At 61.0% G+C, this 56,429-nt stretch carries 54 protein-coding genes and 1 tRNA gene (2 of these 55 running past the window's edge); 23 read left to right on the plus strand and 32 right to left on the minus strand.

The features are described 5' to 3' along the window. The 6 genes in view from Cth01_RS04530 to Cth01_RS04555 are tightly spaced (at most 31 nt apart) and all read left to right on the plus strand, a layout consistent with a single transcriptional unit that may run on beyond the window. On the plus strand, positions 1 to 303 hold the 3' end of the coding sequence (locus Cth01_RS04530) for a fatty acid desaturase (RefSeq protein WP_045838614.1). 630 nt of this gene lie to the left of the window's left edge; only the last 303 of its 933 coding nucleotides appear in the window; its start codon lies off the left edge, out of view; its stop codon occupies positions 301 to 303. Positions 304 to 320: 17 nt separating this feature from the next. Then, complete coding sequence (locus Cth01_RS04535; protein ID WP_045838615.1) at positions 321 to 2,255, plus strand: StlD/DarB family beta-ketosynthase; 1,935 nt, start codon at positions 321 to 323, stop codon at positions 2,253 to 2,255. 31 nt (positions 2,256 to 2,286) lie between these two features. Next, positions 2,287 to 3,225 carry a DUF6999 family protein gene (locus Cth01_RS04540; RefSeq protein WP_045838616.1) on the plus strand — a complete coding sequence of 313 codons (939 nt, stop codon included), beginning with the start codon at positions 2,287 to 2,289 and terminating at the stop codon, positions 3,223 to 3,225. Positions 3,226 to 3,228: 3 nt separating this feature from the next. Then, complete coding sequence (locus Cth01_RS04545; RefSeq protein WP_045838617.1) at positions 3,229 to 3,870, plus strand: DMP19 family protein; 642 nt, start codon at positions 3,229 to 3,231, stop codon at positions 3,868 to 3,870. Then, positions 3,867 to 4,457, plus strand: coding sequence for an immunity 22 family protein (locus tag Cth01_RS04550; RefSeq protein WP_045838618.1), 591 nt, complete (start codon positions 3,867 to 3,869; stop codon positions 4,455 to 4,457). Before Cth01_RS04545 ends, Cth01_RS04550 begins: the two co-directional genes overlap by 4 nt. Positions 4,458 to 4,487: 30 nt before the next feature. After that, complete coding sequence (locus Cth01_RS04555) at positions 4,488 to 5,651, plus strand: hypothetical protein (protein ID WP_045838619.1); 1,164 nt, start codon at positions 4,488 to 4,490, stop codon at positions 5,649 to 5,651. A 5-nt stretch (positions 5,652 to 5,656) separates the two neighbouring features. Here the strand turns inward: Cth01_RS04555 and Cth01_RS04560 are convergent, their stop codons facing one another. The 5 genes from Cth01_RS04560 to Cth01_RS04580 all read right to left on the minus strand — a co-directional run bounded on the left by Cth01_RS04560 (position 5,657) and on the right by Cth01_RS04580 (position 10,773). Next, positions 5,657 to 7,432 carry a putative bifunctional diguanylate cyclase/phosphodiesterase gene (locus Cth01_RS04560; RefSeq protein WP_034404815.1) on the minus strand — a complete coding sequence of 592 codons (1,776 nt, stop codon included), beginning with the start codon at positions 7,430 to 7,432 and terminating at the stop codon, positions 5,657 to 5,659. 226 nt (positions 7,433 to 7,658) lie between these two features. Continuing rightward, positions 7,659 to 8,273, minus strand: a complete 615-nt coding sequence (locus Cth01_RS04565) for an SCO family protein (RefSeq protein WP_034353824.1) — start codon at positions 8,271 to 8,273, stop codon at positions 7,659 to 7,661. 6 nt (positions 8,274 to 8,279) lie between these two features. Beyond that, complete coding sequence (gene cyoE / locus Cth01_RS04570; RefSeq protein ID WP_045838620.1) at positions 8,280 to 9,203, minus strand: heme o synthase; 924 nt, start codon at positions 9,201 to 9,203, stop codon at positions 8,280 to 8,282. Positions 9,204 to 9,278: 75 nt separating this feature from the next. Then, positions 9,279 to 10,025 carry a redox-active disulfide-containing membrane protein gene (locus Cth01_RS04575; protein ID WP_082085633.1) on the minus strand — a complete coding sequence of 249 codons (747 nt, stop codon included), beginning with the start codon at positions 10,023 to 10,025 and terminating at the stop codon, positions 9,279 to 9,281. Beyond that, entirely contained in the window at positions 9,961 to 10,773 is an 813-nt protein-coding gene (locus Cth01_RS04580; RefSeq protein ID WP_045838621.1) for an SURF1 family protein, read from the minus strand. The genes Cth01_RS04575 and Cth01_RS04580 overlap by 65 nt, the downstream gene beginning before the upstream one ends. Before the next feature lie 14 nt (positions 10,774 to 10,787). Between Cth01_RS04580 and Cth01_RS04585 the strand changes: the two genes are divergently transcribed. After that, positions 10,788 to 11,030: a twin transmembrane helix small protein gene (locus tag Cth01_RS04585; RefSeq protein ID WP_034378115.1), complete on the plus strand. Its 243-nt coding sequence runs from the start codon at positions 10,788 to 10,790 to the stop codon at positions 11,028 to 11,030. Positions 11,031 to 11,161: 131 nt separating this feature from the next. On the opposite strand, the gene Cth01_RS04590 is transcribed toward Cth01_RS04585, so the two are convergent. The 7 genes from Cth01_RS04590 to Cth01_RS04615 form a co-directional block, all read right to left on the minus strand. Continuing rightward, positions 11,162 to 12,043 (minus strand): cytochrome c oxidase subunit 3, encoded by an 882-nt coding sequence (locus tag Cth01_RS04590; RefSeq protein WP_034353834.1) that lies wholly within the window; start codon positions 12,041 to 12,043, stop codon positions 11,162 to 11,164. A gap of 88 nt (positions 12,044 to 12,131) precedes the next feature. After that, entirely contained in the window at positions 12,132 to 12,329 is a 198-nt protein-coding gene (locus Cth01_RS04595) for a DUF2970 domain-containing protein (protein WP_003071276.1), read from the minus strand. Continuing rightward, complete coding sequence (locus Cth01_RS04600) at positions 12,326 to 12,940, minus strand: cytochrome c oxidase assembly protein (RefSeq protein ID WP_034353987.1); 615 nt, start codon at positions 12,938 to 12,940, stop codon at positions 12,326 to 12,328. The genes Cth01_RS04595 and Cth01_RS04600 overlap by 4 nt, the downstream gene beginning before the upstream one ends. A gap of 35 nt (positions 12,941 to 12,975) precedes the next feature. Further along, on the minus strand, positions 12,976 to 13,086 hold the full coding sequence (locus Cth01_RS24160; protein ID WP_211267687.1) for a cytochrome oxidase small assembly protein: 111 nt from the start codon (positions 13,084 to 13,086) through the stop codon (positions 12,976 to 12,978). Between the two features lie 10 nt (positions 13,087 to 13,096). Continuing rightward, positions 13,097 to 14,740, minus strand: a complete 1,644-nt coding sequence (gene ctaD, locus Cth01_RS04605; RefSeq protein ID WP_003071270.1) for a cytochrome c oxidase subunit I — start codon at positions 14,738 to 14,740, stop codon at positions 13,097 to 13,099. A 34-nt stretch (positions 14,741 to 14,774) separates the two neighbouring features. Next, positions 14,775 to 16,349: a cytochrome c oxidase subunit II gene (gene coxB, locus Cth01_RS04610; protein WP_045838622.1), complete on the minus strand. Its 1,575-nt coding sequence runs from the start codon at positions 16,347 to 16,349 to the stop codon at positions 14,775 to 14,777. Between the two features lie 580 nt (positions 16,350 to 16,929). Further along, positions 16,930 to 17,838: a class I SAM-dependent methyltransferase gene (locus Cth01_RS04615; RefSeq protein WP_045838623.1), complete on the minus strand. Its 909-nt coding sequence runs from the start codon at positions 17,836 to 17,838 to the stop codon at positions 16,930 to 16,932. Positions 17,839 to 17,928: 90 nt separating this feature from the next. On the opposite strand from Cth01_RS04615, the gene Cth01_RS04620 reads away from it, so the two are divergent. The 3 genes from Cth01_RS04620 (at position 17,929) to Cth01_RS04630 (ending at position 19,695) form a co-directional block, all read left to right on the plus strand. Then, a complete protein-coding gene (locus Cth01_RS04620; RefSeq protein ID WP_045838624.1) occupies positions 17,929 to 18,669 on the plus strand; it encodes a ComF family protein in 741 nt (246 codons plus the stop codon). Positions 18,670 to 18,739: 70 nt separating this feature from the next. Further along, positions 18,740 to 19,234, plus strand: a complete 495-nt coding sequence (trmL, locus tag Cth01_RS04625) for a tRNA (uridine(34)/cytosine(34)/5-carboxymethylaminomethyluridine(34)-2'-O)-methyltransferase TrmL (protein ID WP_034404833.1) — start codon at positions 18,740 to 18,742, stop codon at positions 19,232 to 19,234. A 152-nt stretch (positions 19,235 to 19,386) separates the two neighbouring features. Further along, complete coding sequence (locus tag Cth01_RS04630; protein WP_034353851.1) at positions 19,387 to 19,695, plus strand: DUF4148 domain-containing protein; 309 nt, start codon at positions 19,387 to 19,389, stop codon at positions 19,693 to 19,695. 103 nt (positions 19,696 to 19,798) lie between these two features. Here Cth01_RS04630 and Cth01_RS04635 read toward each other — a convergent pair whose 3' ends face one another. Further along, positions 19,799 to 20,263 carry a MaoC family dehydratase gene (locus Cth01_RS04635; protein WP_034353854.1) on the minus strand — a complete coding sequence of 155 codons (465 nt, stop codon included), beginning with the start codon at positions 20,261 to 20,263 and terminating at the stop codon, positions 19,799 to 19,801. 132 nt (positions 20,264 to 20,395) lie between these two features. Beyond that, on the minus strand, positions 20,396 to 21,028 hold the full coding sequence (locus Cth01_RS04640; RefSeq protein ID WP_034353858.1) for a LysE family transporter: 633 nt from the start codon (positions 21,026 to 21,028) through the stop codon (positions 20,396 to 20,398). A 204-nt stretch (positions 21,029 to 21,232) separates the two neighbouring features. Here Cth01_RS04640 and kefC point away from each other — a divergent pair, with 204 nt between their 5' ends. Then, positions 21,233 to 23,125, plus strand: a complete 1,893-nt coding sequence (gene kefC / locus Cth01_RS04645; RefSeq protein ID WP_034396417.1) for a glutathione-regulated potassium-efflux system protein KefC — start codon at positions 21,233 to 21,235, stop codon at positions 23,123 to 23,125. Positions 23,126 to 23,141: 16 nt separating this feature from the next. After that, on the plus strand, positions 23,142 to 23,594 hold the full coding sequence (locus tag Cth01_RS04650) for a DUF1841 family protein (protein WP_034353992.1): 453 nt from the start codon (positions 23,142 to 23,144) through the stop codon (positions 23,592 to 23,594). Between the two features lie 158 nt (positions 23,595 to 23,752). Here Cth01_RS04650 and Cth01_RS04655 read toward each other — a convergent pair whose 3' ends face one another. Beyond that, positions 23,753 to 24,415, minus strand: coding sequence for a c-type cytochrome (locus Cth01_RS04655; protein WP_034363567.1), 663 nt, complete (start codon positions 24,413 to 24,415; stop codon positions 23,753 to 23,755). Positions 24,416 to 24,531: 116 nt separating this feature from the next. Here Cth01_RS04655 and Cth01_RS04660 point away from each other — a divergent pair, with 116 nt between their 5' ends. From Cth01_RS04660 to Cth01_RS04695, 7 genes are read left to right on the plus strand one after another with little or no spacing between them, the layout of a single operon-like run. Further along, positions 24,532 to 25,374, plus strand: coding sequence for an AAA family ATPase (locus Cth01_RS04660; protein WP_003071243.1), 843 nt, complete (start codon positions 24,532 to 24,534; stop codon positions 25,372 to 25,374). Between the two features lie 30 nt (positions 25,375 to 25,404). Continuing rightward, on the plus strand, positions 25,405 to 25,626 hold the full coding sequence (locus Cth01_RS04665) for a hypothetical protein (RefSeq protein WP_003071240.1): 222 nt from the start codon (positions 25,405 to 25,407) through the stop codon (positions 25,624 to 25,626). An 11-nt stretch (positions 25,627 to 25,637) separates the two neighbouring features. Then, on the plus strand, positions 25,638 to 26,240 hold the full coding sequence (locus Cth01_RS04670; RefSeq protein WP_045838625.1) for a GNAT family N-acetyltransferase: 603 nt from the start codon (positions 25,638 to 25,640) through the stop codon (positions 26,238 to 26,240). Positions 26,241 to 26,258: 18 nt separating this feature from the next. After that, the gene (locus Cth01_RS04675) at positions 26,259 to 27,446 is read left to right on the plus strand and encodes a vWA domain-containing protein (protein ID WP_003071236.1); all 1,188 of its coding nucleotides are present in this window, start codon (positions 26,259 to 26,261) and stop codon (positions 27,444 to 27,446) included. 4 nt (positions 27,447 to 27,450) lie between these two features. Continuing rightward, entirely contained in the window at positions 27,451 to 29,358 is a 1,908-nt protein-coding gene (locus Cth01_RS04685; RefSeq protein ID WP_045838626.1) for an autotransporter assembly complex protein TamA, read from the plus strand. A 2-nt stretch (positions 29,359 to 29,360) separates the two neighbouring features. After that, entirely contained in the window at positions 29,361 to 33,599 is a 4,239-nt protein-coding gene (locus tag Cth01_RS04690; RefSeq protein WP_045838627.1) for a translocation/assembly module TamB domain-containing protein, read from the plus strand. A gap of 57 nt (positions 33,600 to 33,656) precedes the next feature. Further along, complete coding sequence (locus Cth01_RS04695) at positions 33,657 to 33,932, plus strand: hypothetical protein (RefSeq protein WP_045838628.1); 276 nt, start codon at positions 33,657 to 33,659, stop codon at positions 33,930 to 33,932. Between the two features lie 45 nt (positions 33,933 to 33,977). On the opposite strand, the gene Cth01_RS04700 is transcribed toward Cth01_RS04695, so the two are convergent. Then, complete coding sequence (locus tag Cth01_RS04700; protein WP_034353877.1) at positions 33,978 to 34,253, minus strand: metal/formaldehyde-sensitive transcriptional repressor; 276 nt, start codon at positions 34,251 to 34,253, stop codon at positions 33,978 to 33,980. 71 nt (positions 34,254 to 34,324) lie between these two features. Between Cth01_RS04700 and dmeF the strand changes: the two genes are divergently transcribed. Then, a complete protein-coding gene (gene dmeF / locus Cth01_RS04705; protein ID WP_045838629.1) occupies positions 34,325 to 35,278 on the plus strand; it encodes a CDF family Co(II)/Ni(II) efflux transporter DmeF in 954 nt (317 codons plus the stop codon). 51 nt (positions 35,279 to 35,329) lie between these two features. After that, positions 35,330 to 35,404 (plus strand) — tRNA-Arg (locus tag Cth01_RS04710). Positions 35,405 to 35,754: 350 nt separating this feature from the next. Here Cth01_RS04710 and Cth01_RS04715 read toward each other — a convergent pair. The 4 genes from Cth01_RS04715 to Cth01_RS04730 form a co-directional block, all read right to left on the minus strand. Continuing rightward, complete coding sequence (locus tag Cth01_RS04715) at positions 35,755 to 36,372, minus strand: YdeI/OmpD-associated family protein (RefSeq protein ID WP_174447014.1); 618 nt, start codon at positions 36,370 to 36,372, stop codon at positions 35,755 to 35,757. 155 nt (positions 36,373 to 36,527) lie between these two features. Beyond that, a complete protein-coding gene (chrA, locus tag Cth01_RS04720; RefSeq protein WP_045838631.1) occupies positions 36,528 to 37,883 on the minus strand; it encodes a chromate efflux transporter in 1,356 nt (451 codons plus the stop codon). Between the two features lie 340 nt (positions 37,884 to 38,223). Then, positions 38,224 to 39,507, minus strand: coding sequence for a TolB-like translocation protein (locus Cth01_RS04725; protein ID WP_034378154.1), 1,284 nt, complete (start codon positions 39,505 to 39,507; stop codon positions 38,224 to 38,226). Between the two features lie 77 nt (positions 39,508 to 39,584). Then, positions 39,585 to 40,583 (minus strand): Bug family tripartite tricarboxylate transporter substrate binding protein, encoded by a 999-nt coding sequence (locus tag Cth01_RS04730; protein WP_034353886.1) that lies wholly within the window; start codon positions 40,581 to 40,583, stop codon positions 39,585 to 39,587. A gap of 169 nt (positions 40,584 to 40,752) precedes the next feature. Here Cth01_RS04730 and Cth01_RS04735 point away from each other — a divergent pair, with 169 nt between their 5' ends. Further along, positions 40,753 to 41,643, plus strand: a complete 891-nt coding sequence (locus Cth01_RS04735; RefSeq protein ID WP_045838632.1) for a LysR family transcriptional regulator — start codon at positions 40,753 to 40,755, stop codon at positions 41,641 to 41,643. A 149-nt stretch (positions 41,644 to 41,792) separates the two neighbouring features. Here the strand turns inward: Cth01_RS04735 and Cth01_RS04740 are convergent, their stop codons facing one another. The 9 genes from Cth01_RS04740 to arsC form a co-directional block, all read right to left on the minus strand. Then, complete coding sequence (locus tag Cth01_RS04740; protein WP_034353892.1) at positions 41,793 to 42,098, minus strand: MliC family protein; 306 nt, start codon at positions 42,096 to 42,098, stop codon at positions 41,793 to 41,795. 188 nt (positions 42,099 to 42,286) lie between these two features. Then, complete coding sequence (locus Cth01_RS04745) at positions 42,287 to 43,756, minus strand: sensor domain-containing diguanylate cyclase (RefSeq protein WP_034378225.1); 1,470 nt, start codon at positions 43,754 to 43,756, stop codon at positions 42,287 to 42,289. Positions 43,757 to 43,876: 120 nt separating this feature from the next. Next, positions 43,877 to 44,899 (minus strand): sensor domain-containing diguanylate cyclase, encoded by a 1,023-nt coding sequence (locus Cth01_RS04750; protein WP_034353895.1) that lies wholly within the window; start codon positions 44,897 to 44,899, stop codon positions 43,877 to 43,879. A gap of 156 nt (positions 44,900 to 45,055) precedes the next feature. After that, positions 45,056 to 46,423 carry an ATP-binding protein gene (locus Cth01_RS04755; protein ID WP_045838633.1) on the minus strand — a complete coding sequence of 456 codons (1,368 nt, stop codon included), beginning with the start codon at positions 46,421 to 46,423 and terminating at the stop codon, positions 45,056 to 45,058. Next, entirely contained in the window at positions 46,420 to 47,079 is a 660-nt protein-coding gene (locus Cth01_RS04760; protein ID WP_034378164.1) for a response regulator, read from the minus strand. Before Cth01_RS04760 ends, Cth01_RS04755 begins: the two co-directional genes overlap by 4 nt. A 146-nt stretch (positions 47,080 to 47,225) precedes the next feature. Continuing rightward, on the minus strand, positions 47,226 to 47,630 hold the full coding sequence (locus tag Cth01_RS04765) for a hypothetical protein (RefSeq protein ID WP_012839717.1): 405 nt from the start codon (positions 47,628 to 47,630) through the stop codon (positions 47,226 to 47,228). Positions 47,631 to 47,715: 85 nt separating this feature from the next. Beyond that, complete coding sequence (locus Cth01_RS04770; RefSeq protein WP_034378165.1) at positions 47,716 to 49,281, minus strand: phosphatase domain-containing protein; 1,566 nt, start codon at positions 49,279 to 49,281, stop codon at positions 47,716 to 47,718. A gap of 282 nt (positions 49,282 to 49,563) precedes the next feature. Then, positions 49,564 to 51,105, minus strand: a complete 1,542-nt coding sequence (locus tag Cth01_RS04775; RefSeq protein WP_045838678.1) for a Do family serine endopeptidase — start codon at positions 51,103 to 51,105, stop codon at positions 49,564 to 49,566. Positions 51,106 to 51,276: 171 nt separating this feature from the next. Continuing rightward, positions 51,277 to 51,657, minus strand: coding sequence for an arsenate reductase (glutaredoxin) (gene arsC / locus Cth01_RS04780; RefSeq protein WP_045838634.1), 381 nt, complete (start codon positions 51,655 to 51,657; stop codon positions 51,277 to 51,279). 133 nt (positions 51,658 to 51,790) lie between these two features. On the opposite strand from arsC, the gene Cth01_RS04785 reads away from it, so the two are divergent. Further along, positions 51,791 to 52,801 (plus strand): Bug family tripartite tricarboxylate transporter substrate binding protein, encoded by a 1,011-nt coding sequence (locus Cth01_RS04785; protein ID WP_034353912.1) that lies wholly within the window; start codon positions 51,791 to 51,793, stop codon positions 52,799 to 52,801. Between the two features lie 18 nt (positions 52,802 to 52,819). Here Cth01_RS04785 and Cth01_RS04790 read toward each other — a convergent pair whose 3' ends face one another. The 3 genes from Cth01_RS04790 to Cth01_RS04800 form a co-directional block, all read right to left on the minus strand. Next, positions 52,820 to 54,175 carry a uracil-xanthine permease family protein gene (locus Cth01_RS04790; RefSeq protein ID WP_034353916.1) on the minus strand — a complete coding sequence of 452 codons (1,356 nt, stop codon included), beginning with the start codon at positions 54,173 to 54,175 and terminating at the stop codon, positions 52,820 to 52,822. Positions 54,176 to 54,461: 286 nt separating this feature from the next. Further along, a complete protein-coding gene (locus Cth01_RS04795) occupies positions 54,462 to 55,850 on the minus strand; it encodes an 8-oxoguanine deaminase (RefSeq protein ID WP_034353920.1) in 1,389 nt (462 codons plus the stop codon). Positions 55,851 to 55,953: 103 nt separating this feature from the next. Beyond that, a protein-coding gene (locus tag Cth01_RS04800; RefSeq protein WP_045838635.1) for a LysR family transcriptional regulator crosses the window boundary here: on the minus strand, positions 55,954 to 56,429 show its 3' portion. Its footprint extends 433 nt past the window's final position; 476 of the gene's 909 nt are visible here — the last part of the coding sequence; the start codon falls outside the window, past its right edge; it ends in the stop codon at positions 55,954 to 55,956.

Here is a 56,429-nt window from a genome sequence, read left to right on the forward strand (position 1 = left end):
GGAAGGCCGCTGAGCAGAGCACAGCGCAATACTCCAGGTATCGAGCTGAACTACGCGCGCAACTTTGAAGGCTTGGTCAACCCCCTGCTTTTTAATATTGGCCTGCACACCGCGCACCATGAATGCCCGCATGCGCACTGGTCCGAACTGAGCGGACTGCATGAGCGCATTTACCGTCAACGGGTCACACCTGCATTGAACGAAGGTGGCCTGCTGCCTTATATGGGACGCGTGTTTGTATTGGGTCTGGTCTGGCCCGCGGCAAGAACCCAGCCGCAGATGCCGCCCGACGCTGTGAAGTAAAAACCTGTTGAGGATCTATGCCTGTTGCCTATTCCAACGTCTATCTGCAATCTGCCGGCATGTTTCTGCCTGGTACCCCGGTGGACAATGCTGGCATGGATGCGTTTGTCGCGCCGCTGAACCGCATCTCCGAGCGCATCAAGCGCCGCATCCTGGCCGAAAACGGCATCCAGACCCGTCATTACGCCATCGATGGTGAAGGCCAGACGGTATTCAGCAACGCCCAGATGGCAGCCGGAGCCATCGAGGAGACTCTGGCCCTGGCTGGCAAAAAGCTCGGCGATATCGGCTTTCTGTCCAGCGGCTCCTCGGGGGGGGACGCGCTGATGCCCGGCTTTGCCAGCATGATTCAGGGCGAAATGGCCGCCCCGCCCATGGAAACGCTTTCTGTGCATGGGGTCTGCGCCGCCAGTGTGGGCGCCATGCAGGCCGCAGCCATGGCCGTGGAAAGCGGCGCCCATGCGCTGGCCCTGTCGGTGGCCAGCGAAATGCCCTCGCGCCTTTTCAAGCGTTCGCGCTTTGCAGCCCAGGGCTATGACACCGATTTCGACGCCCACTTTCTGCGCTGGATGCTGTCCGACGGCGCGGGCGCCGTTCTGCTGGGCGGCCCCAAGGCCCTGCCCCAGGTCAACGGACTGCGCCTCAAGCTCAAGTGGACGCACCAGCGCAGCTTTGCTGGCGACTACCCCGTGTGCATGCAGCTGGGCATGACTGCCGATCGCGGCAAAAGCCATCTGGATTTCCCTGCCTGGAGCGACGCCGAAGCCGCTGGCGCCCTGGCACTGCGCCAAGACATTCGCCTGCTACCGCATCTGTTCGATGTCTGCATTCACGAATATGCAGCCCTGGCCCACCAGGGCTGGGTGCCCGAACGCGGCATCGACCACTTTCTCTGCCACTACTCGTCGGAGCGCTTCATTCCCGTGGTCGACGAGCTGCTGGGCAAGGCCCAGCTCAGCATTCCACGCGAGCGCTGGTGGAGCAATCTGGCCTGGCGCGGCAACACGGGTGCAGCCTCCATCTTCATCATGCTGTCGGAGTTTCTGCAAAAGCAGGGCCAGAGCCTGAAAGCCGGCGACACCGTGCTCTGCTTCATCCCTGAGTCGGGCCGCTTCACCGCAGGCTATATGCTATGGGAAGTAGAGCTTGACACGCAGACACACAAAGCGATTGAGGCCAATTTCCCTCAGAAATCCGTGCACACTACGGCGCAAGCAGATGACGCGCTTCCCGATGTTTCGACCATCGCCGCGCCCCATGACCCGGCCGCTGCGCCATCGCAGCTGGCTCCGCTGCTGACAGAGCTGGCCAGCATCTGGCAGGATTACCGCAGCAATGTCTGGCGCACGCCCCTGCTCCAGCGCATGCGCACACGCCAGTTGCAGATCACCGACTATCTGCGCTGGATGAGCCACTGGATTCCCCAGGTGCGCGAAGGCAGTCTGTGGATGCGCGAAGGCGCGGCCTCGCTGACCGGTGACTACGCCACGCTGGCCTCGCTGATCGACCTGCATGCTGGTGAGGAGCAGAACGACTTCAAGATTCTGCACAGCGACTATCTGAAGGCCGGCGGCACCGAGACCGACATCAACCGCCTGCGCCGCAACCCCGGCGGCGAAGCGCTCAATGCCTATCTGCACAGCCTGGCTGCCACGCCCAACCCGATCGGCCTGCTGGGCGCCATCTACATCATCGAAGGCACGGGCCAGCGCATCGTTCCCAGCCTGCTGCCCCTGCTGCGCCAGAGCCTGCCGCTGCCGCCCGATGCCTTCCGCTTTCTCGAATACCACGGTGCCAACGACGAGAACCACCTGGAGCGCTGGCTGCTGGCCGTGCAGATGGCGCTGGAGCTGGACAGCGAAGGCACGGCCCAGCAGGCCATACTGCAGACCGCACGCAACACGGCCGCCATGTACCTGATGCAGTTCCAACATGTGCTGACCGAGCGCTAACCAGAAACAGCAAGAAGCACCGGGAGGATTCATGAAGAACGAGTTCAACGACCATGTCTGGGACGAGCGCGACCCCAGCCCCTGGCTGGCGCTCTACCTCGACCAGAGCACACCTCTGCCCGATGACGTCAAAGCCGCCTGGCTGCGCGACTGCAGCAGCAGCTCGCGCCAGTTCTTTCTGCCGGCCATGCGGCCGCTGGCGCGGCTGTCCATGATCATCATTCAGGCGCTGAAGATCTTTCTGCCCAAGCGCTGGTCGCACTCCATGCTGCTGCACCGCCTGCTGGCCTTCGGCATGAAGAAGTTTCTCTCGCCAGAGGCCAACTGGCTCATCATGCGCCACTTTAATCTGGGCTCCCAGGTACTGGCCTTCGTCGCCGCCAATGCCCCGACCAAGGTCAGCACCGCGCCATTGATGCCCATGGAAATCGACGATGTAAAGGACGAGCTGTTTCTCAAGCACGACCTCAACCTCTTCAACTTCGTGATTCGCCTGAACAAGGCACTGCGCGAGAACGGGCAGGAACTGGTACCCGTGGCCGAACCCGATTTCTCCATGATCCGCGAGCCCGATCTCAGGCTCGAAGACATGCCGCGCGGACGCTTCAACGTCATCGACCTGCAAAGCGCCATCGAGCTGTACACGCCCATCTACCAGTTGCTGCTGACCGACAACGACTTCTGGCGCGCCAGCAACTCGCTGCAGCTCGACGAAACCGTTGCCATCTACTGCGCCAAGATCCTGGCCTCGCCCGAGCATCTGGTGCTGCTCAACAACAAGCACCCCATGGTGCCGCTGTCCACCCTGTATGCCGCCTACCGTCTGGTGCTGCACGGCCTGTCCACCGAGATGCTGCACTCGCTGCTGACACGCATGGCCAACGGCGAGCACCCTGTCCCCGCGCGCGAGCTGGCCAAGATGCACCGGGCCGCCGAGACGGTGATGGATCAGACCGCCGCACAAAGCTGAACCATGAACCCACAAAGCAACCGCATCACAGGCGTTCGCATCGACGAGCAGACCATCTGGCTTGCACTGGCCGACGGACGTGAACTGGCCGAGCCCATCAAACGGCATATCCGCCTGGAAAGCGCCGCGCCCGATCAAAGGCTGCACTGGGTTCTGACCGACGAGGATCACGGCCTGAACTGGCCGGCGCTGTGGCAGCCATCTCCCGCAGGCATGGTCAGCATCTGGGACCTGGATCAGGACAGTCTCTACAACCAGGCTATGGGCGCGCTGCTCGCCGCCAAATGGGACGTCACCCGGATATCTCCGGTCCAGCATGAGCTGGTGGCTCTATGGCGCATGGAAGCCGATATCAACAACGGCGGCTTTCTGCAGTTCCTGGGCAACTGGGGGCTGGCCAACCATCAGCTCACCCTGCAGGCTCTGCAGGCCATAGGCGCGCCCATCACGCGCCAGTGTCTGCAGAACATGTTTGCGGTGCTCAAGCGCTTCGAAGAGGGCCCAGAAAATGTGGACTACTCCGATCTGCCAGCACTGCTGACGGATGCCGAGCATGAGCAGTTGCAGGAGCTCGAAGAAGCCTTCTGGGACTACCCGGAGCCCCTGAACAAGCTGGTGGTCATGCACTACGGACCCGTCCAATGAAATCTGAAAACAAATCCGGCAAGACCTATTCGCTGGCATTTCGCAAGGCTCTGGTGGACGAAGCGCTGAACCGCACACCCGGCGGCGGGTTTCCGGAGCTGGAAAAGCGCCACCGCCTCAAGTCCGGAACCCTGTTCGACTGGGTCGAGGAGCTGGGTCCGACACCGCCGCCCGCGCCTTTTTCCGCATTGCATTTCTGGATCGGCAATACGCCGCTGGGCGAGGCGGAGTTTGGCCGCTACTTCGACCATGCAGACAGCTACTGGGAGCTGGAAGTCGAAGATATCGAAAGCAGCAGCGAAGATGTCACGGGCTGCGGCTTCTGCCGGGATCTGGGCAGGAAATTTCTGTTCGACGAAGACCTGCTGCTGATGATCTGGCTTCCCGAGCCTGGTCCTGTCTCTGCCTTGGTGAGCCACAGCACTCTGGACTCCGACACATCGCTCGCGCTCATCGTGCAGGCCTGCGAGGCCCAAGGCATTCACACGGCCAACGCCATGTTTGTCTATGCCGACCCCACCGAGCAGATCACCGATCCGGACAAACTCTACAACGGACTGAGCTACATCGGTCTTTTTGACGACTGACGCAGCTCAGGCGCTTTTTTCATCTTCTTCATGCAAGACTTGATTGCCCAGATTTCGCAGCAATGGCTGCAGCTGCCGGATTGCCAGGCCGAACACAAGGACGCTGCCAGAACACGCATTACCAGCAACGTGGCAGCCGGCTTCATGGATGTCGAATTCTTTGTGCACCACGGCGGTAACGGCGCTTTCTCGGCCACCAGGTATGAGGAGACCATGCAGTTGGACGCGGAGCATCGGCTTCATGCCTGGATCACGCTGCGCGATGCGGCCGGTGAAGTCATACACCATGAAGTCAGCTGCAACCCCGGGCGCTTTGCACAGCTGCTGCATGAGTGGCGTGCAGTGCCTGATGCAGCGCCGGCACAGGTCACCATCCAGGCCATGGCCCGAAGTCCATATACCGACGAGACTGAAGCCTGTGTACCCGCGATGGATCAGGATCTGAACCTCGGCATGCTGGACACGCTTGCCGATGCCGGGCCGGCGCTCGAACAGCTGCAGGCCGATATGGCGGCCATCGACCCCGTGCGCCTGCTTCAATCCTGGCCGCGCGATGATCGCGGACGACCTGCAGCGCGCACCACCGCCATACTCGCGGCTTATGGCCCTGCCACTCGCAAGCGCCAGCCCTGCCTGATGGTTCGATCGGTCATGCAGTCGAAGATGCCCGGCTGGCAATTGCTTCTGTCGTCCGAGTTTCTCTACAACTGCCGCCATCAATGGAGCGATGCCCGCTGGCTGTGGTCGTCAGCAGAGGCCCCCAAGGACTCGGCTCTGGAGCGCAAGGCACGCAATCTGATGGCACAAGGCAAGGTCAGCGAGGCCTGCGCACTGTATGGCATCGAGCTGCACGAACGCGTGCGAAGACTAGCAGCAGGTCAGTCATTCCAGCGCTTCTCGCCCGCGCCAGAGGCCTGGGCGCAAGAGCTGCGAGCCGCTCTTCTGCAACTGGCTCCGTGGCGTCTCACGGCAGGCCTGCAACGCATACAGGAGCACCTGATTCAGGCCAACCGCAAGCCGCCCAAGCCCGGCAGTTGGGAGCGCAAGCTGTTCTGGTTCTCGGGCCAGCGCCAACAGGCGCGTTGGGGCCCCGGAGTGCGCTTCGACGAAGATGGCAAGCCGGTGCTGGACCTGATCGTCACCGCATCCAACGAGCATTTTCCCGAGCCTGACTGGAAGCGGCAGCCACGCTAATCCCGTCAAACCACTGCCAGCCAGTCCCGCACCTGCTCGGCGGGCATGGCGCGCGAATGCAGCCAGCCCTGGAAAAACTCGCAGCCGATGTCGCGCAGCAGCTGCAGCTGATCGAGTTCTTCGACACCTTCGGCCACGACCTCCAGATCCAGCGCATGGGCCATATGCACAATGCCGCCCATCAGCCGGTCCCGACAAGGCGAGGGAAACAGAAACTCCCGCCCCAGCTTGACGCGCTGCAGCGGCAGATATTGCAGATAGGCCAATGACGAATGGCCGGTGCCGAAATCATCCAGCGCAATCGTTACTCCCAGCCGCGCTAGAGCCTGCAGCACTTCGCTCCCCTGAGCGGGATTGATCATGGCCTGGGATTCGGTTACCTCCAGCTCCAGCCATTGCGGCGGTACCTGATAGCGCTGCAAACAGCTGCTGACCTGCTCGACCAGATTCACCTGCCGCAGTTGATAGGCAGAAAGATTGACCGCTACCCGCAACGGCGTACCTGCCTTGAGCCACAAAGCGATCTGCTTGCAGGCTGCGTCGAGCACATAGTTGCCCAGAGCCACGATCTGGCCCGAGGCCTCGGCCACCGGGATAAAGCGCGCCGGACTGACATTGCCCAGCAAGGGATCATGCCAGCGCAGCAAGGCCTCCACAGCCACCACTGCGGCACTCTCGACCTTGACCTGAGGCTGGTAATGCAGTTGCAAGCCACCATAGCTGAGCGCCATGCGCAAGCGCTCGGCCAGTTGCACGCGTTCGGCCATTTCCTTGCCCATGGCGGGTTCGAAAAACACCGCATGGCCGCGCCCCTGGCCCTTGGCGCTGTACATGGCCATATCGGCAAAGCGCATCAGGTCGTCGCCGGTCTGCGCATCGTCGGGATAAAGGGCAATGCCCACGCTGGCACCAAAATCCAGCGCCAGCCCGTCATGCTTGAAGGGGATGGAGAGCGCCGCCAGTATCTGCTCGCTCCAGAAACGGGCCCGGGCCGCATTCTCACCCACCAGCAGCACCATGAATTCGTCGCCACCCAGGCGTGCCAGAGCACCCTCGCTGCGCAGCTGGGACTTCAGCCGCCTGGCGACCTCCCGCAGCAGTTGATCGCCTGCGGCATGGCCGTAGCCGTCATTGATGGCCTTGAAGTTGTCGAGATCAAGTTGCAGCAGGGCCAGTGCTTCGCCGTCGGCCTGCGCCAGCTTGAGTTGCTCCTGCAGCTCCTGGCCGAATTGCCAGCGATTGTTGAGGCCGGTCAAGGTGTCCTTGGTAGCCTGGAACTTCAGGCGTTGCTGCATCTGATGCAGCTCCGTCACATCGCGCACAAAGGCTATGGCCAGACCTTTGTCGTCATCGCCAAAATAGCCAAGAGCAATGTCCACCGGCACGGCATTGCCCTGCTTGCGCTGCAGCCACAGCACGCCGCCCAGCCCCATGGGCCGGCGCGATGGCTGGGCGAAGTAGCTGCGCAGGTAATGGCCATGCCCGGCCTGAAACTCGGGCGGCAGCAGCATGTCCAGCGCCTGCCCTTCGAGCTCGCCGCGCCCGTAGCCTGAAATGGCCTGCATGGCGGCATTGGCCGTCACGATGTTACCGTTGCGGTCCACCAGCAAAATGCCGTCCGGAGCGGCATCCAGCGCCTGCTGCTCACGCCGGCTCAGCATGACGGAAAGACTCACCCCCTCCTGCCAGGCCGACATGGCCAGCCGCAGCCGGCGCTGGCAATCCGCCAGCGCTGGTTCAGACACCGGTTTGAGCATTGAAGAAAAAGGGCACTCGGCCATACACGGACTCCAGATATCCACTCTGGCGTCCCTGCGTGCAGCCACTTCCCATGCTGCATCAACGGCCTACATGCCCAACTCTAGACGAGTCGGATCGAGCCTTGCCAAGTGTTTGAAGTCGCTCACTATGCGCGCGACATCGCATGCTCTCCTTGCGCTATATCAAACGCCAACATGTAACAATAAATTTCAAAACCCGAGGCCAATGCCGCCGATGGCGACCGCTTCAGCCCAGCAGTGCCTTCACGTCCTGAGTCAGCAACTGCGGCCCCGCGCCGTAGCGCTCGTACACGCGCAAGCGGCCCTGGGGATCGAAAAGATAGGTACCGGCCGAATGATCGAGGGTGTAAGTTCCGTCAACCTTGCCTGGCACCTTCTTGAAGAAAATCTTGAAATCCTTGGCCACGGCAGCAATCTCCTCTACCGTACCGCTGAGCCCCACAAAGCTCTCATCGAAGTTGGCCAGATAGGCCTTGAGCACCTCAGGCGTATCACGCTCGGGGTCCAGCGACACAAACACGGCCTGCAGCTTGTCGCCATCGGCTCCCAGCGCCTGCTTGACTTCAAGCAACTCCTGCAGCGTGGTGGGGCAGACATCGGGGCACTGGGTGTAGCCGAAGAACACGGCCACCACCTTGCCCGAGAAGTCCTTGAGACTGCGCTTTTTTCCGTGGACATCGGTGAGCGGAATGTCCTTGGCGTAGTCTGCACCCGTCACATCCACGCCCTGAAACTTGGGCTTGCTATCGTCCTTGCAGCCAGTCAATGTCAATGTGGCCGCACCGGCCAGTGTTGCGGCGCCTAAAGCGCCGAGTACGCGCAGCGCACCTCGTTTATCCATGATCGGTCAGGCCAGGTAATGATCCACCAGCAGCGCGGCAAACAGCAGGCTCAGATGGATCAGGGAAAAGCGGAAGGTCTTGCGTGCCAGCGCATCCGAGTAGTTGCGCAGCAGTGCCCAACCATAACCGCAAAAGCCCAACCCCAGAATCACTGCGGCAAAAAGGTAGAGATAGCCGCTCATGCCCACCACAAAAGGCAGCAGACAGCCGGCGAACAGCACCAGGGTATAGAGAAACACCTGCAGCCGCGTGAAGGCATTGCCATGCGTGACCGGCAGCATGGGCAGACCGGCGCGGCGGTAATCCTCCACTCGGTACAGCGCCAGCGCCCAGAAATGCGGCGGCGTCCAGAGAAAGATGATGAGAAAAAGCAGCAGGGCTTCATGCCCTACCTGTCCCGTCATCGCCGCCCAGCCCAGAACGGGCGGCATGGCACCCGATGCCCCGCCGATGACAATGTTCTGCGGCGTCAGGGGTTTGAGCACCAGGGTGTAGATCACGGCGTAGCCGATGAAGGTGGCCAGCGTCAACCATAGCGTGAGCACGTTCACGGCCAGCAGCAAGATGGCGGCCCCTGCGGCGCACAGCAAGGCCGAAAACAGCAAGGCCTGGGAATGCGAGAGCTCGCCGCGTGCCGTGGGCCGCCAGGCCGTGCGCTTCATGCGCGCATCGATGCTGCGCTCGACCAGGCAGTTGAAGGCTGCTGCCGCCGCAGCCACCAGCCAGATACCGGCACAGGCCACCAGCATGCGGCCCCAGTCCTGCCAGCCGGGAACGCCCGGCACGGCCAGCACCATGCCGATGAAGGCGCAAAAGACGATGAGCTGCACCACCTTGGGCTTGGTCAGCGCGTGGTACTGCGCCCAGCGCGAAGCAGCAGTTCCTGCCGCCGAAGCAGCGCCTTTCAATTCCGAGATTTCTGCCTGCATGCGGCCCTCCTCGCTGACTGTGATTCAGATGGCTGGCAGTGCCTTGCGAAAGCAGGCTAAAGCCGGTTTCAACACCTATTTGCGTGCTGCATCGGCCGTAGCCCGTCCGGCCTCGTCCCATGAGGCAGAGGCGCGCAGCAGCCGCTCCAGATCGCGCTTGGCCTTGCCGGCCGTGGCTTTGTCCATGTTTGCAGGAAAGCGCATCATCCAGTGACCCTGCGGATCGACCACATACAGATGCTCGTCCAGTGCATGCCCGACCTCGGGCTTGAGCCAGTTGTCGATGACTGTAGCGGGCACACGCAGCGTTGTGGCTTGCTCGGCAGCAGGCAGGATTTTTTCAGGCACGGGCTGCTGGTCGCTGATGAGCCAGACCCAGTCCAGCCGGTCTTTTTCGCGGCCCAGGGTTTCACGCAGCTGACGCTGCAGATAGAGATGGTCCTGACAGCGCTGCCCGCAGGCTCCGGCACTGGTGCTGAGCAGCAGCCACTGGCCCTTGAGGCTGCTCAGATTCACGCTGCGGCCGTCCAGCGTCTGCCCCTGCACTTCGGGCAGGCCGGGCTGCTCGGCAATCAGCTCGCCATAGCTGCGCTGCTGCGAGGGACGCAACACGTAGTAGGTGAAGTAGGAGGCCAGCACCGGCGCCGCACAGACCAGCAGCACGGCCAGCATCTTCCAGCGACCGCTTCGCGCCTGCATCTGCCGTGCCTGGCTCTGCGCGGGATCGGGCAGACTGTGGACCGCAAAGCTCAGCGGTTCATCCCTCGGGCTGCGCTGCGCGGCGGCCGGGGTAAAAGCGTCGGACGAGTTGAAACCAGACATAGAGCAACACCACCAAGACACTGAGTCCGAACCACTGAAAGGCATAGCCGTAGTGCTTTTGCACACCGGCATTGATCTGCGGCCAGTCGCGCAGCAAACCTTCGCTGGCGCTGCCGCTTTGCACCACGCTCAGAGCCAGCAGCGGCAAGCCACCTTGCTGCGCCCACAGGGCAATGTCTGCATTCTGTCGGATGCGCGACTTTTGCTCATCAGGGTCTGCCCCTCCATGGGCCGCTTCCAGCTCCATCAGTCTGGACGGCGGTGCCTCCAGCCGGCCCTCTATGCTGACCAGGCCTGAAGGCGTCTGCACCTCGGGCAGGAGCGCGCGGTCCATGAAGTTGCGTGGTGCCCAGCCACGCTGCACGACGACGACCCTGTGCCCGTGAGGCGCACTCAGTCTGAAAGGCGTGAGCACATAGAAGCCGGCTCTGCCCTGCATCTGTCGGTTGTCGAGAAAGATGGTCTGCTCGGCCAGCCACTGGCCCTGCAGTTGCACGGGTCGATGCAGCAGCGTCGCCTGTTGCGCTTGGCCGATGGATTCGGATGCCAGCCGCACTTCTGCTGCCAGTTGTGCGTTATGCCAGGGCTCCAGCGCCTGCTGGCGCGTGATGGCATCAAAGATGGCCTGCTTCTGCGCTGCCCGGCCCAGTTGCCAAAAGCCCAGCGATGCTGTGGCGGCCACGCAGATCAAGGCCGCCGCAGAAATCAGTAGAAACCGCCAGAGGTCTGGAAATCGGGAAATGCGCACCAGATAATCCGTTCATGAAATTCGTGATCATTCTCGCCTTTCTCGCCATCTTGGCGAGCCTTGGCAGTGCGCTGTTCTTCATGATGCGCAGGGGCGACGGCAGCGAAAGCTCGGCGGCCGACGACGCCGAGCGCAGCCGCAAGATGTTTCGCGCCCTGGCCCTGCGCGTGGCTTTGTCGGTTGCGCTGTTTCTCTGCGTTCTGCTGGCGGCCAAGATGGGATGGATACAGCCCACGGGCTGGCAGCCCGGGCAATAGACCGCTTTGCGTCGCGCTGGATAACGCTCCCAAAACAAAAGCACCTTGCGCCTTCCACTCATCGAATTCAGCATTATTTGATGCTGAAATCGATGTGGGTCATACGCAAGACGCTTCTATTTTTGAATGTCTTACATCCAGTACACGAGGATGTAGAGAAAGACCCAGACCACGTCCACAAAGTGCCAGTACCAGGCCGCGCCTTCGAAGCCGAAGTGGTGCTTGTCGGTAAAGTCGCCCTTCATCAGGCGGATGGTGATGAAGAACAGCATCAGCATGCCCACCAGCACGTGGAAGCCGTGAAAGCCCGTCAGCATGTAGAAGGTCGAACCGAAAACACCGGAGTTGAGCTTGAGGTTGTAGTCGTTGTAGAGATGGTGGTACTCGTAGCCCTGCACGCAGAGGAAGACAAAGCCCAGAATCACCGTCATCCACATGAAGCTGATGCAGCGCGCGCGGTTGTTGATCTGCAGCGCATGGTGGGCGATGGTCAGCGTCACGCCCGAGCTCAGCAGCAGCGCCGTGTTGATGGTAGGCAGCCAGAACGGGCCCACGGTCTTGAAGGGCTCGACAATATTCGCGGGCGACGCCGTGGCACCGGGGGCCACACTGGGCCACACGGCCTGAAAGTTGGGCCACAGCAGCTCGTTGGCCAGGCTGCCCAGTGCCGGCACCGAGTGCGCGCGAGCCCACCACAGCGCAGTGAAGAAGGCGCCGAAAAACATCACCTCCGAGAAGATGAACCAGCTCATGCTCCAGCGGTAGGACAGGTCGATCTTGCGGCTGTTGAGCCCGGCCTCGCTTTCGCGCGCTGCATCGCGGAACCAGACGAACAGCACGGCCAGCCACCAGACCAGACCGACGAACAGGGAATACATTCCCCATTCGTGACCATTGATCCAGGTGCCTGCGCCCAGAATCACAAAGAACAGACCGATGGCCGCCATCACGGGATGGCTGGATTCGGCTGGCACATAGTAGTAAGGGGTTGCGCCCTGCGGGGTTGCACTCATCACTCGGCTCCTGACTCTGTTGATCGTTGTTTTGACCGACGCTCCACTATCACTTGCACTGCATTCGCCACACCTGTTTCAGCCAAGGCTAAACGACCAGGTTGACGATCCATATCAACGCTAATACCAAGGCAAAAATCGCCACCAGCCCCACGGCAATCACATGCAGCGGCGTGATGCTGGCGAAATCCTTTTCGTACTCCTTACCCTTGCGTACGCCCAGCATGGCCCAGGCGACGGCAACAATGCTGCGCCAGAATCCGGTCTTCTTGACGTCCTGAGTCATGAACTGCCTCCGGGCGTGACGACCGCAGCCGTGCTGGCATCGGGCGCTGCCGGGGTCTTGCCGCCGACCTCGAAGAATGTGTAGGACAGCGTGATGGTCTTCACATCCTTGGAGATGCGCGGATCGATGACGAAGGCCACCGGCCATTCACGCTTCTCGCCGGGCTCCAGCGTGTACTGCGAAAAGCAGAAGCACTCCAGCTTGTTGAAGAAGGCCGTGGCCTGGCGCGGTGCATAGCTGGGGATGGCCTGGGCGGCCATGCGCCGGTTCTGCACGTTCTGGAACTCATACATCACCGTGGCCAGCTCGCCGGGGTGAACCTGCACCGAACGCATGGCCGGCTTGAAGTCCCAGGGACCGCGAGCATTGGCATCGAACTCCACGGTGATGGTGCGGCTGGTGTCGATCTGGCTGTTGGGCGGAAGCTTCACGTCGCGGCCCGCCACGCCGGCGCCGGGCACCTGCTTTTCGGACAGCGACAGGATGTTGATGCCCGTCAGCTCGCAGATATGCTTGTAGATGGGTATCAGCACATAGCCAAACGCAAACATGCCCAGGGCAACGATCGCCAGCTTGCCCACCATCTTCGCGTTTTCCTTGGCTATGCTCACCTCAAGCTCCTCCACTCGGTTGCCATCGGGCTGCCTCAATGCAGCCAGGCCATCTTCACCACAAAGCCGATAAAGAACACGGCAGCCGTGGAGGCCAGGATCAGCCCCAGCCTCAGGTTGTTCTTGCGTTGCTCCTGTGTCGTCATACGCGCCTCCTCAGGCTATCACCTTGGTCGCGGTTTCATCGAGCTTGGGTGGCGTCTCGAAGGTGTGGAACGGAGCCGGAGAAGGCACTTCCCATTCCAGGCCCTCGGCCGCTTCCCAGGGTTTTTGCGGTGCCTTCTCGCCATGACCGCGCATGGCGGGCCAGACGACGAACAGGAAGAAGTACACCTGCATCAGACCGAAGCCAAAGCCGCCGATGGAGGCAATCATGTTGAAGTCGGCGAACTGCATGGGGTAGTCGGCATAGCGACGCGGCATGCCGGCCAGACCCAGGAAGTGCATGGGGAAGAAGGTGATGTTGAAGAAGATCAGCGAGCCCCAGAAGTGGATGCGGCCGCGCGTTTCGGAATACATCACGCCCGTCCACTTGGGCGACCAGTAGTAATAGCCGGCAAACATGGAGAACAGCGAACCTGCCACCAGCACATAGTGGAAGTGGGCCACCACGTAATAGGTGTCCTGCAGCTGGATGTCGATGGGCGCCATGGACAGGATCAGTCCCGTGAAGCCCCCCATGGTGAACACGAAGATGAAGCCCACGGCGAACAGCATCGGGGTTTCAAAGCTCATAGAGCCGCGCCACATGGTGGCCGTCCAGTTGAACACCTTCACGGCCGTGGGCACGGAGATCAGCATGGTCGCGTACATGAAGAACAGCTGACCCGTGACCGGCATGCCGGTGGTGAACATATGGTGGGCCCAGACGATGAAGGACAGGATGGCAATCGCCGCCACGGCATAGACCATGGAGGTGTAGCCAAACAGCTTCTTGCGGCTGAAGGCAGGCACGATCTGGCTGACGATGCCGAAGGCCGGCAAGATCATGATGTAGACCTCGGGGTGGCCGAAGAACCAGAAGATGTGCTGGTACATCACCGGATCGCCGCCGCCCGCAGGATTGAAGAAGCTGGTGCCGAAGTGGCGATCGGTCAGCGTCATGGTGATGGCGCCGGCCAGCACCGGCATCACGGCGATCAGCAGGTAGGCGGTGATCAGCCAGGTCCAGGCAAACAGCGGCATCTTCATCAGCGTCATGCCGGGCGCGCGCATGTTCAGGATGGTGACGATGATGTTGATCGCGCCCATGATGGAGCTGGCACCCATGATGTGCATGGCAAAGATGCTGGTGTCCATGGAAGGGCCCATCTGCAGCGTCAGCGGCGCATACAGCGTCCAGCCGGCCGCAGGCGCACCGCCGGGCATGAAGAACGAGCCCACCAGCATGATGCCGGCAGGAATCAGCAGCCAGAAGCTGAAGTTGTTCATGCGCGCAAACGCCATGTCGGACGCACCGATCTGCAGCGGCAGCATCCAGTTCGCGAAGCCCACGAAGGCCGGCATGATGGCGCCGAACACCATGATCAGACCGTGCATGGTGGTGAGCTGGTTGAACAGCTCGGGGTTGACGATCTGCAAACCGGGCTCGAACAGCTCGGCACGGATCAGCATGGCCAGAATGCCTCCCACCATCAGCATGGTGAAGGAGAACAGCAGGTACATCGTGCCGATGTCCTTGTGATTGGTGGCAAACAGCCAGCGGCGCCAGCCAGAGGGCATGGCGTGGTGATGGTCGTCGTGCCCATGGTCGTGACCATGGCCCTCATGGGTGTGGACGGGAGGAACTACGGCGCTCATATTCTTTTCTCCAATCGGTCTCTATACCCGGGGCTTACTTCGCGGCCGTGATGTCAACACGGCGTGCCTGCTGGTCCGCGCCTGCCGCAGCCGTGATGGTCTCGGGCTTGCGCAGCTCGATGCGGTCTCCCGCAATGCCGCTGTCCTCCAGCAGCTTGGCCACGGCCTTGGCTCGCTCCTTGGCCAGCTCCGCGTTCTTGTCGGCGTTGCCGGTGGAGTCCACAAAGCCCGACAGAGCAATCTTGCCGTCCTTGTGGGCACTCCAGTACTCGGCCGCCTTCTTCACCGCAGCCTGGGCCTTGTCGTCCAGAACGCTCTTGCCGGTCTCGAAAAAGACTTGATAAGGGCCGGCGTCGCTGGCAGCAGCGGCTGCACCTTGCGCAGGGGCTGCAGAGTCAGCCGCAGGAACTGCGGGTGCAGCACGGCCTCCGCCTTCAGGGAATTTGCCGCCACGCGCTGCCACGAACTGGGCGGGCTGCACCAGTTGACCGGTCTGGTTGCTCCAGTGGTTCTTGGCAAAGGTCACCACTGCGGCCAGTTCGGTGTCGCTCAGCTGTTTCCAGGCCGGCATGGCACCGTTGGCGCGGCCTTCGAGCACGGCGTGCATCATGTCGGCCGTGGGGCCCAGGACCACGGGACTGCCGTCCAGCGGCTTGATGGGACCGGCTCCCTTGCCATTGGCCTGGTGGCAGGCAGCGCAGTTGGCGGCATAGACTTTTTCGCCGCGTGCCACCAGATCGGCCAGCACCCAGACCTTGTTCGGATCATCGGCCTTGGCGGCCAGCTTCTTCTTCTCTCCGGCCACCCAGGCGGTATAGGCTTCGGCAGACAGCACCTTCACATGGATGGGCATGTAGGCATGTTCCTTGCCGCACAGCTCGGCGCACTGGCCGTAGTAGTCGCCGGTCTTCTCGGCCTTGAACCAGGTATCGCGCACAAAGCCGGGAATCGCGTCCTGCTTGATGCCAAAGGCCGGCACCATGAAGGAGTGGATCACATCGTTGGCCGTGGTGATGATGCGCACCTTCTTGCCCACGGGCACGACCAGCGGGTTGTCGACCCTGAGCAGATAGTCGTTGGGCGCGTTGCTCACATCGCCGCTGTTGGACATCTGGCGCTGGGCGTTATCCAGCGTGGAAACAAAGCCCAGGCCTTCGCCCTCGCCGCTCAGATAGTCATAGCCCCATTTCCACTGATAGCCGGTGGCCTTGATGGTGAGGTCGGCATTGGTCGTGTCCTTCTGCGCCACCAGCACCTTGGTGGCGGGCAGCGCCATCAGAATCACGATGATGAAGGGAGCCACCGTCCAGGCCACTTCCACCTTGACCGATTCATGGAAGTTCGCGGCCTTGGCCCCCTGGGATTTGCGGTGCTTCCAGATGGAGTAGAACATCACCCCGAACACCGCGATAAAGATCACCGTGCAGATGATGAGCATCATCCAGTGCAACCAGTGCTGCTCCACGGCAATGCGTGTCACTGGCGGATGCAGATTGAGCTGGTTGACGGCAGGGCCTCCCGGCAGATCCTGCGCCGCATAGGCCATGGAACTACCCCACGCCGCCAAGGCCAAACTCCAGGGAACCAGCTTGGTGGAAATGTTTTTCATCGTTTTCACTTACCTCTAAGCCTCAGTTGTCCACTCGCTCACACCGCTTCGTGCCGCTGCCGGCCAGAAGGCTGTGACACTCACACTACCTCGCGAACTTCAACGCAGCATGCCCCAGAATTTGATAGCACTGTCTGCGCGCATTCACTAATGCATGTACCGGAAACCCATGCCAATCGACCTTGCGTAGGCAGGCCTGACCGGACTTGAAACTCGTACTGGCAAGCGCATCTCACGGCAAGTGCCGGACATGGCTGAAACTGGCCTGGCAGCCAAGACAGAAGGGAAGAAGATGGAACGCCCCTGCACCGCGACAACCGCCGGGCACAGGGATGCGTCAGCGCAGCAAAAGGCTGGCTTGTGGTGATGATGAAATGCGAAAACCGGCCGCTGTCGAACCCGCTGGCCAGTCCCCTTGGCAAAGCGAAACACCCGATATCTCCCCTGGCGGCTTGGGCCGCACTGTCTGGTTTCCTTCAGGCAGGAGAGAAGCCCGAAGGATTGCTGCTATCCATGAAATAACTTGGGGAAATTGTAGGCAGCTTTGTGTCGAATCAATGACCGGAAAACGACAGATGTGCTATCGCAAACCCGTGTTGCGGGGCTGCTTGAGCATGGCCTTCATGTCTTCCAGCGACACGGCGCTGTTGGCTTCCAGACGCAGCTTGGGCTGCGGTTTGTAGGCATGGCCATAAACGATCTCGAAGGTCAGCGAGAGCTGTCCATCGGGCTGCTTGTCGGCCCAGCGCTCCGCCATTTTCTGCAGCAGCTCGGCCTTCCAGCCACGGCCGCGCAGACCGGCAAAACGCCCTGGGTGCAGATTTCGGCCCAGTTCGCGCAGTTCCTGCAACAGACGCTGCGGCGTGGCAAAGGTCAGGGTGATGCGCTCCATGTCCATCACCGGCTCGGCAAAGCCGGAATGCACCAGCATGTCACCCCAGTCATGCATATCGGTAAACGTATGACCTGCCGGCCCCCAGCCCAGTTCGGCGTAGAGCCGATGCAGCTGCTGCACGGTATCCGGCCCGAGGCAGGAGAACATGACATAGCCATCGACCTTGAGTGCCTTGTGCCAGCGCTCGATCAGAGTCTGCGGATCGGCTGCCGTATGCAGCAGCATATTGGCCCAGAGCATGTCCATGCTGGCATCTGCGGGCGCTCCCATCTGCACGGCAGCCCCCTTCCAGCGCGAGAGCTGCCACCAGCGGCTGCCGAGCTTGTCCTGGGCCACGGCCTCGCGGCGGGCTACGGGTTCATAGATCGTGCATTCGGCCTGCGGATAGCGCTCGCGCAGCAGTTGGTGTGCCTGCATGCCACCTCGCACCGGCTCCCAGTGACACCAGGTCTCAGGCGGCTTCACGATCCAGTCCAGGCGCTGCTGCATGCGGCTGGCCACCTCCTCGTGCAACCAGGGGGATTCGGCCGGAGCGGCCATTTGCCAATGGTTTGCAGCGATGGAATCAATGGTGGGAGGCAGGGCGTGGGACATGGGCAGACAGAAGCGGGCAGATGGCCGAATAAGCGTTCAGCTCACCAACTGCCGGAAAGAAGATCAATGCGGCGCGAGTATATTGATTCCATGCCCGACCTTCATGCGACATGGCTTTCACACCTGCGCCGCCAGCAGCAGCGATGGCTGGATGCCTTGCCCAGCCAGTGCGCAGTCTGTGGACGCTGGCCGGGGCCGCGTATCTGCCGCGACTGCCATGCACGCTGGGCCCAGCACAAGCACCGCTGCCACAGCTGTGCCCTGCCGCTGCCGGCTCTGGTCAGCCTCTGCGGCAACTGCCTCAAGCAACCACCCCGACTCAAGCGCTGCACCGCCGCGCTGGACTATGCCTACCCCTGGCAAAACCTCATCACACGCTACAAATTTCAGGCCGATCTGGGGTTGGCGCGCAGCCTGGGCAGGCTGATGGCCAGTCACCCTGAAGTCAGGGAGCAGTTGCGGGCCTGCGATGCCTTGCTGCCCATGCCGGCCTCCGCACAGCGCGTGCGCGAGCGCGGCTTTGAGCACAGCCTGTTGCTGGCACGCTCCCTCTCGGAGCAATACGACAGGCCTTTGCCCTTGCTGAGCGAGACTGTGCAGCGCCAACATCTGGAGTTGCCCCAACATGCCTCCAGCCGGGAACAAAGACTGCGCCAGCTGCGCGGCATTTTCAGCCTCACCCCGGCTCGACAGGCTCTGGTGAAAGGACGGGAGATTTTGCTGCTCGACGACGTGATGACCACCGGCGCCACGCTGGATGCACTGGCAGGCTGCCTGCTATCGGCCGGCGCGGCATCGGTCAGCGCAGTCGTGCTGGCACGCACGCCTTGACCCATATCCGCCAGTCTGGAACTGCGGAGGCGGCAGCGTGGGTAAAAGCCGGGCTGCACAATAGCGCCCCATGTTTCATATCGTTCTTGTGGCGCCCGAAATCCCTCCCAACACGGGCAATGTCATCCGTCTGGCCGCCAATACGGGTTGCAGCCTGCATCTGATCGAGCCGCTGGGCTTTTCCATGGAAGACCGGCATATGCGCCGCGCCGGACTGGACTATCACGAGTACGCCAATGTGGCCCGCCACGCCAATTGGGACGCCTTCCTCGAAACCTGTCAGCCGCAGCGCGAGCGCATGTTCGCCATGACCACGCATAGCAGCAGCCCGGCCCATGCCATGGAATTCAAAGCTGGCGACTGGCTGGTCTTTGGCTCTGAAAGCAAGGGCCTGCCACCCGAGGTGCGCGCCCAGTTCCCCAACGAGCAGCGACTGCGCCTGCCCATGCTGGCATCTCAGCGCAGCCTGAACCTATCCAATGCCGTGGCCGTGACAGTGTTCGAAGCCTGGCGCCAGCAGGGCTTCGCGGGAGCTGCCCTTGCAGAGCCCAAGACAGCTCTTTAAGTTCCCGCTTATTGTCTCTATTTTCGGAACAATAAGTTGCGCAACAAGGGGTTTTTCTCGCAATTAGATCGTCCTAAAGTACGACCCATGGACTTGCAGCCGACCGACGATATCCGCCAGGACTGCAGGCCCGACGTACCAAAGGACGAATCATGAAATACGCCAACCGCTTTGCCATCGTTGCCGCCCTGGCCATGTCCGCCGCCGCTGCACAGGCTGCAAGCTTTGACTTCACCGGCGATCACTACCCTCCCGAAGTTGCAAGTCAATCCACCCTGACCCGTGCCCAGGTCAATGCCCAGGTGCAGGACGCCATGGCCAAGGGCCAGCTGCAACTCGTTGGCGATGCCTATCTGCCCCTGTCCCAGCAACAGCAATCCAGCAACCTCAGCCGTGAGCAAGTGCGCCAGGAAACCATTGCCGCAGGCAAGGCCGGTTTGCTGGACAACTATGGCGAATGACGGACTCTGCGCAGCACCCTGCTTTGCGAGGTGCGGCTCAATAACAAAGCCCCAAGGCGCAAGCCAAGGGGCTTTTTTCATGGCTTGAAAATTACACCGCGAATCAGGCCGCCGCACCAAAGCTGCGCGCCAGCGACTCAGCCACGCACACAGGCTTGTCGCTGCCCTCGCGCTCCACCGTCACCAGCCAGGTCATCTGGACGCCGGCCGGCTCGATGCGCTCCGCCGCCTGCAATGTCATGCGGGCCCGCAAGCGGCTGTTGACAGGCACCGGGGCCATGAAGCGCACACGGTTGAGCCCGTAGTTCACTCCCATCTTGGCGCCTTCTATCTTGAAAGTGCCTTCGAAGAACTGAGGCAGCAGGGACAGCGTGAGAAAGCCATGGGCAATCGGCGCGCCGAACGGCCCCTGAGCCGCACGCTCGGGGTCGGTATGGATCCACTGCTGATCGCCCGTGGCATCGGCAAACATTTGAATCTGGGCCTGTGTGATGGTGATCCAGTCGCTGACGGCGACTTCCTGCCCAATCGAGGCCAGCACTTCGGAGTAGGAGCGAAAGGTTTTCATACCCCCAATGTAGAAGCCCCCTGCCCTGTGCCATGTCTGACGCGGGACAAGGGGCTTACCCTAGATTATTCGATCAAATATGCCGCTGGCTCAATCTATTCATACGCTTGCAGCTACGCTTTTTAAAGCGGATCAGGCTTCGCTGGAGCGCTGAACAAAAAACAGGCCTGTGCCTACGGCCATCAGCAGGCCGCCGAACACGCGGTTCTGGTTGCGCATGGCGCGTGCGCTGCGCATCAGGCCGCGCAAGGCGCTGGCGCCTGCGGCATAGCCGTGCATCACCGTGGTGTCCACCGCCAGCATGGTCACGGCCAAAATCGCCAGTTGCGGAGCCAGAGGACGGCTGGTGGTCATGAACTGGGGCAGCACGGCCACCATGAATATGATGCCCTTGGGATTGGTGGCATTGGTCAGAAAGCCCATCAGTACGCGCTTTTTGAGACTGGCCTCGGGCACGGCCTCTTGCGCTGCCAGCGGCGAGCCGCCGGAGCGCCACTGGCTGATGCCCAGATAGATGAGATAGCCGGCACCCACGATCTTGACGGCATTGAAGGCCAACTCGGACGCCATGAGCAGCGAGCCCACGCCGGCACCTGCTATCAACAAGATAAGCAGCAGCCCGAGCTGCAGACCCATGATGGTGGCGCTGGTCTTGCGCACGCCGTAGGACAGGCCATGACTCATGGACAGCACAGCCCCCGACCCTGGCGAAACCGCGATGATCCAGGAGGCCACAAAAAAAGCAAACCAGGTGTGCAGATCCATACTCACTCCAAACGCCGATCTAAAGCGCCAGTCACAAAGCGCCTATCTTAAAAGTTGCGCTATCAACTTGCAGACGCATGGTTGACCTGACGCTATAAGCACCAGGTAAACATTCGTGCCATTTTTCTTTCTGTCAAAAATCTGACGCTTGGCTGCGGGTGCCAAAATGGAATCCCGCTAGGGTTAACACCACATAACATTCCCATGGAACACGGCTCTCCCATCTGGCTGACTTACGGCTTCATCTATCTTACGGCGGCGGTTCTGGCCGTCCCCATCGCCAGAGCCCTGGGCCTGGGAGCCATCATCGGCTACCTGGGCGCAGGCATTGCCATGGGTCCCTGGGGTTTTGCCCTCGTGCGCAATGTGGACGACATCCTGCACTTTGCCGAGTTCGGCGTGGTGCTGATGCTGTTCGTGATCGGACTTGAGCTGCAGCCCAAGCGCCTCTGGGAGCTGCGGCGACCGATCTTCGGCTGGGGCATGGCGCAAATGGCGGTCTGCACCGGCATTCTGTTTCTGGCCGCATGGGCCTTTGGTCTGTCGTGGCGCGTCAGCCTGATTGCGGGCATGGGCCTGGCCTTGTCGTCCACCGCTGTCTGCCTGCAGATCATGGCCGAGCGCAATCTGATGCGTACTCCCAGCGGACAGGCAGCCTTCTCCATCCTGCTGTTCCAGGACGTGGCGGCCATCCCCATCCTGGCGTTGATTCCGATTCTGGGTGCTTACAAGGCTGCCCATGGCAGCCACGGCGACAGCCATGTCTGGCTGGCCATTCTCAAGACCGTGGGCACGATTGGCGCCGTCATCATCGGTGGCCGATTGCTGCTGCAACCTCTGCTGCGCTGGATTGCGCGCAGCAAGACTCCCGAGATCTTCACCGCCACTTCCTTGTTGTTGGTCGTAGGCATCGCCATGCTGATGACACAGGTGGGCCTGTCCATGGCGCTGGGCGCCTTCCTGGCCGGCGTGCTGCTGGCCGACAGCGAATACCGCAGCGAGCTGGAAACCAATATCGAGCCGTTCAAAGGACTGCTGCTGGGCCTGTTCTTCATGGCCGTGGGAATGAGCATCGACTTTGGCGTCATCCTCCAGTCTCCCTGGGCCATGGCCGCCATGGTGACGGGCTTTATTGCACTGAAGGCAGTGATGATCTTCGGCTTGGCCAAATTCATGCAGATTCCCTGGCGCGAACGCCCGGTGTTCACGCTGATGCTGGCGCAAGGCGGCGAATTCGCCTTTGTGGTGTTCCAGACAGCCGCGCAGTACAAGGTGTTTCGCCACAGCGTCTCGTCCATGCTGGTCGCGGCCGTGGCTCTGTCGATGCTGCTGGGCCCGCTGCTGCTGGTGCTTCTGGACAAACTGCTGCTGCGCCGCTTTTCCACCATCAGTGACGAGGAATGCGGCATGGAGAAGGCCCAGGAAATCTCCGAGCCTCAGGACTCGCCCATCATCATTGCCGGCTTCGGCCGCTACGGCCAGATCGTGGCTCGCGTGTTGCTGGCCCAGGGCATACGCCCCACCATCCTGGACCACAGCGTGGAAATGCTGGAGGCCGCGCAGATCTATGGCCACCGGGTGTTTTACGGCGATGCCACTCGCATGGACCTGCTGCGCATTGCGGGCGCAGCCAAGGCTCATGTACTGGTGATTGCCGTCGACACTCCCGAGCAGTCCCTCAAGATAGCCAGCCAGGTACGCAAGCATTTCCCCAACCTGGAGATCGTGGCCCGCACCCGGGATCTCAATCACTGGTTCCAACTGCGCGACCTGGGTGTGGAGCATGCCCAGCGTGAAGTGTTCGAGTCCAGCCTGATCTCGGCCCAGTCGGTGCTGGAACTGTTAGGTCAGAGTCCGGCCGAGGCCAAACGCATCACGGCACGCTTCAGGGAGCACAATCTGGCTCTGGCCGAGCGCATGTACCCGCATTACAAGGACAAGAACCAGCTGATTGCGGTGGCCAAGCAGGGCCGCCAGCAACTGGTGGAGCAAATGGCCAAGGAACGTGCCGATCTCCTGGCTGACAACGCAGAAACACCAGATACCGCCCTGGCCAGCGAGCAAGACCACAGTCCGGCTGATGCCCGGCAGCCGTGATACGCTGCGCGCCATCATGTTCAACCCCAGTCAAGCCGACGTACGGCGATTTTTTTGCGGTGTGCGCGCCAAGATGATCAGCGGCGCGCCCATGGAGGCCATCGAGACGCTGGCCAGCCTGTGGATAGACGAGCACCCCGAGTATTTCGATGAGCTCTCCGACATGGATGCCGCCGTGGCGCGCAACTATGACTCAGAGCCCGAGCGCACCAACCCGTTTCTGCACCTGTCCATGCATCTGTCCATCAGCGAGCAGTGCAGCGTGGACTCGCCACGAGGCATCCGCCAGGCGGTTGAGTTGCTGGCCAAGAAGCGTGATCTGCATGACGCCCATCACGCCGCCATGGAATGCCTGGGCCAGATGCTCTGGGAAAGCCAGCGCTCGGGACGCCCGCCTGATGGCGAAGCCTATGTCGCCGGAGTGCAGCGTCTGGCCACCACCGACGGCAGTTTCAAAAGTACCCCCTGATGCGCTGCACAGCCTCCGGCGGGGAGATGACACAATCGCTGCAGGAGGGCTCCAGCTCTGCATCCTCCAAGCCCCGGGTACCGGGCCCCTGAGCTGCATCCCGTTGAGAAAAAGCAAAAGCCCGTCTTCACGGGCTTTTGCTTTTTCTGAAACAAGGTCTATTTCTGGCCCAGGCGGAAGTGCGGCTGCGCCACTACCTGCATCTCGCTGTCCAGGCTACCGATGTACTTGGCGAGTTGCTGCAGCTCGTCGTTCTTGAACTGCTTGGCAATGCCGGCCATCACGCCATTGCTGCGTCCGATGAGCGGATTGCCATCGGTTTTATATGACTGCAAGGCGCGAAAAACATAGTCCGAATACTGCCCTGCCACCTTGGGATAGGACGGGTCAATCGGCTTTGAAAAGCCTTCACCGTGACAGGAGAAGCAGGCGCCTTTTTGCAGCAGCGCCGTGACAGCAGGGTTCGCCTCCTTGGCCTTGCCGTCCTTGGCCTTGCCATGACCTGCATAGAAGGCCGCCACATCGGCCATGTCCTGCTCGCTCAGTGAGTCGGCAATGCCACGCATGGTGGGGTGTTTTCGTTCGCCTTTTTTATAGGCATTCAGAGCCGAGACGATATAGGCCTCGTTCTGCCCGCCGATCATCGGCACCTTGTAAACCTCAGGGAAGCTGGCCTGATAACCGGTGATGCCATGACAGCCTATGCACATGGCGATCTTGCCCTCGCCAGCCTTTGCATCGCCCTTGACAGCCTGGGCGTTTGCCGCGCCGGTCACTGATGCGACAACTACTGCCAATACCGTGGTCCAAGTTTTTATCATTTTGCGCGCACAATCCTTCAAGAGTTCAGACGGGTGCTCAAATGCCTTGCTGCAGTGCAAACGATTATGGCAGTGAGAATTTCGCACGCTTATCAATACTTACGCTGATACCGCCCATGAAGTTTCAAGGTTCCGACAAATACGTAGCCACGCAAGATCTGATGCTGGCCGTCAACGCTGCCGCTACCCTGCAGCGCCCTCTGCTCATCAAGGGCGAGCCCGGCACGGGCAAGACCATGCTGGCCGAGGAAGTGGCCCAGGCGCTGGACATGCCGCTGTTGCAGTGGCATATCAAGTCCACCACCAAGGCACAGCAAGGCCTGTATGAGTACGACGCCGTGAGCCGCCTGCGCGATTCGCAGTTGGGAGATGAACGCGTCAAGGACATTCACAACTACATCGTCAAGGGCGTGCTCTGGCAGGCTTTCACGGCGGAACGCCCCGTGGCCCTGCTGATCGACGAGATCGACAAGGCCGACATCGAGTTCCCCAACGACTTGCTGCGCGAAATCGATCGCATGGAGTTCTATTGCTACGAGACGCACGAGATGATCCGCGCCAAGCACCGCCCGCTGGTGTTCATCACCTCGAACAACGAAAAAGAGCTGCCTGACGCCTTCTTGCGCCGCTGCTTTTTCCACTACATCAAGTTCCCCGATGCCGACACCATGCGCCAGATCGTGAACGTGCATTTCCCCAAGCTGCAGGGTGAGTTGCTGAATGCCGCCATGAAGGTCTTCTACGATGTGCGCAATCTGCCCGGCCTCAAGAAAAAGCCTTCGACCAGCGAGCTGATCGACTGGCTCAAGCTGCTGGTCGCCGAGGAGATTCCTGCATCGGCTCTGCAATCCGAGGAAGGCAAGGTCAGCGTGCCACCCCTTGTTGGCGCGCTGCTCAAGAACGAACAGGATATGAGCCTGTTTGAAAAGCTGGTCTTCATGAACCAGCGCAACCGCTAACCTTCCTTAAGAACCGAGGAGACACAGCCCATGAGCACTGCACAACAACTGCTGCTGGAAGGCGGCTCCGACGCCATCGGCTTTGTGGGCGGAGCCCTGCTGGGCTGGGGCCTGTCCCATGTGCTGGGCCTTGACCTGTTTGCCCAGGGCTATGGTGCGGGCAGCATTGCCGCCATTGCCATGGTGGGGCTGGGTGGAGGCCTGGGGCTCAAGCTGGCCCGACTCTGGCGCAGCAAGCGCAATCCACTTTGAGTGAGCAAGCCATGACTTTTGTAGAACCTGTGACCTTGCGCGACCGCGGCGTGCGACTGGAGCCGCTGGATCTGAGCCATGAGCCTGGACTGGCAGCGGCCGCTGCCGATGGAGAGCTGTGGAGGATTCGAGTGACTTCCGTGCCCGAGCCTGGCGAGGTGCGCAGCTATATCGAAACCGCGCTGCTGGGCCGCGACCAGGGCCACCGCTTTGCGTTCGCCGTGCTCGACGATGCCAGCGGCAAAGTGCTGGGCACGACCAGTTATCACGACATCGTGCCAGCCATTCGCCGTGTGGAGATTGGCTACACCTGGTATGCCAAAAGCGTGCAGCGCACCCATGTCAACACTTCGGCCAAGCTGCTGCTGCTGGCCCATGCCTTCGGTACGCTGGGCTGCCATGTGGTGGGCTGGCGCACGGACAACTTCAACTTCGCCAGCCAGCGCGCCATTGAGCGCCTGGGTGCCAAGAAAGATGGCGTGATTCGCGGCCATGCGCTGCGCCGCGACGGCACGATTCGCGATACCGTGATGTACAGCATGCGCAGTGGCGAATGGCCTGAAGCCCGTGCACAACTGCTCTATCTTCTGGAGCAGCATGCACCCGCCGCATAAGCGCTGGAGACATTTTTCATGCTGATCGACTTCTTCTACACCCTGCGTGCCGCCAAACTGCCTGTGTCGGTCAAGGAGTTTCTGGCTCTTCTGGAGGCACTGGACGCGGGCATCATCGGCCCCAAGAGCGAGGATCGCTGGAGCCTGGACGACTTCTATCACCTGGGCCGAACCATTCTGGTCAAGGACGAGAAGCACTACGACAAGTACGACCGCGCTTTTTCCGCCTATTTCAAGGGTGTGGAGATGCTGGCCGACTTGACCAAGGAAATTCCGCAGGACTGGTTGCAAAAGCTTCTGGAGCGCGAGCTCAGCCCCGAGGACAAGGCCAAGATCGAAGCCATGGGCTGGGACGAGCTGATGGAGACGCTCAAGAAGCGCCTGGAGGAGCAAAAGGAGCGCCACGAGGGCGGCAACAAATGGATCGGGACGGGCGGCACCAGCCCCTTCGGCCACGGCGGCTACAACCCGGCGGGCATACGCATTGGCGGGCCGGGCCGCAACAAGAGCGCCGTCAAGGTCTGGGAGCAGCGAGCCTACCGCGACTATGACGACACCCAGGAACTAGGCACGCGCAACATCAAGGTCGCGCTGCGCCGCCTGCGCAAGTTTGCGCGCCAGGGCAGCGAACTGGAACTGGATCTGCCGGACACCATCCGCTCCACGGCAGCCAATGCGGGTTATCTCGACATCAAGATGATTCCCGAGCGGCATAACAATGTGAAAGTGCTGCTGCTCATGGACGTGGGCGGTACCATGGACGAGCATATCCAGCGCGTGGAGGAGCTGTTCTCGGCCGTGAAGAGCGAGCTCAAGCATCTGGAGTTCTATTACTTCCACAACTGTGTTTACGACTTCATGTGGAAGAACAACCGCCGCCGCTTTGCCGAGAAATTCCCGACCTGGGACATCATTCGCAAGTACAACAAGGATTACAAGCTGATCTTTGTTGGCGACGCGACCATGAGCCCCTATGAAATCCTGCAGCCCGGCGGCTCGGTCGAGTACATGAACGAGGAACCCGGTGCCGAGTGGCTGCAGCGCCTGACGAACGCCTTCCCGCACTTTGCCTGGATCAATCCGGAGCCACAGGGCGTATGGCAGTACCGCCAGAGCATCAGCATCATCCAGCAGTTGATGGGAGACCGCATGTACCCTTTGTCGCTCAAAGGCTTGGAAGACGCCATGCGCATGCTGTCAAAATAGGGGCATGCCCCAGACCTTGCCCTTGAAAAAGCCGGCCTTGAGGCCGGCTTTGCTTTTGGGAGCCGCCTTGCTCCTCAGCGGCTGCAGCCTGCTTTCCCCCAAAGACAAAGAAGCCGAAGCCATGGGCATCGACACCAGTGGTCCCCCCGCCTTCACGCTGGAAGTCGATGCCCCAAAACAAGTCCGTGCGCTGCTGGAGCAGCATCTTGAACTCAAGCGTTTTCGCCACCAGCCCGATCTGCAGCGCCGCGAGCTGACGCGCCTGCTGGGCGCGACCGATGCCAACGTACGCGAGCTGATAGGCACCTTGGGCTATTTCAGCCCCACGGTGACCGTGGAGCTGACCGATACCCCCGAGGAAGAAGCACCGCGCAAAGTAGTGGTCAAGGTCGATCCGGGCCCGCCCACCATCATTGAAAAATCCGAGGTGCGGTTTACCGGCGTCAATGCCAGCGACGAGCTGGGGACTTCTCAGCGCCTGCAGATCGAGGAAACCTGGCCGCTGCAGAGCGGCGAGCAATTCTCGCAATCGGCCTGGAGCAGCGCCAAGAGCGGTGGTCTCAAGGAACTGCAAAAGCGCCGTTATCCGCTGGCCCGCATAGATACCAGTCTGGCCGATGTGGATGCCGACACCAACAAGGCCCAGGTCAGCGTGAGTTACGACCCCGGCCCGGCCTATACATTCGGTCCTCTGCAGATTGATGGTGCCGAGCGCTACGACCCGGTGCGCACGGCCCGTATTGCGCGCCTTCCGGAAGGTCAGGAATATGACTTGCAAAGCATGCTCGATGCGCAGCAGCGCCTGGTCAGCAGCGGCTATTACGACTCGGTATTTCTTTCGCTGGCCGATTCGCCGCAACAGGCCGCTACCGAAGCTGAGCGCGACGAGCAGCGCAAGAATCAGGGTGCTGCCATCACCTCGCCCGTGATTGCCAAGGTGCGCGAGGCCAAGCTGCAGAAATGGGTGTTCGGTGCAGGCCTGAGCACGGACACCGGACCTCGTCTGTCCATCGATCACACTTACAACAAGGTTCCCGGTCTGAACTGGCGCGCCGTCAGCAAGCTGCAGCTGGACAGTAAGAACCCGCTGATCTCCACTCAGTTGGTCGGCCTGCCCGGTGAAGACCTCTGGCGCTGGTTTGCCAGTGGCAAGCTAGAGCGTGCGCCAGCAGGCGACTTCAACACCAATAGTGCGCAGATGCGCTTTGGTCGCTCCAAGGCAGAAGACCGCATAGAGCGCAATTTGTACCTGCAGTACGACTACGCCAAGACCCAGGGAGCAGGTGCTCCGCCCGGCGCCTCCTCGCTGCTGGCCAACTATGGCTGGACGGCCCGCTATTTCGACAACAACCTGCTGCCTACCTCGGGCTTCGGTCTGGCCCTGGAAGCCGGCGCCGGCACCACGCTGACGCCGCAACGCTCGCCGTTCGGGCGCCTCACGGGCCGCTGGCTCAGCCTGATCCCGCTGGGTGAGCGCGATGAGGAAACCAGACGCCACAACCGCCTGCAGCTCAAGGCAGGAATCGGTGCCGTCATGGCCAAGAAAGATGTGGATCTGCCCACCACCATCATGTTTCTGACAGGCGGTGACAACACGGTGCGCGGCTATGGCTATCAGTCGATTGGCGCACGCACCGACAACGGCCGCGTGATTGCCGGCCGCTATCTGGCCATGGGCAGCGTGGAATGGCAGCGGCCCATCACCATCAAGGGCAACACCCAGGACTTCGAGCACGCCGTCTTCATCGATGCCGGCACCGTTGGCGACGACATCAACCGCCTCTACACCCGCGTCGGTTTTGGCACCGGCATTCGCTGGAAAAGCCCGGTTGGTCCAATTCAAGCAGATCTCGCCTGGGGCGCACAGGAGCAACAGTTGCGCCTGCACCTGCGTCTGGGCTTCACGTTTTAAGCATGGCAGAACAAGACACACACCCTATCGCCAAGACCTTACTCCCCAAGCGCCGCCGCTGGCTACGCGCACTGGGCTGGACTATTGCAGCGACCCTGCTCGCCCTGGTGCTGGCGCTTTGCAGCCTGCTATGGTGGATTGGCAAGGATGACTCCCTCCACCAGACACTGCAGCGCGTGGCCAGCTGGCTGCCCGCAGACCAGTCCCTGGTCGCCAAAGAGGTCACGGGCAGTGTCAAGAACGGTGGCCACATTGGCTGGCTGCAATGGCAAAGCCCGACCATGAAGGTCGAGGTCAGGGAAGCTCAGATCGGCTGGCAGTTCAGGCCTTTGCTGCTGTCGCGCACACTCAAGCTGGGTGAGGTTCACATTGCCGAGTTGCGCATTGCCAGCACCCCGGACCCCGAAAAACCCGCCAGCGAACCGCTGCAGTCGCTGACCCTTCCAGTGAAGATAGAGCTGCCCTTCAAGGTCGATCAGATCATCTGGCAAGGCCCGCCTGAAGCCGTGGTGCAGGACCTTCGCGGTCGCTATGAATACACGGGCACACATCACGAACTCAAAGTCAGCAGTCTGCGCTTTGCCCAGGGCGCCTACCAGGCACAGCTGAAATTGCAGGGCGCCGCCCCCATGTCCTTGCAGGCCGAGGCAACAGGCGATGTGCAAGTGCCCAACCCGCTGGACAAAAGCGCTGACGCCCTCAACACCATAGCCGTGCAGGCCAGGGTGACGGCCGAAGGCACGTTGGCCACCGAAGCGGCTAGGCTGGAGATCAAGGCCAATGCCAGCGCAGAGACCTCCGGCTCTGGCGCAGACACTCAAGTAAAAACAGCTCTCGACCCCAAACTCAAAGACAACCCGCAGCCCTCAGTCTCGACGTCCGGGCCAGCAGCAGATACCGCCCCCATGCAGGCGGATGTGGAGGCCAGCATCATGCCCTGGCGCAGCCAGCCGCTGCTGGCAGCCAAGGCCAGACTCCACAATCTCGATGTCTCGGCCTTCTGGCCTCAAGGGCCACGCACCCTGTTGACCGGCCAATTGCAGGCTGGCCCCGACGAAACGGTAGCTCCAGCTACGAACCTGGAGGCTCAGCCCTGGAACCTGAACACCAGTTTCAGCAACGCACTGCCCGGCCCCTGGGACAAGCAGCGCCTGCCCGTGGCCGAGCTGATGGGCCAAGTCCGTTTCGACGGCCAGCAATGGCAGGTCGACGACTCTCGTATCCAGATCGGCAAGGGCAATATCGCTCTCGGCGGTCAGTTCACTCCGAGCACCCAGTTGTTTGAAGGCCTGGCTGTTGTGGAAAAGCTCAACCCGGCCGATCTCTACAGCACGCTGGAAGCAGCCCCTCTGGAAGGCGAGATTAGCGCCAAGGCTGTGCAAGCCGAACCTGGCAGCGGCGATGCCGCTGCCAGCAAGATAGTGTTTGCCGCCAATCTGCACGCAGCGGGCGGCAAGCGCGACAGCAAGGCGCTGCGCATTCAGACACTGGCTGCCAAAGGCCAGTGGCAGGCCCCGCTGCTGCAGCTGGAAAAGCTGCAGATGGAAGCCCTGCAGGCCAGTGTCGATGCCCGGTCCGTGGAGTTCAATACCGAAACCCAGCAGGCCAAGGCTCGACTCAAGGCTACGGCGCCCGGTGCGCAGCTGAACTTTGACGGGCAGATGAGTCCTGCCAGCGGCACTGTCCAGAGCCAGCTGCAGCTCAGCTCCATGGACACGCTCACGCAATGGTTGCGCAAGCTGCCGGGCGTCAAGGATCCGCTGGGCGGTGCTCAACTCGATGGCAGCGCAGATTTGCAACTGGCTCTAAAGGGCGGTTGGGAAAATCTGCTCAAGCGCTTGAGCGCCCCCCATGGTGCGGCCATTCCCGCAAGCGGCTTGCAGATTCAGGCCAAGCTGCGCGCCGAGAAGATTCGTTATCTGCCTGCCGGCTCCGCAGTCGATCAGGGTGCCGTCTTGCCTGCGCTTGCACTGAACATTGACGGCAGCCCCGAAAATGCCAGGATCGGTCTGACCGTACAAGCCCAGCAAGCTGGCAAGAGCATACAGATAGACACCGCTTTGCAGGCCGGCCTGACAGGCGGCAAGGCCATGGCACCGCTGGACTGGCAGGCCAGTCTGGAAAAGCTGCAGGCCCAGCTCACACCCGACAAGCACAAGCCCGGCCCCTGGGTGGTGCAGTTGCAAGCCGCTGCGCCCGTGCAGATCAGGCAGCGAACCAGCGGCAGCACGGTGCTGAGCACCGTCTATCAGTTCAGCGCCGGCAAGCTGCAGATCACGCCCCCGAAGTTGGGCATCAGACGTACCAGCAGCGAGCCACTGGCGCCTGTCCAGCTGGCATGGGATGAGGGCTCCGTCACCCGTACCGGCAGCGGCCAATGGGGGCTGCGCAGCGCAGGACAGGCCCTTGGAATTCCGCTGGCCTGGGTCGATGCATTCAGCCTGGGCGACGACGAGCCACCGCTGGAAGCAGCCGGCATTTCCGGCGACCTGAGCTTCAACGCGCGCTGGAACCTGGACACATTGGGCAAGGATCTCAAGGCCGATCTCACGGTCGAGCGCGCCGCAGGCGATCTGCGGCTGGCAGTGGACGATGGCTCCAGCACTACCGTCATCCAGACTACCGGCCCCACCGCCAAACGCGCCGGCGGGACACGTACGCGCCAGATCGGCGGCGCAGGCATGCGCTCGCGCATCAAGGACGTACGCCTCAACGTACAGGCACAGGGTAGTCAGGTCAACGCCAAGCTACTCTGGGAGAGCGAGCGTGCAGGCCAGCTCAACGCCGACCTGCGCACCCAGCTCAGCTATCAGCAAGACGGCTGGACGCTGCCCGCCACGGCGCCTCTGTCCGGTCAGTTGCACGCCAATATGCCAGATATGGGACTGTGGGCCCTTTTTGCGCCACCGGGCTGGCGCATTCAGGGCACGCTGGCGGCGGACGCCAGCATTAGCGGTACCTTGCAGGACCCCAAGTGGCAGGGCGATATCAAGGCCGATGGGCTCAATATCGTGTCTCTGCTCGATGGCGTGGACCTGCGTGACGGCATTCTGCGCGCCAAGCTGCAAGGCACCAGGCTGGACATCACCGAACTGCGCCTCAAGGGCGGAAAGGGTAGTCAAGCGCGCATTCTGGGATATAGCGGCAATCTGACCCGTGCACCCGAAGACGGCGGCCAGCTCACCGGCACGGGATATGCCCAGTTCACACCGCCGGGTACAGGGAGCGAATCAGGCCTGAGCATGAATCTGCAGGCCAAGGCCAGCAAGCTGCAGGTGCTTGTGCGCGCCGACCGTCAGGTCAGCGTCTCCGGCGATCTGCAAGCCAGGCTGGAGCAAGGCCAGTTCACGCTGCGCGGCGACCTGACGGTCGACAGAGCCTCCATCATCCTGCCCGAGGAGTCCGCACCGTCGCTGGACAAGGATGTGGTGGTGCGCTCGGCGGCATCGCGCAAGGCCGAAGAGGAAGAGCGCCAGCGCGCCGAGCAACAGGCCCGCAAGGATCAGGCCCGTGCCACGCCGCGCAAGGTGCCCGACATTCTCGTCAAGCTCGACATGGGCCGTGACTTTGCGCTGCAAGGCTTTGGCATCACCACGCGACTGCTGGGCCAGCTTGAAGTGCGAGGAGCCAGCTACATCGGCGGCCCGCCCAGCGTGACCGGAGAAATCCGTACCGAGCAAGGCCGCTACCGCGCCTGGGGACAGTCGCTGAATGTGGAAACCGGGCTGATCCGCTTCAATGGCCCCTACAACAACCCCTCGCTGGACATACTGGCGCTGCGCCCGAATATTGCCGTCAAGGCCGGTGTGCAGGTGCTGGGCACGGCCAGTGCGCCACGCGTGCTGCTGTACTCTGACCCGGCCCTGCCCGACGCGGAAAAGCTCTCCTGGGTAGTCATGGGCCGCGATCCCGCCTCCGGCGGGGCCAGCAGCGCCCTGCTTCAACAGGCCGCCATGGCCTTGCTGGCTGGTGGCAACAGCTCCAGCGGCAAGATTGCTGGCAGCCTGGGGCTCGATGAAGTCGGCTTCAAGGGCGGCGGGAACGGCACGGATGCAGCGGGCGCTGCGCTGACCATGGGCAAGCGTATCTCGGACAAGCTCTATCTGACCTACGAGCAGAGCCTGTCGGGAGCCATGGGCATCATCTACATCTTCTACGACCTGTCGCGCAGCGTCACCTTGCGCGCCCAGACCGGCATGACCAGCGCCATGGACATCGTCTATACCGTTCGCAAGGACTAAGCATGAAAACTGCCTTCATCCCCTTGCTCGCATGCGACAGAAGCCATCAATCCTGCCATGCCACGCAACCGCACTGCGCTTGAGCAAGCCGCGGGCAAGCTCATACTCCGCATCCAGCAGGAATGGATGCAGGAACTGGGTGGGCCTGCGGCCGCAGACAGCGAGCAAGTTATGAACCGCGCTCATGACCTGCTGCAGGCCGCATCGGCCCGCCGGCCCGGCCTCGGGCTACAGCAGCAGTCGATCGAAGAATTTCTGGGCAGGCAATGGCTGCACGGCCATCCTGACGTGCAGCCATTCGTCAATGATCTCGCGGCGCTGGTGCAGCCCTGATCCACCGCTTCATCCATGCAGGCCGCCCACGCCTGCGGCCCAGCCCTATTTGACGTAGGAACGCAGCACCTTCACGACCAGCTCCAAGTCCTGTTCACGCTGCTCGGGCTTCGCGGCCTCGGCACCCAGATGCTCGCGCACATGGCCTTCGAGCAACTCCAGCATCAAGCCGTTGACGGCCCCGCGCACGGCCGCCAGCTGCTGCAGCACCACGGCACAGTCCTGCCCCTCTTCCAGAGCCCGCTCCAGAGCCTGCGTCTGCCCCTTGATGCGGCGGATGCGCGCAAGCAACGGTTTTTGATTCGAAACGGTATGCGACATATGCAGGAATTGTAGTCCTCCTGCCGGCATGGAAAATATACTGGGGTAGAGTATATGAAACCAAGCCAATCATGACCTCATACACCGACTCCCCCCTGTCCCGACAACACTCCCACAGCTTTGACCAGGGCAATCCGCTGGGCGAAAAAAATGCCAAGCTGGCGATGCTGCTGACGCTGGCCATGATGGTGCTGGAAATCACCGCCGGCTATTACTTCAACTCCATGGCCCTGCTGGCCGATGGCTGGCATATGAGTTCACACGCTCTGGCACTGGGCCTGTCCGTCAGCGCCTATGCCGCGGCACGCAAGCTGGCCAATGACAGGCGCTTCAGTTTCGGCACCTGGAAGATAGAAATCCTGGCGGGATACACCAGCGCCATCTGCCTGCTGCTGGTTGCCGCCCTGATGGCTTTTGAGTCGGTACAACGCCTGCTCTCGCCTGCCGCCATTCACTATCAGCAAGCCATAGGCGTGGCCACTCTTGGCCTGCTGGTCAACCTGGCCTGTGCCTGGCTGCTCAAGGATGGTCATCACCATCACCACGGCCATGAGTCCCACCACGATCATCACCATGGACACGACCATGCGCATGGCGACCTGAACCTGCGCTCCGCCTATCTGCACGTAATTGCAGACGCAGCCACATCGGTCATGGCCATCGCAGCCCTGCTGGGCGGTATGTTGCTGGGCCTGGCCTGGCTGGATTCGGTCATGGGCCTGGTCGGCTCTGTGATGGTCGCTACGTGGGCCTTCAGTTTGCTGCGCGATAGCAGCCGCGTGCTGCTCGATGCCGAAATGGACGCCCCCGTCGTGCAAGAGGTACGTGATGCCATCGCGCAAGGCCCGCAGCCCGTCAACATCACCGACCTTCATGTCTGGCGCGTGGGCAAGAATCACTATGCCTGCATCATCGCAATCGAGGGCGCTGCCACCGTCACCCCCGACTACATTCGCCAGCTGCTGTCGGTGCACGAAGAACTCACCCACGTCTCTGTCGAAGTCAACCGCACAGAGCCGGCATAAATACGTCGGTTGAAATCAGCAGGCTGGTAACGCAGGTAGAATCCAGCGTCCCTCCCCGTAGTTCAATGGATAGAACGGTCGCCTCCTAAGCGACAGATACAGGTTCGATTCCTGTCGGGGGGACCAAATTCAAGGCCGCGAAGGTTCACCACCTTCCGGCCTTTTTCTTTTCCCCCTCGATAGCGTCAATTTTATAGTCCACCGTAGTCCACTGAAGTGCATGGCAATCCGGAGGTATCTGGGGGTACATCTGGGGGTACATTTTTAGAAATTGAGGGCACATTTCAGATGCCCCCAGTCTTGCCCTATGGCTTCGTCCCCCTCGTCACCCAACCCTTGCCCTCGTCGGCGTGAATATCGAGCAGCCCTTCTCTGGCGCTGGTATATGAGTCATGCTTTTCGCCGCAGGCAACCAGACAGCAACAGGAACGCGGGCCGCTCAATGCAAAATGCCCATACGCATGCGTACTTCGCAATCAAGCCTTGGCACGCGGCTTGAAGAGATGGATGGTTTCGCCACGGGCAAGCATCTCCACCAACTGAGCGACGCGTCTGGCGCGCGTCTCGGCTCTCGCGGCAGTCTGGATACGCCACAGTATCGCGTAGCGATTAGAGGCATTGATGCTTGCAAAGAAGGCCTTGGCGGCCGGCTTGGCATTCAGTGCAGCCTGCAGATCCTCGGGCACCGTGGACGTACGTGCACCGTCGTAGGCCCGCGCCCAGCGCCCGTCAGCCTTGGCCGCCTCTATCTGAGCCTGACCCGGGGCCTGCATGCGGCCCGCTTCAATGAGTGCCTGTACCTTGTTGACATTGATTCTCGACCAGACACTTCGCGCACGCCTCGGCGTGAAGCGCTGGAGATAGTGTTGATCGTCAAGACTTTTCTTCTGTCCATCGATCCAGCCCCAACACAGCGCAATCTCCACCGCTTCGGGGTAGGTGACACTGGGCTCGTTGGAGCCTCGCTTGGCGATCTTGAGCCAGAGGCCTTCGGAAGTAGCATGATTCTTCTTCAGCCAGGCCTCGAAGGCTTTGGCGCTCTTGAACAGGGTTGGAGCAAGCTCAAGCGGGATGATGGATTTGACAGTAGGCATCACCTGGACCTATGCGGCATTAACATCAGCGCGATTCGTGGCATAGAGGCAGGAACCTGGTTGATGGTGGGGTAAGACAAGTTTAACCAGAGCTCCCAGCCTATGGCAGTCGCAAAATGCCCCACGACTCGCCCCCAGACCAGGGGCTTGAGCGATCACAACAACTGCGCAAGCAATCCTGTCAGCCCTGCCGCCACAATGACGTAGATGACATTGATCTTGAAGCGGAGCAACGCGATGCCTGCTGCCAGACCAATGGCAATCGACGGCCACTCTATGTGTCCTGCGAAGCCTTGGGGCCAAACTACATGGTAGGCAAAGAAGACTGCCAGATTCAGAATGACACCCACGACCGCAGCGGTGATTCCGATCAATGGCGCAGTGAATTTCAGATTGCCGTGGGTGGACTCGATAAAGGGACCACCCAGGAAAATGAAAAAGAACGACGGCAGAAAAGTGAAGAAGGTCACGATCACTGCAGCGACGACTCCAGCGAGCAGCAGCGAATCCACACCGAAGATCGCTTTTGTCCAGCCGCCCACAAAAGCCACAAAGGACACCACCATGATGAGAGGGCCCGGAGTAGTCTCCCCCAACGCCAGGCCATCGATCATTTGTGTTGCAGTCAACCAATGAAAGTTCTCCACCGCGCCTTGGTAAACATAGGGAAGCACCGCATATGCGCCCCCAAAAGTCATCAGCGCAGCCTTGGTAAAGAACCATCCCATTTGTACCAGCGGTGATTCCAGACCAAACGCCGTGGCGAGCACGCCCATTGCGCTGCCCCACAGCGTCAGGCAGACCAGCGACACCCTCCAGAATCCTCGCCAGGAAAACTGTGCATGCGGCGGAGTTGGAGTGTCGTCATCGATCAATGCGGCCCCGACTGGCTGACGCGCATCGCTTTTTTCATGGCTGGAGCCACCAAAGACCTCAGGTCGCAATTTGCCACCGATGAAACCGATGGCTGCAGCCGCAATGACGATAAGCGGAAACGGAACATTGAGCGCGAAAATGGCGACAAACGCAGCAGCCGCAATGCCCCAATGCCAGCTGCTCTTGAGCGACCTGGAGCCCACTCGGTAGGCTGCCTGTGCCACAAGCGCTGTCACAGCGGGCTTGATGCCATAGAAAATGCCCGCAATGACCGGCATGTCCCCGTGGGCCATATACAGCCAGGCCAGAGCAATGATGATGAACAGCGATGGCAGGACAAAAAGAACCCCTGCCAAAATGCCACCCCATGTCCGGTGCAGCAGCCATCCCAGATACGTTGCAAGCTGTTGAGCCTCGGGCCCCGGCAGCAACATGCAGTAGTTAAGGGCGTGGAGAAATCGCTTCTCGGAAATCCATCGACGGCGGTCTACCAGCTCCTCATGCATGAGTGCTATTTGACCTGCGGGGCCGCCAAAGCTGATGAATCCAAGCTTCAACCAGAAACGCAGCGCTTCTGAAAGCGAAAGAGAGGCTGGCGCAACCGGATCGGTGGGCCTGGGCAAAGCGGTGTCCATAAAAGCTCCATAGGGAATATCCAGCTCTTGGACGAGACACCGTCTACCCTTGCGGGACGGGAGGCTGCTTTCCCGATGCAGGAATTCTAGCCCAGTCGCCTGAGCTCTCATGCACGCCGAAGACAAAGTCTGCAGCTACCGAGAGCAGCGCCAGCACATGGAGCAGAGCCGTACTTGCTGTGCGCCACAAGGATAGGCATCTCAGCCCTCAACGCCCAGAGCTCCTTCGCGGCAGCTCACTCGCGCAGACGAAGACATCGAGCTCCGGAATTTTCCCTCTTGAAGCACACCGCAGCTCGGATCACCAGAACCATCATCACCGATAGCGCTGCTTTCAATATCAGGCCGCCTCCACGATCGACGAGACATCCAGCACATACATCTGGCGCTGGCTCTCATGCACCGAGTCAATGCACACCTGCTTGCCATCACGACTCCAACGTGGATGCAGGTCACAGCGGTTTTCCTTGCTCAGCTCCGGAGTGGCATAGAAACTGCCCAGATTGCGACGCTCGCCGGTCTGCATGTCGAAAAGGAACAGAAAGCGCTCGTGTGTCCTGTCATCTGGATAGGTGTCACTCAGCATCCAGCGGGTACTCACCGGCGAGAACGTCATATGGCCGTTTTCCACCAGCACATCGCGACCAATCACTTTCACCTCTCCTCCTTCAACATCGTGATAGAGGTGGTAGTGAATCTCGCCGGCATGTGGCCCCCAGACAATGATGTGCTCGTTGTCCTGCCACAAGGGATGAGAGATCTGGTACTCCGACTTTTCATAGTCAAACGTGCCTGCGGCACTGGGGTCGAAGTCGTCAGCCAGCTGCGGCAGCGGATGATCGGAGCACTCCAGCAAGCGCATGTCCGAACCGTCCGGGTTCATGGTGATCAGGCGATGCAGGAAGCAGGTCTCATCCTTCACACGTTCTGTCCATCGATGCAAAAACAGGATGCGTGAAGAAGCCGGGTTGATCTCGATATGACTGACCCAGTGGATGGCCTTGTCCATCGACGACACATGATGGAATGCCTTGAGTTGCTCATAGCTGACCAGCAACCGGGAATCACCTGTCGCCAGCTCCATGCACCAGATGCCGTCATCTGCGGGCGCCAGAGGCAATTCAAAAGGCTGTCCCGGCTCGCTGTAACCAATGGTCTCGTGCGTGATGTACAGGCGCCGGTAGTTGACCGACAGCGCCCAGGCACTGCTGGGTGCAACCACATACACGGGCATGGGCAGAACTCGGCGCTCTTGCGTATCCACATCCACCACTACGGCGCCAAAGCCCGGGTAACGGGCTGACATATCGCCCGTGCGATCGTTATAGATCAGCTTGCGACCCGGTGCGCCATCTAACCACTGCAGCTGGCTGCCCATCTGGAAGTTCCAGGCACCGGTCTCGCCCACTGCGTGAAAGCGGTCACCGTCCTGAGTGTCGAAATAGCCAATCGTGGCCTTGACCTCTGGCGTCAGGTAAATGTCCATCCAGGGCGTTTGCTGGGCTGCCAGCAGGCGATTGCCTTTGTCCCAGTTGGACTTGTTGTAGTAGCCGAAGAAATGATGAAGGCTGCCGTCACCCACGCGTCGGCAGGGAGCAAAAGAAGAATGAGAAGAGGTCGTCATTGGATATCAAGCAGTAGCGTCGCAGCGACTGGCTGCGACTCGAAAGCGATGCAGGGCATGAAGAAGCCCGGCTCTGGTTAATTCGCCGTAATCTTTCCGGCAGCGATCACCTGGTCCCAACGCTGCTTTTCCTTGGCCACAAAGCTTTGCGCTTCTGCCAGGGTATTGGCCACGGCACTCATCCCTTGATCCTGCAGCCCCTTGCGGAACTCGGGTGTATTGACCACCTTGCGGATGTCTTCACTGAGCTTGTGCACGAGGGCCTGAGGCACCTTGGAGGACACGGCAACCGTGGTCCATGATGTGGCTACATAGTCCTTCATTCCTGCCTCACCGGTCGTCTGCACATCCGGCAGCGCCGCCAGGCGCTCATTGCCGGTCACCGCCAGCGCCTTGAGCTTGCCGCCCTTGACATGAGCCAGCACTGTCGGAGGGTTCTCGAACATCAACTGGATCTGGCCACCGAGCAAATCATTGAGCGCTGCCGAGCTTCCACGATAGGGAACATGAACAATGGGAGCGCCGGACTGGAGCTTGTACAGCTCTCCCATCATGTGAACCGACGAGCCCACGCCAGCAGAGCCAAAATTGATGCTGCCTGGATCCTTCTTGGCCAGCTCGGTCAGCTCCTGCAGATTCTTGACCGGCAGGTTGGGGGTTGCAACCACGACATGAGGCATCTCCGCCAGCACGGTGACAACGCGCAACTCCTTGGCAGGGTCGTAAGGCAGTTTCTTGTAAACCCCGTAAGCAGCATGCAATCCGATGGATCCCACCATCAGCGTGTAGCCGTCCGCCGGCTGATCGGACACGTATTTCCCACCCAGATGGCCGCCTGCACCTGGCTTGTTCTCAACCACCACGGCTTGATTCCACATACGGCCGAGCCTGTCGGCAAGCATACGGGCCTGCACGTCCGAGCTGCCACCCGCAGTGAACGGCACGATGATGCGAATTTGACGAGCAGGATTGGGATATGCGGAGCTGCCTTCAGCCCAGGCCGAGCCGACGCTCGCCAACGTTGCGGCAGCCAGCACTCCCAGACACAGAGAGCGACGAGCGCTAATGCAAACCATCTAATGACTCCTTGGATTGATTGATGCGCCCTCAACTCCTGAAAACGCATGCACTTATTCGTATGGAAGTCAGTGTAGAAAGCCTAACCTACTCGGAAAAATTCATTTTTCAAACTCATCTATACGCGGTTGGTATACCCTTCATCCTCAGCATCAAACCGATTGCGCCATGCCACGCCCTTTGAGTTTTAAAGAAATTGAAGCATTTCGTGCCGTGATGCAAACCGGCACCACGACCGCCGCTGCGCAGCTGCTGCACACCACGCAGCCGTCCATCAGCCGTCTGCTGGCTCAGATGCAGACCGGCGCGGACCTGAAGCTGTTTGATATGCATAAAGGGCGGCTGCGCCCGACTGCAGAGGCACGGGAGCTCTTTTCGACGGTGCAGCAACATTTCGTAGGTCTGGAGCGCATTGAGCGCGACCTTCAGGGGCTGCGGCAGTTCGGTGCAGGCACTCTGCGCATAGGCTGCACCCCGGCACTGGGACTGTCCATCGTTCCCGCGGCCCTGCACAATTTTCTGCTGCACTACCCGGGTACACACATCAGCCTGCAGACACTAGGTACTACACATCTTCGGGAAGGACTGCTGCACGGCCAGTTTGACCTGGTCGTCAGTACCATGGCCATTGGCTCCCCTGAACTCAACGCAAGCGTTCTGCATCAGACCCAGGCCGTCTGCGTCATGCATCCAGGCCATCCTCTGGCATCGCACAGCAGCCTGCATGTCCAGGACCTGGAAAACCAGCTGCTGCTGACCTTGAATTCCGACGACAACATCTACCTGCAGCTGCAGCGAACCATGCTCGAGCATGATGTCCGCCCCAGCTCAACTGTCGAAACCACCTACTCCTCCACCATCTGCTGCCTTGCCGCGCAAGGTACAGGCTTGGGCGTAGTGAACCCCTACGTGGCGGCAACATTTGCGTCAAGCCTCTGCATCAAACCGTTCCTGCCCGAGTGCTCAGTAGAGGTGGTGCTGGCACTGCCCAGTCATTCGGCACCTTCGGAACGCACGCAATGCTTTGTCGAGGAGCTGCAAAAACAGCTGGCAACATAAGCAGCCCAGCCCTGCAGCAAAGACTAGCCACTCAAGAAAATTCCAGCGTCAGATGACGGCGAACGCCAAATGCGTCTCAAGGGTCTGCGCCCGCAACCGAGTACATGTGCATGGATGGGGTGGAATTCCGGCGATAGTCAGAGGGCCTCTTACCGGGCCTTGCATTGAATCGGCACCATGCGGCCGACCTCGACCGTCAGATCCAGTCCTTTTCCTCGGATGGTATTGGGCCCGTTGCTGTAAACAAATCCGGAGCCGCTTGGCTGCTGTGGAAGCTCTATGCCTTGACCGCCGCGCATCAAGACTGCTTTGCTGTTGGCAGGCGAGAAACGCACCGAAATGGATTCTCCGTTTGCACAGGTGAATGCAACTTCACGGTCTGCGTCTTGAGACGGCGCAGAACTGCAGGCACTGACGGCGATTGCGGCGAACATGGCAAGCCCGATGACTTTCATAGACTTCTCCCGTGATATTTCAAGGCAAGACTCAAGCAGTCATGAAGAACTCTTGTGTCTGGTGGCACTTCCAACACTTGGCAGATCACCTTTGTCTCGACAGGCTGGGAGATCCCAACCTGCTACAAGCTCCTGCCAACGAGTCAGACCGCAACGCGAAGTGGAGCTTGATTGACGCATATCTGAGCTCAGGCTGAACTCACACGCCTGTCGCGCTCCTTGTCCCGGTAAAGGCGTGCTTTTTCAGCATACATGGCCTTGTCCGCCCCTTGAACAATGCTTTCTATCGGCGTGCCTTCCAGGCCACAGGCATGGCCCATGGAAACCTGGATGCTGTGACCCGGATAGAACTGATTGTTCAACTCCAGCAAGGACAAGATGCGCTCCTGCAATGCCACGGCACCACGTTCATCAGTTCCCGGCAATAGCACGACAAACTCATCACCACCAATGCGGGCGGCGCAGGCCGGCGCATCCACTGCCTTGGAGAGAACTTCGCCCATACGCCTGAGCATGGCATCGCCTGCAGTATGCCCATGCTCGTCGTTGACGACCTTGAGTCCATTCATATCTATGGCAAGCATGGACAAGGGCCAGGGCCCTTTGCGCGACAGCCTGTTGAGCTCTTCGGTATAGAAAGCGCGGTTGCGCAACTGGGTCAACACATCATGCTTGCCCAGATATTCAAGATAAGCCTCAGCCTTCTTGCGAGCGGTGATATCCACGAGTGACAGCAGAACCAAACCCCACTTCTCCGCGTGGCTGCTCATGATGGCGAACTCCATATGAATATGGAGCACATCGCCAGCCAGCCCGTAGTTCACCACTTCCCGCTGCTGCACCAGCTTCCCTTCCCAAAGGTCTATCAGCTGCTCGGCAAACGAATCGTACATTTCGCCCCTGAAAACCTTGGACAGATTCTGCAGCAGTTGCTGCTTGCTCTCGGCACCGAACATTTGCAGCGTCTGGCGATTGACATCGAGCACCTGGATTTCCTGCATGCAGCGGGTCACGAATTCCGGATGCACTTTCAGAAAAGTCCGGAAATCGGTGATTCCGCGCGCTCGCACATCGTCCATCAGGCGCTTGACCACGCTGAAGTCCTCAACCCACAGCGACACCGGGGAGTACTCGAACAGGTCTCTGGCGTATTGCTCGCTGCGCTGCAGCTTCACCGTGCTCTGCACCTCCGCCGTCACATCCTCCAGAGAGACCAGCACCCGGCTCCAGCTTTGCTCGTAGCCCGGCAGTACACGCGCCCTCACCTGCACATCGAGCCGCCGTCCATCCAGGGCATAGTTGACCGAACGGGTCTCGAAACTGAGCACCCCCTCCCAGAGAGCGACCAGTTCATTCATGATGCTGTCGAGCATGTCGCCGCGAAAGACCTCGCTAAGCCGGCTCTTCAGGGTTTCCTCATCTTCGGCCTTGAACAGGTCCAGCGTGTACTGATTGACCCGCAGCACCTTGTAGGACTGACTGCAAAGCCTGAGCCGTTCCGGATCCTCTTTGAGAAAGCTGAGCAGATCGCTCACCCCCTGCGCCCGCCATTGATCGAAAATCTGTTTCAGGCCGCTGTAATCCTCCATCCAGAGCGATACCGGTGCCAGGTTGAACATATCCTCGAAGTCCAGACCTTCTGCGAGCGAATTTTTCACAAACGATACCTCCGCCAACGATTATTACCGAGACTTCAAGCCTGCACTCAGCCCTCTTTTGCAAGAGTCGAGCAACTATCTCGCCGCAATGAAAAAGACTCCCTGCGGAGTCTTTTCAGGTCAGATCACCTCAGGCAGTCTCTGCCTTGCGGCTTTCACCTTGTACATTGCGGCATCGGCTTTCTGCAAAGCATCATCCACATCGGTGTCATCGGGCATCAAGCAGACCATTCCCACGCTGGCTCCTGCGTACTCGATCTCACGCCCGTCGGCCAATTGCAAACGGGCAACAGAGGCTTTGCTCAATCGCAGCTGCATCTCCCTGATCACGGCCTCAGCGTCTTCATCCAGCAAAGGCCCGGCACCGACCATGACGAATTCATCGCCACCGAAACGAGCCAGCATGTCACTGCTGCGCAGTCCTGATCGCAGTTGTTCGGCCATGGCACGCAGCAATGCATCCCCTGCCTCATGACCGAACTGGTCATTGATCTGCTTGAAGCGGTCAAGATCCACAAAGCCCACCAGCACCCATTCACGGGTGCGGCGGCAATGAGCAATGAGTCGGTTGAGTTCTTCGGTCACGCAGCGGCGATTGGGCAATCCAGTCAGGGAATCGAGCATGGCCAACGAGGCCAGCTCCTCGTTGGCATGCTGCAGCGATCTCACCAGTTGCTCGCGCTCGGCAAAGCCTGCAATGATCTTGGCAAACAGGCGCAGCAGATCCTCGGCCTCCGCTGCCAGCGCGACTGAATGGTCGCTGGCTGCACACAAAGTGCCGAACAGCGCACCATTGGAAAAACGCACGGGCGTGCTCACATAAGTCTGGATACCCAGTTGACGCGCTGCATCCGAGTCGCCCCAGCACTCGCCAACGTTGTCAGTAAAGGTACGCCCTTCGTCGAGCGACCGTTTGCACAAGGTGTCGTGCCAGGGCACCTCCAGCCCTTCGGGGATCTTCATCTCTCCCGTATTGAGGGAATACAGAACATTCTGAATACCGCGCACCTCATCCACGGTGGTGAGATAGGCCGACTCCAGATCAGTCACTTCCACCATGATTTCCAGAAGAGGTCGCGTGAAGCTGGGCAGATTCTGAGATGCGGAGACGGTCTGGGAAAGGCGTTGAATAATTGATGGCATGGTGCAATTTGGGGGTACGGCCGCACGACCAGTGCGGCAGCTCAAGCAAAGCCTAAAGCCTAGGCATCATCACTTTCATTCGACTGAGACTATCGTTCAATCATGCAATGAAAGCCAGATCCCAACGTCTGTATTTTCAAGCAATCGATTGTCAGACTAGGACTGAGGCCACAGGACCCTGACACGCAGACCGCCCAGTTGCGGCGACTCGTCAAGCCACAGCTGGGCACCGCTGCTTTGCGCAATGCTTTGCGCAATGGCCAGCCCCAGGCCACTGCCGCCGGCCATGCCACCAGCCCCCTGACCGCGAACAAAGCGCTGCAGGACGCGTTGGCGCTCGGCCGGTGCAATGCCTGGACCCGAATCCTCCACCACCAGTGCACGTCCGTGCTCGTCCTGCAACCAGCCCACATCAACTCGCCCCCCGGCGGGCACGTATTTGATGGCGTTGTCCAACAGATTGCGCAGCAACACCGCCAGCGCCTCGGCGTCTGCGGCCACGCTGAATGCGGACTGCTGCTGCGGGTCTTCACTAAGACCCATGTCCAGCCCCTTGGCCTGGGCAGCAGGCGCGGCATCAGCCAGAGCCTGCTCGACCAGCACGCGCAAGTCAGCCAGCCGCGCATTTTCAGTCTGCGGGCTGGCTTCCTGCCTGGCCAATGCAAGCAACTGCTCCACCAGTCGCCCGGCGCGCTCGATTCCTTGCGCCAGACGGGCCTGCGCTGACTCGCGCTCGGAGCTGTCCGTCGCTTTGCGCAGCAGTTGCAATTGCAGCTGCAACGCGGCCAGCGGCGAGCGCAGCTCATGCGCAGCATCTGCCACGAAATTCTGCTGTGCCTCAAAAGCCTGCCGTACGCGCTGCAGCAGGCTGTTGAGCTCCTCTACCAGCGGGCGCATCTCATCCGGCAGATCATGCTCCGCAACGGGTGCCAGATCCTGAGGCTGACGCATGGCCAGCTCCCTGCGCACCCGCTGCACGGGAGTCAGTGAATGGCGAATCACCCACCACACGGCCAGCGCCAGCAGCGGCAACAGCAGCACCACAGGCAGCAAGCTGCGCCAGGCGGCTTCACGCGCGAGGATCTGACGCACGCGCATGTCCTGAGCAATCTGAATCACCTGAGAGCGTGTCTGCAGTGAAAACACACGGTAGGTCGTGCCACGCGCAGGCACATCGGCAAAGCCCAGCACTGCCATCTGGGGCAAGGCATCACCCAGAGCCGACTCGAAAATTCTCAGTCCCTCATTGGTCCAGACCTGGACGATGAACTCGTTGTTTTCATCTTCGGGAGGCGTTCCCTGCGGTCTGCCTTTGGCATCGACCGGCAGACCCGCCCGCAGTGCAAACGCCGTCTGCTGCATCTGGTAGTCGAACAGGGTATCTGTCTGCGCCAGTGCATTGCGATAGGCAAACACCCCTTGCAGCACGGCCACCAGCAAAATCGCCATGCCGATGAAAAGCAACAGACGCCCGCCCAGCGAGCCGGGCAGCCTCAGCCGCTGCAATGCTTGGTTTTCGCTCATGGCCTGGGCACCATATAACCAAGACCGCGCACATTGAGCACTGCGGCAGCGCCGAGCTTTTTACGCAACCCGTGGATATAGACCTCCACGGCATTGCTGCTGACCTCGTCGCCCCAGCCATAGAGTTTGTCTTCGATTTGCTGACGTGACAGCGTGGCCCCCGGCCTTGCCAGCAATGCCTGCAGCACCGCCCATTCACGACCAGACAGAGTGACCGGCTGGCCATTCACGCTGGCCTCGCGAGTATTGGGATTGAGCATGATTCCCTCATGCTCGTACACCGCATCCAGATGCCCTGCCGCACGCCGCGTTAGCGCGCGAATGCGGGCCAGCAGCTCATCCATGTCATAGGGTTTGATGACATAGTCATCGGCCCCGGCGTCCAGCCCCGCAATGCGGTCACGCACGGCATCCCTGGCGGTCGCCACCAGCACCGGCGTGGCATCCTTGCGCGCACGCAACTGGCGCAGCACCTGCAAGCCATCAAGCTTGGGCAAGCCCAAGTCGAGCAGCACCAGATCGTACTGGTGGCCATGCAAGGCTGTATCGGCCTGGGCGCCATCCTGAACCCAGTCCACCACATAGCCTTCACCGCGCAGCAGCGCCAGCACGGCCTGGCCGATCATGGTGTCATCTTCAACGAGCAGTAAACGCATGGAGCAAGGATAGCGCCGCTACAGCGGGAATGCCCAGCACCAGAAACAAAGGATGCATCGCACGCAGCCTGCATGCCCGCAAGGCGGCAAGCGAGGCAGCTCCACCCCAAGCGGGCAAGCCGCCACCTCACATGAAGGGCTGCCGGTTACACCGCAGCTTCGATGCCCGGCATCGCCATACGTGCCTTGGTCAATGCCATGCCCAGGTTGGCGGTACGGCGGCAGACAAAGACTGCCACATAGTCGGGCACTGCCTTGCTACGCAGAAAGACGTGAATCAGGTTGTCACTGTTGACGATGATTTCCTGAAAATAGTGGTGACCATCATCGCTGAGGCCGCGCGAACGCTTGAACATGGTCTCGATCATGGAGACATTGGGGCCGTTGAACAGGTCGGCCGTAGCAGCCGCCACCAGATCAATCACCTCACGCGGATGGGAATCCACGGTACGGATCGACAGCAACATGCCCGAAGCAGCATCCACATAACCAGCGGCCAAGCACTCGGGGACCGAAGCCACGGCCTGTGTCAACACGGTATCCAAACTCATTACGCTCTCACTTTCCTATTGCTAATCTTTTGCGTCATGGCCGTTTGCAGTCCGCAGCGCCCATGCTTTGGTGGTCTTGAAAACATCACGCCATCTTTTGCAGCAATGCGTTTTCGAATTCATAAAGAAGCGCTTCCTGTGCCTCGGATTGCACATACTGAGCGTCAATCAATCGCACACGGCGCAGCGCCTCTTCGGCAGTCAGGCCCTCGCGTACCAGCCAGGCGGCAAGCACGGTTCCGGTACGGCCCAATCCTGCAAGGCAGTGCACGGCAAGCACCTCTCCACGGCGCAGGGCGACCGACATGCGTGCCAGCAGCATCTGCATCTGTGCCACTGTCGGTGGCTCGTGGTCATAGACCGGCAGGTGAAAGTTCTTGAGCCCATTGCGGGCCAAGGCATCCTGCGGGAAGTCCTTTTCCGTCAACGTGATCAGCATGGTGACGCCGCAACGATTCAAGGCCTTGAGGTCGGCGTCCATGTCATGGACCACGCCCGGCCAGGGCGTACCTGCCAGCCTCCCTGGCACCAGCCAGGAAAATCCGTTCGGGCCGCGGCTGGCTGGCATGGCATTTTCAGCAGCCAGCAGTGGCTGCATTTCCATCAGCACAGCCGCATTCACGGTGCGAGGCTGGTAGCTGGTTGCAGAGTACAGGCCAGATGCCGCGACCGCTGCCGGTTGCGACAGTGCAGGTGCAGGTGCAGACGCAGAGACCGACGTTGGCACAGGCAGCACGGGCTCCAATTTGAAGGGAGCAACGACCTCACTCACTGCTGCCGAAGATGCCGGCAGGTCGGAAAATTCGGCAATGGCCGCCAAGGCTGCGACAGGCAAGGGAGGTGGCGGCAACACATCATCGGCCAGCTCATTCAAAGGGGTACCCGGCATGGGGACAGCGCAGCTGCCGGTACGCAGGAATTGCTGACCGGCGGCACTGAGCGGCCGCAGAGTGAACACCGCCATTGCTGCAGCTTCCTGAATATGACCACCTGCGAGCAACAACATCTGCTGGGCAGCAGCCTGGGCATGCTGCTGATGGTGCGTGACGAGCAGCACACTGCACTGCTGGCCGATCTGCTTGATCAAGTCCAGCAGCAAAAATGCCTCATAGCCTTCCAGGTCGGCCGTGGGCTCATCCACCATCAACACCGCAGGCCGGGCCCAGGCCTCGCGCAGAATGGCTACGGCGCGTTGCTGCACCGCGCTCAACAGCATGGTGGACTTGTCCAGAGCCTGGGCCAGCTCGGCAAAGCCATAGTGCTGCAGCTGTTCAGTCACCCACTGACGCCACTCCAGTGGCGCACGGTGCTCGGTCTGACGTGCTTTCTCGATCAGAGCATCCTGGGTACTGGCGCGCATAAGCCGGGCATGCTGCTGTACCAGGCGCGGCAAGGCCTGCACGCCGTCGGCGCTCAAAGGCATACGCAATGGTTGAGCGGCATAGACCACCTGCCCCCAGCTGCGAAAACGCGGATTGACCGCGTTCAGTCCGGCCAACGTGCGCAGCAGCGTGGATTTTCCTGTACCCGCAGGGCCCAGCAGTGCGGTTACGCCTGATTGCGGAAGTGTGAAATCCACTTCGGCCAAAACCACGCGTGGACCATATGAAGCGCCCAGGCCTTGCACCTGCAGACTGTGTTGCTGATCCAAAAAATCCTCCCCTCGCAGCGCCTGCTCCGAGGGCCGTCACGATGTATTTGCGGTCACGCCGAATCGCCACCACACGGCGTCAAAAAGACGAATGAATGCTTTGGCCCGGCAGTCTATGGCATTACATCTCTAGAAACTCGTTACCTCTGGAAACATGACAACATCATGTGGAAATCCACCGAATATTCATTTATTCAGATATTTTTTGTTTTCAATCAATAAAAGCAGAGAAGAAAAACCGCACCCCTAAGGATGCGGTCCTTCATACGGCAAGGGATCAACTCAACCCAGGCGCACCGGCACAAAGATTTTGTTGCCATCGCGCCAGATCAGCACGGCCACGGTCTTGTCCGCTTTGGCGACTGCGGCCCGCACCTCATCGATATTTCCGGCAGGTGCACCATTGATGGACAGCAGCACGTCTCCCTGGCTGATACCTGCTGCTGCTGCCGGACCGCTGGCCTGAGCCACCAGCAGGCCGGAGTCCACGCCAATCTGCTTTTTTTCCTCAGGCTGCAGGGGGCGCAAAGCCAGCCCCAGCTTTCCCTTGTCAGCGTCCGGAGAGGACTTGGCCACCTTCGCAGCCTTGTCACTGGCATCGCCAAGGGTCGCACTCAGAGTCTTGGATTCACCCTTGCGCCAGACTTCCAGCGTCACTTTCTGCCCCGGCAAGGCCTGGCCGATAAAGGCCGGCAGATCGCCCGAACCAACAACGGGTTTGCCATCCACCTTGCGCACCACATCGCCCGGTTCCAGTCCGGCCTTGGCGGCAGGGCCATTCTTTTCGACACTAGCCACCAATGCACCTTCGGGCTTATCCAGCTTGAAGGAATCGGCAAAGGCCTGATTGACCTCCTGCACACTCACGCCCAGCTTGGCATGCTGGGCCTTGCCCGTTGCCTGAATCTGCTGTTGCACACGGGTTGCCAGCTCAATGGGAATCGCAAACGACACCCCTTGATACCCGCCCGAGCGGGTGTAGATCTGGCTGTTGATGCCCACGACCTCGCCCTGTGCGTTGAACAGCGGGCCACCGGAGTTGCCGGGGTTGATCGCCACATCCGTCTGCAGGAAGGGAACAAAGGAATCATCGGGCAGAGAACGCCCCTTGGCACTCACCACGCCAGCCGTCACGCTGTTCTCAAAGCCGAAGGGCGAGCCGATCGCCAGCACCCAGTCGCCCACACGCAGCTGGCTGGTCTGGCCCAGCTTGACCGTGGGCAGCCCGGCAGCGTCAATCTTGAGTACCGCCACATCGGTCTTGGGGTCGGCTCCCAGCACCTTGGCCCTGAACTCGCGACGGTCGTTGAGCTTGACCGTCACTTCCTTGGCGCCATGCACCACATGGGCATTGGTCAGAATCACGCCGTCGCTGGAGACGATAAAGCCCGAGCCTTGGCCACGCATGGGTGTATCAGGCTGCTGCGCACGTGGCCCCATGCCCTGCCCGCCCGGCATTCCAGGAAAGCCGAACTGGCGGAAGAACTCAAGGAAGGGGTCATCGGGGCTGATGCCCTGACCCTGTTGCTGACGTTCGCTGGTCTGGTCGCCTTCATCGTCGCTCATGGTGCGAGAGGAACCCACCACGCTGATATTGACCACGGCCGCTCCGTTGCGCGCCGTGATATCTGCGAAATTGGGAGCATTCACCGCAGGCAGGTTAAGGGCTGCAGGTTGTGCAACCACCGCAGATTGCGTCACCTGCGCCTGGGCAGCACTGCGGGTTCCCACCAGGCCGGCGCCGGTGGCGCCCAGTGCGCCGATCGCACCTGCGGCCACCAGGGCCATGACCAATCGGCGGGGTGTGGAGAGAATTGTGTTCATGGTCATCCTTTCAAAAAAGCACCGGATCGGTGTCGTTGAAGGGAAGTTTGAACGTCCACACTTAGGCGAGACTTAGGCGCTTGCGGTATTCACCAATGCGCCTGAACCAGAAGCTGCTTGCATCGGCAGCTCAAGGAGTTCAGGCCATTTTCAATCTGCAACCCACCTCGCTCAGATGAGCTCCAGCACCAGCTCCGGCGGGCGACAAAGCTTGGCCCCCTTGGGAGTGACCACAATGGGTCGATTGAGCAGCACCGGATGCGCAGCCACGGCCTGAATCAGCTGGACATCGCTGACCGCTGCATTGTCCAGACCCAGTTCCTTGAACTGAGCCTCCTTGGTACGTAGCAAGTCACGCACCGAAACGCCCAGGTGTGCCACCAGCTCTGCCAACTCTGGCGCCGTCAGCGGCGTGGCGATGTAATCGACGATATTGGGCTCGATGCCATGCTCGCGCAGCAGCGCCAGCGCGCCGCGCGAATTACTGCAGCGGCTGTTGTGAAAAATGGTGATGTCAGGGCGATTCACGGGGGTGTTTGTACTTGTAGTCATGACTGCAGTGTAGCGAGCCTGTGCCTGTCCAAGGCTTGGCAGGCAGTCACTGCATAGCAGCTATGCCGGCTGCGCCAGAGCCAGGCAGAGCGCCATCTCATAGACTGCCTGCAAAACATCATGAGGAGACAATATGCCCGCTTTCACCGCATGCGATCCCTTCACTCTGAACCGCCGCCAATGGAGCCAATGGGCTGCGGCCACCGCCTTGGGCGGTCTGACCGGCACAGCTCTGGCACAGGACTCGAGGTACCCCAGCAAGGCCATACGCATGGTCATTCCGTTCACGCCCGGCGGCTCCGCCGACATTCTGGGTCGCGCCATAGGTCATGAGCTGACGACCGCCTGGGGCCAGAGCGTGGTGCCGGAAAACGTTGCCGGCGCAGGCGGCAGCATCGGCGCGGACCGCGTGGCAAAGGCCAGTGCCGATGGCTACACCCTGCTCATGGGTCATGTGGGCACGCTGGCCGTTACACCCACGCTCTACCCCAAGCTGCCTTACGACCCTATCAAGAGCTTTACGCCTCTGGCCTGGGTGGCGCGTGTGCCCAACGTGCTGGTCGTGCATCCATCGCTGCCGGTCAATGATCTGGCATCGTTCATCAGCTACGCCAAGGCCAATCCCGGAGCGGTGAACTTCAGTTCGGGCGGCAACGGCAGCGCCGCGCATATGACCATGGCCTATCTGAGCCTGCAAGCAGGGCTGAAGATGCAGCATGTGCCCTACAAGGGCACGGCCCCGGCCGTCAATGATCTAGTGGCCGGTCAGGTTCAGGCCCTGTTCACCGGCATTCCCGCCGTGCTTGCGCAGATCCGCGCAGGCCAGATCAAGGCCATCGCCGTTTCATCACCTCAGCGCATCCCTGCACTACCCAATGTGCCTACCGTGGCCGAAGCAGGCTTGCCCGGCTTTGAGGCCGACCAATGGTATGGCGTGGTCGGCCCTGCCAATATGCCCGCCGACGTGGTCGCCAGGATCAATCAGCAGATCAATGCCTCGCTGCGAAGCCCCGCCATCCTCGAGCGTCTGCAAAGCGAAGGCGCCCAGCCCATGCCCAGCACGCCCAAGGTCTTTGCCGACCTCATCGTCAAGGACCTCGCGCGCTGGCGCAAGGTCATCATCGACAGCAAGATGACGCTTTAAGCGCCCAGGGCCTGCGCTTCAGGCTGCGGCGGAACTGGTTGCAACCGGGGCTGCCGTTGCGGACTCCAGTTCTTCCTCGTGGGCATCGAACTCGCGCCCCGGCAGCAGCAGATTCAGGCCCACGGCCACCAGCGCACCCACGGTAATACCCGAGCCGAACACCTCGCGCACAAAGGCAGGCATCTTGGAGAGCAGATCGGGGCGCACCGTCACGGCCAGGCCGCAGCCCAGCGAGACTGCAATGATCAGGCCGCTGCGACGCGTCTGCTCTGCACCGCTGAGCATGCGGATGCCCGCCAGGATGATCATGGCAAACATCATCAGGCCCGCACCGCCGAGCACTGGCTGGGGAATCGTCACTACCAGCGCTCCCAGCACCGGAAACAGTCCGGCCAGCAGCAGCATCACGCCGGTCAGCATCACCACATGGCGGCTGGCCACGCCCGTGAGCGAGACCACGCCCACGTTCTGCGCGAAGGTGGAAACCGGCGGGCTCGACATCACGGCGGCAAAGGCCGAACCCACGCCGTCGCACAGCATGCCGCTGGCCAGGCGCTTGCCGCGGATCGGCGTCCGCGTTGCCGCCCCCAGGGCCATGAAAGTGCCCGTGGTCTCGACAATGGTCACGAGAAAGGCGATGGACATGGCAACGATGCCCGATACCGGAAAGCTCATGCCGAAATGCAGCGGCTGCGGAATCGCGAAGATCGGCGCCTCGCGCACCTGGGTGAAGTCGATCAGACCCAGGGCCAGGCACAGCAGATAGCCGCAGGCAATGCCCAGCACCACGGCCGATGCCGAGATCACGCCCTTGCCCCATTGCACAAAGCCGATCACCAGCGCCAGCACAAAGCCCGCAATCGCCAGATTGCCCACGGCGCCGTAGCTGCCGCTGCCCACACCGCCTGCGGCCCAGTCCACGGCGACGGGCGTGAGCGACAGCCCGATCATGGTCACAACCACGCTGGTCACGGTATGCGGAAAGAAGCGACGGATCACCGGCATGAAAAAGCTGCCGACGATCATCACCAGCGAGCCCACGAGCGAAGAGCCCAGGATGCCGGGCACACCATGCTCCAGTCCCACGCTGATGCCCGCACCAACAAAGGCGAAACTGGTACCCATCACGCAGGGCAGGCGTATGCCGACAGGTCCCACGCCACGGCACTGGATGATGGTGACGACGCCCGAGCCCAGCAAAGCCGCATTGACCAGGGCCACGATCTGGTCGGCCGGCAGCTTGAGCGCGCCGCCGAACACCAGCGGCACGGCGATGATGCCGCCCAGCGCGGCGAGCAGATGCTGCAGCGAAAGCAGCGTGGTGGTGATGAGGCTGGGCGGACGGTCTTCCACCCCGTAAAGCAGCTTTTCCATGGTCTTGTCTCCTGTTTTTTAGGTATGCAATCGCCGGGGAATAGGCTTCCCCGCGAAGGCCACAAGACTAAGCACGCAACCGGGAGCTCTCATATGCCGTTGCCGATACAGCCCATGCGCGGCGCCGTATAGCTTGTCCAGCATCGAGAAAGAATTTCTGGCACTCCAAGTCACCTGACACCAGTCCCGAGCCCACTTTTCTTCCAGTGCCACAAAGGCTTGGAATCTCTCTCACACCGATGTCCAGCCATCGCAATGGACCAGCGATGACCGTCACCGAAAAGTCTCAATGTCCTGCTGCGGCTCGCTCGAACAGGCTGCGCGCGAGATTGCGGTGCTGGCCCAGCACCACGGGCAGGTCGGCGGTCAGCAGACGCCCGTCCTCGACCACCACACGCCCGTTGATGACGCTGCTGGACACATTGGCCGGCGTGCAGAACACCAGCGCTGCCACGGGGTCGTGGCCAGCACCCGCATAGCCAACGTCTTCCATGTCGAAGGCCACGAAGTCGGCAGACATGCCGGGAGCCAGTGCGCCGATGTCGTCGCGGTTGAGCACGCGCGCACCGCCCAGCGTGGCGATCTCCAGCGCCTCTCGGGCACTCATGGCCGCCGGGCCGTAGCCCACGCGCTGCAGCAGCATGGCCTGGCGCGCCTCGCCCAGCATGTGGGCACCGTCGTTCGATGCACTGCCGTCCACACCCAGGGCCACGGACACGCCGGCATCGCGCATGCTGCGGATGGGTGCGATGCCCGATGCCAGGCGCATGTTGGAGCATGGACAGTGCGCCACACCGGTGCCGGTGCGCGCAAACAGCGCAATGCCTTCGGGATCGAGCTTGACGCAATGCGCATGCCAGACGTCGCGCCCCACCCAGCCCAGGTCCTCGGCGTATTGCGCCGGGGTCAGGCCGAACTTCTCGCGCGAGAAGGCCACGTCGTTGTCGTTCTCGGCCAGATGGGTGTGCAGCGAGACACCGTGCGCACGCGCAAGCACCGCCGATTCGCGCATCAGATCGCGCGTCACCGAGAACGGCGAACATGGGGCCAGAACCACGCGCAGCATGGAGTGACGCGAGCCGTCGTGGTATTGCTGGATCAGGCGCAGGCTGTCGCGCAAGATGGCCTCTTCCTCCTCCACCACCACATCGGGCGGCAGGCCGCCCTTGCTGCGGCCCAGGCTCATGGAGCCGCGCGCGGCGTGAAAGCGCATACCCATCTGCTGCGCAGCCACAATGGAATCGTCCAGGCGCGAGCCATTGGGAAACAGGTACAGATGGTCGCTGGTCGTGGTGCAGCCCGACAGCATGAGCTCGGCCATGGCGGTCTGGGTCGAGACATGGATCATCTCGGGCGTCAGGTGCGACCACAGCATGTAGAGGTTCTGCAGCCACGAGAACAGCTCGGCATCCTGAGCGGCCGGCACGGCACGCGTCAGGCTCTGGTACATGTGATGGTGAGTGTTGACCAGGCCCGGCGTCACGACCTTGCCGCGCATGTCCAGCACGCGCGCCTGGCCCTCGTCGGCCATGCGGCGGTATTGCGCTGGCAACTCGGCCGTTGCGCCCACCCACAGCAGGGCCGGGCCGTCCGCCACCAGCGCACCGTCCTTGATCTCGCGGCGTTGCGCATCCATGGTGACCAGTACGTCGGCATTCAGGGCAATCAGGGTCATGGGTTTCTTCCTCTCTAAACAAGAAGCGCAAGTCTAGAGAGGCACCCAAGCGCGCGATAGCGCTGAATTCAGCCAAGCATGTCCACAAAATGTGGACAGTGAATCAGTGTTTTCTGGCGTAGAGCCGCGCCAGCGCGGATTCGATGCTTGCCGCCATGAGCTCGGCAGCCGCGCTCAGCTCGGCCCCCTTGCGCACGAACAGCATCAGGGTCTGGCGCTGCAGATGTGCGTCGCGCAGAGGCACGAAGCTCAGCGAGCCGCGATCCAGCTCCTCCAGCACATCCAGAGCGTTGAGCAAGGCAATGCCCTCGCCCAGCATGACCAGGCGCTGTATCAAGGCCATGGAGGTGGACTCGGCCACCGGCGTCACCTCGATGGCACTGCGCGCGAAGGCTTCGTTGAGCAGACTGCGTATGGTCAGGGCCGGTGCAGGCAGAATCAGCGGATGACCCACGCATTCGCTGAGCAGCAGCGACGAATGATGGGCCAGCGGGTGCTTGATAGGCAGGACGGCTCCAATCTGCCATTCGCTGGCCGCCAGCATGCGCAAACCGGGTCTGGGCGCCAGATCGTAGGCAA

The organism is Comamonas thiooxydans, from assembly GCF_000964545.1.
In the GTDB taxonomy this organism is placed as follows: Bacteria; Pseudomonadota; Gammaproteobacteria; order Burkholderiales; family Burkholderiaceae_C; genus Comamonas; species Comamonas thiooxydans.

What these genes read in the sequence shown, in the direction of transcription:
- Cth01_RS04535 (WP_045838615.1), top strand. Translation starts at nt 321, where the DNA reads ATGCCTGTTGCCTATTCCAACGTCTATCTGCAATCTGCCGGCATGTTT.
- Cth01_RS04540 (WP_045838616.1), top strand. Translation starts at nt 2,287, where the DNA reads ATGAAGAACGAGTTCAACGACCATGTCTGGGACGAGCGCGACCCCAGC.
- Cth01_RS04545 (WP_045838617.1), top strand. Translation starts at nt 3,229, where the DNA reads ATGAACCCACAAAGCAACCGCATCACAGGCGTTCGCATCGACGAGCAG.
- Cth01_RS04550 (WP_045838618.1), top strand. Translation starts at nt 3,867, where the DNA reads ATGAAATCTGAAAACAAATCCGGCAAGACCTATTCGCTGGCATTTCGC.
- Cth01_RS04555 (WP_045838619.1), top strand. Translation starts at nt 4,488, where the DNA reads ATGCAAGACTTGATTGCCCAGATTTCGCAGCAATGGCTGCAGCTGCCG.
- Cth01_RS04560 (WP_034404815.1), bottom strand. Translation starts at nt 7,432, where the DNA reads ATGGCCGAGTGCCCTTTTTCTTCAATGCTCAAACCGGTGTCTGAACCA.
- Cth01_RS04565 (WP_034353824.1), bottom strand. Translation starts at nt 8,273, where the DNA reads ATGGATAAACGAGGTGCGCTGCGCGTACTCGGCGCTTTAGGCGCCGCA.
- cyoE (WP_045838620.1), bottom strand. Translation starts at nt 9,203, where the DNA reads ATGCAGGCAGAAATCTCGGAATTGAAAGGCGCTGCTTCGGCGGCAGGA.
- Cth01_RS04575 (WP_082085633.1), bottom strand. Translation starts at nt 10,025, where the DNA reads ATGTCTGGTTTCAACTCGTCCGACGCTTTTACCCCGGCCGCCGCGCAG.
- Cth01_RS04585 (WP_034378115.1), top strand. Translation starts at nt 10,788, where the DNA reads ATGAAATTCGTGATCATTCTCGCCTTTCTCGCCATCTTGGCGAGCCTT.
- Cth01_RS04590 (WP_034353834.1), bottom strand. Translation starts at nt 12,043, where the DNA reads ATGAGTGCAACCCCGCAGGGCGCAACCCCTTACTACTATGTGCCAGCC.
- Cth01_RS04595 (WP_003071276.1), bottom strand. Translation starts at nt 12,329, where the DNA reads ATGACTCAGGACGTCAAGAAGACCGGATTCTGGCGCAGCATTGTTGCC.
- Cth01_RS24160 (WP_211267687.1), bottom strand. Translation starts at nt 13,086, where the DNA reads ATGACGACACAGGAGCAACGCAAGAACAACCTGAGGCTGGGGCTGATC.
- ctaD (WP_003071270.1), bottom strand. Translation starts at nt 14,740, where the DNA reads ATGAGCGCCGTAGTTCCTCCCGTCCACACCCATGAGGGCCATGGTCAC.
- coxB (WP_045838622.1), bottom strand. Translation starts at nt 16,349, where the DNA reads ATGAAAAACATTTCCACCAAGCTGGTTCCCTGGAGTTTGGCCTTGGCG.
- Cth01_RS04615 (WP_045838623.1), bottom strand. Translation starts at nt 17,838, where the DNA reads ATGTCCCACGCCCTGCCTCCCACCATTGATTCCATCGCTGCAAACCAT.
- Cth01_RS04620 (WP_045838624.1), top strand. Translation starts at nt 17,929, where the DNA reads ATGCCCGACCTTCATGCGACATGGCTTTCACACCTGCGCCGCCAGCAG.
- trmL (WP_034404833.1), top strand. Translation starts at nt 18,740, where the DNA reads ATGTTTCATATCGTTCTTGTGGCGCCCGAAATCCCTCCCAACACGGGC.
- Cth01_RS04630 (WP_034353851.1), top strand. Translation starts at nt 19,387, where the DNA reads ATGAAATACGCCAACCGCTTTGCCATCGTTGCCGCCCTGGCCATGTCC.
- Cth01_RS04635 (WP_034353854.1), bottom strand. Translation starts at nt 20,263, where the DNA reads ATGAAAACCTTTCGCTCCTACTCCGAAGTGCTGGCCTCGATTGGGCAG.
- Cth01_RS04640 (WP_034353858.1), bottom strand. Translation starts at nt 21,028, where the DNA reads ATGGATCTGCACACCTGGTTTGCTTTTTTTGTGGCCTCCTGGATCATC.
- kefC (WP_034396417.1), top strand. Translation starts at nt 21,233, where the DNA reads ATGGAACACGGCTCTCCCATCTGGCTGACTTACGGCTTCATCTATCTT.
- Cth01_RS04650 (WP_034353992.1), top strand. Translation starts at nt 23,142, where the DNA reads ATGTTCAACCCCAGTCAAGCCGACGTACGGCGATTTTTTTGCGGTGTG.
- Cth01_RS04655 (WP_034363567.1), bottom strand. Translation starts at nt 24,415, where the DNA reads ATGATAAAAACTTGGACCACGGTATTGGCAGTAGTTGTCGCATCAGTG.
- Cth01_RS04660 (WP_003071243.1), top strand. Translation starts at nt 24,532, where the DNA reads ATGAAGTTTCAAGGTTCCGACAAATACGTAGCCACGCAAGATCTGATG.
- Cth01_RS04665 (WP_003071240.1), top strand. Translation starts at nt 25,405, where the DNA reads ATGAGCACTGCACAACAACTGCTGCTGGAAGGCGGCTCCGACGCCATC.
- Cth01_RS04670 (WP_045838625.1), top strand. Translation starts at nt 25,638, where the DNA reads ATGACTTTTGTAGAACCTGTGACCTTGCGCGACCGCGGCGTGCGACTG.
- Cth01_RS04675 (WP_003071236.1), top strand. Translation starts at nt 26,259, where the DNA reads ATGCTGATCGACTTCTTCTACACCCTGCGTGCCGCCAAACTGCCTGTG.
- Cth01_RS04685 (WP_045838626.1), top strand. Translation starts at nt 27,451, where the DNA reads ATGCCCCAGACCTTGCCCTTGAAAAAGCCGGCCTTGAGGCCGGCTTTG.
- Cth01_RS04690 (WP_045838627.1), top strand. Translation starts at nt 29,361, where the DNA reads ATGGCAGAACAAGACACACACCCTATCGCCAAGACCTTACTCCCCAAG.
- Cth01_RS04695 (WP_045838628.1), top strand. Translation starts at nt 33,657, where the DNA reads ATGCCACGCAACCGCACTGCGCTTGAGCAAGCCGCGGGCAAGCTCATA.
- Cth01_RS04700 (WP_034353877.1), bottom strand. Translation starts at nt 34,253, where the DNA reads ATGTCGCATACCGTTTCGAATCAAAAACCGTTGCTTGCGCGCATCCGC.
- dmeF (WP_045838629.1), top strand. Translation starts at nt 34,325, where the DNA reads ATGACCTCATACACCGACTCCCCCCTGTCCCGACAACACTCCCACAGC.
- Cth01_RS04715 (WP_174447014.1), bottom strand. Translation starts at nt 36,372, where the DNA reads ATGCCTACTGTCAAATCCATCATCCCGCTTGAGCTTGCTCCAACCCTG.
- chrA (WP_045838631.1), bottom strand. Translation starts at nt 37,883, where the DNA reads ATGGACACCGCTTTGCCCAGGCCCACCGATCCGGTTGCGCCAGCCTCT.
- Cth01_RS04725 (WP_034378154.1), bottom strand. Translation starts at nt 39,507, where the DNA reads ATGACGACCTCTTCTCATTCTTCTTTTGCTCCCTGCCGACGCGTGGGT.
- Cth01_RS04730 (WP_034353886.1), bottom strand. Translation starts at nt 40,583, where the DNA reads ATGGTTTGCATTAGCGCTCGTCGCTCTCTGTGTCTGGGAGTGCTGGCT.
- Cth01_RS04735 (WP_045838632.1), top strand. Translation starts at nt 40,753, where the DNA reads ATGCCACGCCCTTTGAGTTTTAAAGAAATTGAAGCATTTCGTGCCGTG.
- Cth01_RS04740 (WP_034353892.1), bottom strand. Translation starts at nt 42,098, where the DNA reads ATGAAAGTCATCGGGCTTGCCATGTTCGCCGCAATCGCCGTCAGTGCC.
- Cth01_RS04750 (WP_034353895.1), bottom strand. Translation starts at nt 44,899, where the DNA reads ATGCCATCAATTATTCAACGCCTTTCCCAGACCGTCTCCGCATCTCAG.
- Cth01_RS04755 (WP_045838633.1), bottom strand. Translation starts at nt 46,423, where the DNA reads ATGAGCGAAAACCAAGCATTGCAGCGGCTGAGGCTGCCCGGCTCGCTG.
- Cth01_RS04760 (WP_034378164.1), bottom strand. Translation starts at nt 47,079, where the DNA reads ATGCGTTTACTGCTCGTTGAAGATGACACCATGATCGGCCAGGCCGTG.
- Cth01_RS04765 (WP_012839717.1), bottom strand. Translation starts at nt 47,630, where the DNA reads ATGAGTTTGGATACCGTGTTGACACAGGCCGTGGCTTCGGTCCCCGAG.
- Cth01_RS04775 (WP_045838678.1), bottom strand. Translation starts at nt 51,105, where the DNA reads ATGAACACAATTCTCTCCACACCCCGCCGATTGGTCATGGCCCTGGTG.
- arsC (WP_045838634.1), bottom strand. Translation starts at nt 51,657, where the DNA reads ATGACTACAAGTACAAACACCCCCGTGAATCGCCCTGACATCACCATT.
- Cth01_RS04785 (WP_034353912.1), top strand. Translation starts at nt 51,791, where the DNA reads ATGCCCGCTTTCACCGCATGCGATCCCTTCACTCTGAACCGCCGCCAA.
- Cth01_RS04790 (WP_034353916.1), bottom strand. Translation starts at nt 54,175, where the DNA reads ATGGAAAAGCTGCTTTACGGGGTGGAAGACCGTCCGCCCAGCCTCATC.
- Cth01_RS04795 (WP_034353920.1), bottom strand. Translation starts at nt 55,850, where the DNA reads ATGACCCTGATTGCCCTGAATGCCGACGTACTGGTCACCATGGATGCG.